The organism is Alkalibacterium indicireducens, assembly GCF_039522005.1.
GTDB classification, from domain to species: Bacteria; Bacillota; Bacilli; order Lactobacillales; family Carnobacteriaceae_A; genus Alkalibacterium; species Alkalibacterium indicireducens.
The window spans coordinates 1-57,671 of the sequence record NZ_BAAADA010000109.1 but is presented as its reverse complement, the minus strand read 5'-3'; the positions used below and the strand labels follow the sequence as shown (position 1 = coordinate 57,671).

Here is a 57,671-nt window from a genome sequence, read left to right as displayed (position 1 = left end):
CGTTTCAGAAGCCAGAGCGAAATGAATACTCGAATGGAGATTATTAATAGACTCAATGTTATCTATTAAAAAATGTGGATCCGCAATAGCTAAGCGTTCCACATTTATAATAATTTCTTCAAAGTCATTCATGAAGTTTTCTTTAATCTGCTGGGAATAAAATACACCGTAAAACACTGTAGTAGCAATAAAAGAAAATAGAGTGATACCAAAGGTGATAAGCCATATCCTGATTGCAACTACATTGATTTTCATGCTGTCTACTCCTCTTCTTCATGAGGATAAGAATTCAGCTTATATCCTAGTCCCCAGACTGTCTCGATCATTTTCGCTGCCACATCAGATTCTTTTTTGAGCTTTTCTCTCAAACGTTTAACATGGGTATCAACTGTTCTCAAGTCCCCGAAAAATTCATATTTCCACACTTCTCTTAAAAGCTGCTCTCTGCCAAAAATCTGATCAGGTGCTGACATGAGGTAATGAAGCAAATCATATTCCTTCGGAGTCAGATTGACAGTTTTCCCGTCCGCAGTAACACGTCGGGAATCGTTGTCGATTTCAAGATGAGGAAGCTTGAGGGTATCTGAAACATCTCCTGCAGCATCTGTTCCACCTGCGCTTGATTTTGTCCGCTTAATGATCGCTGCTACACGTAAAACGATTTCTCTTGGACTGAAAGGTTTAACGATATAATCATCTGCTCCTACTTCAAACCCTTGTATCCGGTTTAGCTCTTCCCCTTTTGCCGTAAGCATCATGATAGGTGTCTCTTTTTCTTTTCGGATTTCTTCAGCTACCTGAATCCCGTCCATCTCAGGCATCATGACATCGAGCAGAATCAGGTCATATTCATTTTCCAGTGCGAGGTCCAGAGCAATCCTGCCGTTTTCAGCTTCATCAATATCGTAATCAGCTTTTTCAAGATACATTTTCAGTAAACGTCTGATTCTATCTTCATCATCTACAACTAATAACTTTTTAGCATTCCCTTGACTAGTCTCTTCGGTCACTTTAAGACACTCCTCTAAATAATAGTGGGTTCGTTCACTTATCGATCGCTGTTGATCTCTTGTCTATCATTATAAATGAAGAACAATGATACTTCCAATCATTTCGCCTGTGATCCGGTGGGTTAGGACTCTTCGACAAGCTGCTTGAGTTTATTGACCTCGAACTGTTTAAGTTCTCTCCATTCACCTGATTGAAGCCCTTCAGCAGTCAGGAAGCCGTATTTATCACGATTCAGTTTCTCGACTGGAAAGCCGACACTTTTAAGCATCTTTTTAACCTGATGGTTTTTCCCCTCATGAATCGTCAGTTCCACAAGACTAGTATTTTTTTTTAGAATCCACATCAATAATTCGCGCTTTAGCCGGTCGTGTCTTGTATCCATCGATCACTACGCCTTTTTCTAGTCTGATTACAGGTTTTTTATCGATCAGACCAGTGACTTTAGCAATATATGTTTTTTCCACGCCAAATTTAGGGTGAGTCAACTGATTTGTCAATTCACCATCATTGGTCAAGATAATCACACCAGTTGTATCATAATCCAGACGACCTACAGGATAGATGCGCTGTTCAACCCCGGAAAGCAGATCAACAACTGTTTTTCTTCCTTTAGGATCATCTGCGCTCGAGATTACACCCCTAGGCTTATTTAAAAGAAAATAGTACTTCTGTTCCTGTACAATAGGGACACTGTCCACTTCAATCAGATCAGTCTTTTTTACATTAATCCCCATTTCTTTCACTACTGCACCATTCACCTTGACTCTGCCCTCTTTTATCATCTTTTCAGACGCTCTTCTAGAAGCTACACCTGCGTGAGCCATGACTTTCTGTAAACGTTCCATAAACGTTTCTCCTCCATCTCTAGTATCAGACTATAACTAAAAATCAGCTGACTCTTCAAATAAACTCTGATTAGTCAATTCTTCTTCCAGTTCTAGTTCAGGTAATTCTGTTAAATCGTTCAAGCCGAAATAATCGAGAAAATAGTCAGTCGTACCGTAAAGTACAGGTTTACCGGGAGCATCAAGTCTTCCAATTTCCTGAATAAGATCACGGAGCTTCAATTTCTGAAGACTGGACGACAGCTGAACTCCTCTAATTTCTTCGATTTCCATTCGTGTGATCGGCTGCTTATAAGCAATTACCGCTAATGTCTCAACAGAGGCTTTACTCAGTTTCTTGCTCAATGGCGACTGAGCATATACTTGAATTGCTGGTGAGTATACTTTTTTTGTTGCAAGCTTGAAACTATCTGCTGTTTCGAGAAGGGTCAGTCCGCTTGTATCATCGCCTTCATATTTCTCTTTCAGCTTAGTCAGACAGACCTTTGTATGGTCCATCGTCGATTTTGTTAGCTGAGCCAGTTCATTTAACGTAACTCCTTGTTCACCTGCCACAAACAGCAATGCCTCTAATGTACCTAATTCATTCATCGCCTGTCGCTTCCTTTCATTGACCCACTGCTGAACTAAGATATATTTCTCCGAAACACTCTTTCTGTTCAATAAACAATCTGTTTTCTTTTATCATTTCAAGAACAGCTAAGAAAGTGACGACGAATTCCTTTTTTGTCGGCACGGTGAACAGGTCTATGAATAATATTTTCTGTCTGTTCTCCGATAACTTTTTCTCAAGCCATTCTATCTTATCACTGATCGTAATTTCTTCAAGATCAATAGTGGTCGGCCCAGGCTCCATCCACTGTTTTTTTCTGATCATTTCACCAAAGACACCCACAAGGTCGCCCAGTGACAGTTCATTGGGGCTCAACGGAATGGACTGCTGAAAATGTGTAAGATCTGAATGATCTTTTAAATAATACTGCTCCCTGTCATCCCTACGTTCAGACAGTTGTGAAGAGGCGTACTTAATTCTGCGATATTCAAGAAGGCGCTCTTGCAGCTTTTCAATAGAGTCTTCTTCAACATCGAACAGTTCGCCTTCTTCTTCCCACTCATCATTACGAGGAAGGAGAAGCTGACTCTTGATCGACATCAGGGTGGCAGCCATTACTAAATAGTCTCCAGCAATGTCGAGCTGCAGCATCTGCATTGCGTGGAGATAATTCAAGTACTGATCGGTTATTTCTTTTATCGGTATATCATAAATATCGATCTCATATTTATTTATGAGATGCAGCAGTAAATCCAGAGGCCCTTCAAAGACATCAAGATTGACTTTCCATTTTTCACTCATATGCTGTCCCTGCTTTACTCATCTCTATCGGCTTCTTTTTTCCACTTTGTCACGAGTGGAGCAGTTTCCAGTGTGCCGACAATCTTCTTAGGTGAACAGATCCTTGACAGAGCTGTCAGCATTCGAAACGCCATGCCTTCTTCTCGATAAGACGGATTGATTGCAATGTGTCTGAGAAGAACAATTTCCTCTTCATCTTCAATACCGATCACTCCTGAAAGATCACCGGTTTCCTGACTTTTCCATAGGTAAAGCTGTCTGTTTTCTTCCTGTTCGTACCACTGCATCTCATTTGTGAGTCGAGTAGTATCTTTTAGATCAGGTACATAGGAAAGCAGTCCCATCGTTATTTTCTGGTAGTCTGATTTATATTTAATGAGCATCTTTCGCCCTCCTATCCCTCAAACTGTTGTGTGCTAACTTCCAGGTTAAGAAAATCAGTATAAGTTTCTCGTTTAACTGCCAGCGCATGTCTGCCTTCTTCGACGAAGACGACTGCTGGTCTCGGTAACCGGTTGTAGTTACTGGCCATTGAATAGCCGTACGCACCAGTACTGAATACAGCCAGTATATCATCCTGAGCGGGTTTTGTAATGGAAAGATCCCAGATAAGCATATCTCCGCTTTCACAAGCTTTACCTGCGACAGATACTTCTTCTGTTTTTTCACCATTCACTTTATTGGCTAGAACTCCCGTGTATTTTGCCTGGTATAAAGCAGGACGAATATTATCAGCCATGCCTCCGTCTACAGAGATGTACTTTCTAATACCAGGAATTGATTTCTCAGTACCGATCGTATATAAAGATGTCCCCGCTTCTCCGACAATACTTCTACCCGGTTCGATCCAGATCTCAGGCAGGTCCATTTCCAGCTTCTGTGACTGATCTCTGACAGCTGCCATGATTGCATTAGCATAAGTGGATAGTGGCAGCGGCGCATCTTCCTGGGTGTAACGGATACCGAATCCCCCTCCGGTATTTAATACCGAGAGAGTAAAATCATATTTATTTTCCCATTCTTTTGCTTTGGCCATCAGTTTTGCAATAACTGCCTGATACCCGTCTACTTCAAAGATCTGTGAGCCTATATGAGCATGCAGACCGATAACGGTCAAATAAGGGGAATCCCGAAGCTCTCTGATTGCCTGTTCGGCCTGATCCGAAGACAAGTCAAACCCGAATTTAGAGTCTTCCTGTCCGGTGGTAATGTAATCATGGGTGTGAGCAGCCACGCCCGGTGTGACCCGGATGAGTACGTCCATCTGCTTTTTCTTGTTCTCAGTCAGTTCTTTCAGCATAGATAACTCGACGAAATTATCTACAACGATACAGCCGATATTATAATCGATGGCTTCCCTCAGCTCCTGCCATGACTTATTGTTGCCATGGAAATGAATTCTTTCTGCAGGAAAGTCTGCTTTGATTGCCAGAAACAATTCTCCTCCAGAGACGACATCAAGCGAGACATCTTCTTGGGCAAGAATCTCATATAATGCAAGGGACGAAAATGCTTTACTCGCATAAGCCACTTGGCTTTTGTTTTCATAAGCTTTGAAAGCATCTTTAAATGCTTTGATTTTCTTTTTAACAAGGCTGATATCATAGACATATAAAGGCGTACCGTATGTTTCAGCCAGTTCTACTGAGTCAACCCCACTGATTTCAAGATGATTATCATTAGTGACGGTCATATTCTCCATCAGTCTGCTTTCATTTGAAAAATTAGTCATTCTATCCCACATTTCTATTTAGTCTGAACCCTGATTGCTCTGTTTTTCAGTTCAAAAAACATCCAAGAATATCATACCTACATATGGCTGAAAAATCAAACTTCCATTAAAAAAAGTACAGAATATGCACTTATACACACATGCTGGTCATGGGCGTTATCTCTTAGACTCCTTTTTCAAAATATGAGGAAAGGAGTCCTTAGTTATTTCTAAGAACTCCTTTCCTTTATCTTCTTTATACGTTCAGATCTGTTTACAGTTCAGCAATAACACGTTTGACCAGTGTTTTGAATGAATCTCTGACGCGCGTCGTCACTTCAACGACCTCGTCATGGTTCAATGATTCCTGCATCCCTGCAGCGTAGTTCGTAATACATGAGATGCCGGCGACTCTCAATCCAGCATGTCTTGCGACAATTACTTCCGGAACAGTTGACATGCCCACTGCATCTCCACCAAGAACGCGGATCATTCTGACTTCCGCTGGTGTTTCATAAGTCGGTCCTGTCAGACCAAGATAAACACCTTTCTGAATAGCAATATCATTTTCCTTAGCTACTTTTTCGATTGTTTCCTGATAGTCTCTATCGTAAGCCTGGCTCATATCAGTGAATCGAGGACCGAATGTTGCATCATTTGGTCCTAGAAGCGGATTGTCACCAGTCATATTAATATGATCAGTAATGATCATCAGGTCACCCGGTGTATACGATTCGTTGACTCCCCCAGCTGCGTTGGTCACCATCAGCGAACTCACGCCAAGCGCTTTCATCACTCTGACAGGGAAAGTGACTTCTTTAAAGCTATACCCTTCGTAATAGTGGAAACGTCCCTGCATAGCAATGACCTTGCGATCGCCCAGTGTTCCATATACAAGCTTGCCGGCGTGTCCTTCGACTGTTGACACAGGGAATCCTGGAATATCTTCGTAAGGGACTTCTACTGCATTCTCTGCTTCGTCAGCAAGTTCTCCAAGTCCAGATCCTAAAATAAGTCCGATTTCAGGATGTTCCATTCCTTTTTCTTTCAGAAAAGCTGCAGCGTGTTTAATAGCTTCTACGTATGTTTCGTTCATTAGTCAGTCTCCTTCGCACGATCTTTATAATCTACCTAGTTTAATTTATCTAAAAAACTTTCTCCGAATCCAGTTCCTTCGACACCAAAGTTTTCAGCAACAGTTGCGCCGATATCAGCAAAGTGTCCCTGAGGAAGAGCTTGGGGGTTTTTAAATTTCGGGCTGAATGCAAGCAATGGTACATACTCACGTGTATGATCAGTCCCATGATGAGTTGGATCATTCCCATGATCGGCTGTGATGACAAGCAGATCCTCTTCATCAAGTGCCTTGATGAGTTCAGGTACTCGTGCATCAAATGCTTCAAGAGCCTCTTTGTAGCCTGTTACATTACGTCTGTGTCCATACAAGGCGTCGAAATCGACCAGGTTGGTAAAACTCAATCCAGTAAAGTCTTTTTTCATGACATCAAGCAGTTTATCTACTCCATCCATGTTGGAAGATGTACGCACGGAATCAGTAATGCCTTGTCCATTGAAGATATCATTGATTTTACCTACAGCTACTACATCTTTTACAGCTGCTTTCAGTTTGTCCAGCACAGTTTCTCCGAACGGGTCCAATGCGTAGTCATGGCGGTTGCTGGTACGAGTAAAGTCCCCAGGTTCTCCCACATATGGTCGAGCAATGATTCTTCCAATCATATAGGGCTCGTCTTTAGTAAGTTCTCTGACATATTCACAAATGTCGTATAGTTCTTCGAGAGGAATTACTTCTTCATGTGCAGCGATCTGAAGGACAGGGTCTGCAGATGTATATACGATCAGATCTCCCGTTTCCATCTGATGCTTGCCGTATTCATCCAAAATATCAGTTCCAGAAGCAGGTTTGTTCCCGACTATTTTACGGCCGGTATGCTTTTCGATCTGATCGATCAGCTCAGCCGGGAAACCGTCAGGAAATACGCGGAAAGGCTTATCAATGTGCAGCCCCATGATTTCCCAGTGGCCAGTCATCGTATCTTTACCAACTGATACCTCTTCTAATTTTGTATAATAAGCAGAAGTATCATCAACTGGATCGATCCCTTTAAGCGGAGCAATGTTGCCTAACCCCATTGCCTGCATATGCGGCAGATGAAGACCAGCTTCTTCTGCTATATGGCCTAGTGTGTGAGCGCCTTCATCATTGAACTTTTTGGCATCAGGTGCTTCGCCGATACCGACAGAGTCCAGTACCATTAAGTGTATTCGTTTAAATGACATACTATGTCCTCCTAGATTGTCTTTCATTCAGAATAAATCAGGTCAACTGAAAAAGCAAGAATACATGAAAGTCGGGCCTTATATATGATAGATTTTTTATCATTTACTCATCTTATTCAGGCTCTCGGATGGTATTTTCCATAAATATCCTTTAAGCGATGTTTGGTAATATGTGTATAAATCTGTGTTGTAGACACATCGGAATGCCCCAGAAGCTCTTGAACTACTCTTAAATCTGCGCCATTTTCCAGAAGATGAGTAGCAAAGGAATGCCTCAAGGTATGAGGCGTAATCGAAGCCCTGATTCCCGCTTCCTGTTTCAGTTGTCTGATTTTTTTCCACACCCCTTGCCTTGACAAGGGTGCCCCCCTGGAATTGAGAAAGATAACGGGGGTTTCTTTCCTTGCCTTGTTCAATAAAAATGGACGAGCGCTTTCCATATAATACTCAAGCCACTTACACCCCATTTCACCAATTGGAATGAGTCTCTCCTTATTCCCCTTACCAACGATTTTAATCAGTTTCATCGACAGATGAATATCCTCAGTCGTCAGTTCGATTAGTTCAGTGATCCGGAGCCCCGATGCATAGAGGACTTCCAGCATTGCACGGTCTCTTATTCCTAAAGGTTTCGTTGTATCCGGCGTTTCCAGCAGCCGGTCTATATCGTTCATAGAAATAATTTTAGGCAGTGTCTCTGCTTTTTTTGGCGTCTTGACATACAGCATCGGATCTTCTGAAGTGACCCCTTCCTGTTTTAAAAACTGATGAAATTTTCTCAGACTGGAAAACTGCCTGATTATCGTATTATCTGACTTATCAGATTGTCTTTCCTCACTAAAGAAAGAGAGGAGAACGTAGCGATCGATCTCCTCCCAGCTGATTAACCCTTGTTCGTTCAAATAAGCTACGTAGTGTCTGATATCTCTCTGATAACTCTCAACAGTGTTAGGAGCCAGCCCTTTTTCAACCTTGAGATAGATGAGATAATCTTCAACCGGTCGTCTATCCATTGACATCGCCCTCTTCTTCCTTGTCCTGCTCTGCACAGTTTCTGCAGATTCCGTGAAAAGTCAGACGATGGTCCTTAACGAGAAAGTGATAATCTCTTTCAATTTCCTTTTCGATTTCAAACAGCATATCCTGCTTCACTTCTTCAATGCTGCCGCATTTAAGGCAAAGTAAGTGATGGTGCTGATGTTTGTCACTTCCCATGTTCAGGTCGTACCTGGCAATCCCGTCCTGAAAAGTCAGCTTGTTGATGATCTGCAGCTCCGTAAGTATTTCTAGCGTTCGGTAAACTGTAGCTAGACCGATGCCGGTATTCTTGGCCTTGACTAATAGATAAATTTCTTCTGCACTCAAATGGTCCTTTTCTTTTTCAAGCAGCACTTCCACTGTCAGTTCCCTCTGTGGAGTCAGTTTAAATCCGGCTTTATGGAGCTTTTCCTTGATTAGTTTAAATGAAGAGTCTAGTTTTTTCATGATGAACTCCCTTAGTTGATAATGATTACAAAGTATTCCGATTATTCATCTTATTCATTAGAATAAGTATAAAATAATCGACACTAAGTCTCAACTACTATTCTAGTCCTCTTCAGGCAATCTGATCAGATTCGTCCCATTATCATCCTGATTGACCAGTCCCTTTTTCATCAGCCTGCCGACAGCACGTTTGAACTGGCCTTTGCTGATACCGAACTGCTGTTTTATAACTTCCGGATCTGTTTTATTATGGAAAGGAATAGAATGGTCTTCTGAACGCTTGAGCACTTCCAGGAGCATCAATGCATCTTCTTCCATCACTTCATGTGCTCTAGGTTTTAATGAGGTATACAGTACCCCGTCTTCTCTCAGACCGATAACTCTTCCTGAAATAGTTTCTCCCAGTTTCGGTTCCTGCTCCCGTTCACTCGGATGCACAAACAGAATGTGCTTATCTTCAGTGATCGCATACGTCCCGCTTTTCTTCAAGTGAAAAACAATGCCGCTTACATTATTGTTATGCATGTCTTTCGTGCCTTCTACGTAGTCTTCAAAGAACGCCTCTTCATCTGCTGGTTTCCCCCAGATACGGTCTTTAGAGTCTGTTGTAACAGTCAAATAAAGCCTGTTTCCTTCTTTAGGCCACAGCCTCCCTTCAACTGGCAAGTCATCCATTGAGACGACTACATCCTTTTCTTCCCATCCTATATTCACAAATACGCCAAGTTTACGATTAACTTTAACGACCTCTCCCCATCCGTATATCCCTGGTCGAATCGCTGGAATATCAATGGTAAAAACCAGCTGATCATTTTTGTCTGAATAGACAAACCCTTTCAGTACGTCTCCAATTTCAGCAGAGTCGCCGGACAGCACTTTGTATGTGATTCCGTCTTTTTGTACAAAAAGCTGATCATTATGCTTATCTGTGACTATAGCGGTTATTTCTTTAGCTAAATTATTATTCATGTTTATCTCCTTTATTTCAGTTTAAAAAAGACGAGACAATGACCTGGAAGAATCATTATGGACAGCTGAGTCAGCAAACAGAGTATGTCCGATTCCTATCAATCATTATCTCATCTTTTTTTGATGTTTATATCATTTCTTTCGTTAAATCAATTAGATGGCAGTTGTCGCTCCACGGTAGATGATTCCACGTCTTGCGTCAACAGTGATAAGCTCATCCTGTTCAATCAGTTCCGTAGCATTTTCTGCAGAAACGCTCACTGGGATACCCATTGCGATACCGATAACAGCGGCATGAGAAGTCAGTCCGCCTTGTTCTACAACGATAGCTGCAGATTTTTCAATAGCCGGCAGATAATCCTTGTCAGTGTTCTTGACAACCAGTACGCCACCTTCAATTGCTTTTTCCATAGCTTCCTCAGCAGAACCGGCAACAATTGCTTTTCCGATAACTGATTCAGATCCGACACCTTGACCGCTTGTCAGTTTAGATCCGATAAGCTGAATCTTCATAACGTTAGTCGTTCCACGCTCACCTACTGGAACACCTGCAGTAATAATGATCAGGTCGCCTTCTTTAGCGTACCCTTTCTCTACAGTAGTCTGAGTAGCCAGGTTGAACATGTCGTCAGTTGATGTCGGTTTCTCAGATACTGTCGGCTGTACTCCCCACTGCAACGCCAGTCCTCTAGCTGTTTCTTCACTGAATGTAACCGCAAGGATGTCAGCTTTGGGTCTGAATTTTGAAATCATGCGTGCTGTATGTCCTGATTCAGTAGCAGCAACGATTGTTGAAATGTTCAAGTTTTTAGCAGTGTGACCGACAGCCTGACCGATTGCTTCAGTCATATCATTCTGGTCGTATGCTTTAAGTGCAAATGCATCCTGGTTAACTAAAGCAGTTTCAGTACGCATGGCGATGTTGTACATTGTCTGTACAGATTCTACAGGGTAATCTCCTGCTGCAGTTTCACCAGAAAGCATGATTGCATCGGACCCGTCAAATATAGCATTCGCTACGTCTGAAGCTTCAGCTCTAGTTGGACGAGGATTTGCCTGCATTGAATCCAGCATCTGAGTAGCTGTAATAACTGGTTTACCAGCATCATTACATAGACGAATCATTCGTTTTTGAACAATTGGCACGTCCTCAGTCGGGATTTCAACTCCAAGGTCACCACGAGCAACCATCAGGCCGTCAGAAATCTTAAGGATTTCTTCAAGGTTGTCTACACCTTCCTGGTTTTCGATCTTAGGAATGATCTGAACATGCATTTTATCTTCTTTTTCCAGGATTTCAGTAATTTCAAGTACATCAGAAGGACGTCTGACAAATGAAGCCGCGATATAGTCAATGTTGTTATCAAGTCCAAACATGATGTCAGAACGGTCTTTGTCAGTCAGACCAGGCAGATTTACAGAAACGCCAGGGACGTTTACACCTTTTTTGTTTTTAAGATCGCCTGTGTTCTGAGCAGTAGTTACGATATCTTCGTTTTCACGATCGATATCCGTTACTAGTAGATTGATAAGACCATCGTCAAGAAGAATGTTCGATCCAGGAGTCACGTCATTGATCAAATCAGTATAAGTGACTGAAAAACGTTCGTTTGTTCCTTCTACTTCATTCATAGATACACGAACTGTGTCCCCTTTAGTAATGGTCACTTTTCCGTCTTTCATGTTGTTCGTTCGGATTTCAGGACCTTTAGTATCCAGCATGATACCGACCATTTTACCAGTCTGTTCAGATGCTTTTCGGATATTCTTGATACGGTTCAGGTGCTCTTCGTGATCGCCGTGTGAGAAGTTAAGTCTTGCAACGTTCATTCCTGCTTCGATCAGTTTAACTAATGTATCAAGTGATTCACTTGCCGGTCCAATGGTACAAACAATTTTCGTCTTCTTCATTATCTGACTCTCCTAAAAAATAGTATTTGGTGTTGCATTTATATAAATGATGACTTAAAGCAATCCAACCTTAGAGGTATAGTTAGTTGGAAATTTCCTCATTCAGCTTAAACAAGTCCATGTTAGGTGTGTGGGTCATGTTGTCGAGTGTTTCAACGATATCTCTGACTATAATTTTCTCGTTGTTTATTCCCAGACAAACCCCGCCTTGTCCTTCTTTAAGGACGTCGACTGCTTTAGCTCCAAATTGAGAAGCAAGGACTCTGTCTCTAGCTGTAGGTGACCCCCCACGCTGAACGTGTCCCAGGACTGTCACTCTGACATGGAAATTATCAATAGCATCCAGCTTTTCAGCAAACTCATTGCCGCCCATAACTCCCTCGGCCAGGATAATGATGCTGTGCTTTTTGCCTTTCTCTTTTCCTTCTCGGATGTTATTAGCTACTTCTGTAATATCGAAGCCTTTTTCAGGAACAATAATCTGCTCTGCACCGCTGGCAACACCAGTCCACAAAGCGATATCTCCCGCATCTCGGCCCATCACCTCAATGACGAAAGTGCGGACATGGGATGTAGCTGTATCTCTGATCCTATCCAGTGCATCAAGCACTGTATTAATTGTTGTATCGAATCCGATCGTGTAATCAGTTCCTGCAATGTCATTGTCGATCGTTCCGGGGATACCGACACATGGAAAACCACGTTTAGTCAAAGCATATGCCCCACGGTAAGACCCGTCTCCACCGATGACGACTAGTCCCTCAATGCCAAAGCGCTTAAGCTGCTCGATTCCTTTCAGCTGTCCTTCTTCAGTTGCGAATTGGGGATACCTCGCTGAATATAAGAAAGTTCCTCCTCGCTGAATCATGTCGCCGACATCTCTTCGTGTCAGTTTTCTGATATCACCGGCAACAAGACCGGCATATCCGTAATTAATACCATATACTTCCATGCCTTCATGCAATGCCTTCCTTACAACAGCACGTATGGCAGCATTCATTCCGGGAGCGTCTCCTCCGCTTGTAAGAACGCCAATTCTTTTCATCTCATTTCCACCTTCAATGCAAATTTTCTTCATTCCCTGTCAGAAACTCACAGAGATATGTAAAATACCTCAGGTCATCATTCAACATGTTTCACCCTAGGATATTTTACCTTAAACCATCATTTATTTACATACATTTATTATTTTATCATTTTTAACCGGCCTTGTCTTTTAAAATACAGAGATAAACGGATTTAATGCTGATTATTTCAGAAAAACATTCTCTTTTCCTAATGCATCTATCAATTCATCGAGCAGATCTTCGTCAGGCTGCACATTGAATTTGCTTTTAAGCTTTTCTTTTCTCTCTGTAGAAGGATCATAAATAATAACGGGTACAGACCCAGATCTTTTTGACACTATAGCTAAGATCTCCTGAAGTCTGTTTCTGTCCTGGTCAATATCCCTGATTCTTAGGAACAGACCTTTGTGCGCAGATTCTTTTTCTATCAGCATTTCAACTGTGCTAGCAATGACGTTGATTCTATCGCCTTTCCACTCTGCTTTTCCCCTTACTTGGAGAAGCGCACCTTCCTTGCATAATCGGGAGACCCTTCTATAAACATCAGGAAACAGAATGACCGTGCCTTCACCAGAGGAGTCCGACACATCCATGAAAGCCATTGGTTCTCCACGTTTAGTCTGTATTTTTTTCATGGCTTCAACCTGAACAACATAGGTAGAAAAACGTCCGGCTTCAGATACAGCAAGAAAATCAGTCGTACTCTGGGCATATTGTTCTGCAGGATGCCCAGACAGGTAAAAACCAGTCACCTCAAACTCCTGCTGTAGCTTTTCCTTGAAAGAAAAATCAGGCAACTGTTCCATTCTAGGAGCCAATGATTCGAAAAGTTCTGTATTCCCATTACTCATCTTGATACTGTCAATAACAGATACTAATGCATTAATAAGTGTATTTCTGTTCGTTCCCAGCTCATCAAAACACCCTGCCTTGATTAGCGGCAGGATCATCTGCTCTTTGCGCCACTTATCATCCAGCCTACTAACGAAAGACATCAGATCCTTAAATGGGCCATGAGCTTTTCTCTCATTCATTATATGACTAATGAACTCTCTTCTCAAACCTTTCACCGTATCCAGCCCAAAAATAATCGATCCACTGCTGACAGTAAAGGAATGCCAGCTGGAATTAATAGAGGGTTTCACGAGCCGCAGTCCCCGCTGCTTAGCTTCCATTAAATACTTTCTGACCTTTTCTCTACTATTGGAAGTGGAGCGCATAAGCGCAACATAAAATGCTGCGGGATAATGTGCCTTGAAATAAGCTAACTGGAAAGCCAGTTTTGAATAAGATACTGCGTGAGATCGGTTGAAGCCATAATTGGCGAACCTTTCTATATGAGTGTATATCGCCTCGGCATCTTCTTCCTGATACCCTCTTTCCTTGGCACCAGCAACAAATTGGTTGCGTCCTGCATCTATTTCATCTTTTATCTTCTTTGAAATCGCTCTTCTCAGTATATCAGCTTCTGACAAGGTGTATCCTGCGATTTTTGAAGCAACTTTCATTACTTGTTCCTGATAGACTATAACGCCATACGTGACTGACAAAATTTCTTTCAGATCATCATGAATGTATTCAACCGGTTCTTTGCCTTTTTTTCGGGCAATGAAATGATCGATCTGCTCCATAGGACCTGGTCTGTACAATGCATTGACAGCGACTATATCTTCAAATTCAGTTGGCCCAAGTTTTTTAAGTACTCTTTGTATCCCGGCAGACTCAAACTGAAAAATACCATTTGTATCAGCTGTTCTAAACAAGTCTAAAGTCTTTGGATCGTCTAAAGATATTGCTGCAAGGCTATCGTCTATAGACCGTCTGTTCAGACCTGAAAGTGAAAGGCAATCAGCTAGTATCGTCAGGTTCTTCAATCCAAGAAAGTCCATCTTCAAAAGACCCACAGTCTCGACATCACCCATCGTAAACTGCGTCAATGGCATGACCCCACTGCCTTCCTGGAGCGGTGTTGACAAAGTAAGAGGGTCCTTGGAGATAACAACTCCTGCAGCATGCGTGGATACATGTCTGGGGAGTCCTTCAAGTTTTACAGCTGTTTTAAACAGCATCAAATTCCTCTCAGATTCATTTACTAATTCCTTTAGTTTATCCGATTCGTTATAGGCTTCTTTTAACGTAACTCCCGGTCGTGACGGAATGGCGTTAGACCAATTCTTAAGATTGTCTGTTGTCAATCCAAAAACTCTTCCGCTGTCTCTGACCGCCATCTTTGCAGCAAATGTGCCGAATGTCGCTATTTGAGCTACATGATCACTCCCATATTTTTCAAATACATACGATAAAATCATTTCTCGTTTATTGTCAGGGAAATCAAGATCGATATCCGGTAAAGTAAAGCGCTCCTCATTCAGAAATCTGTCGAAAAGCAAATCATACTTTATAGGGTCCACATCTGTAATCTTAAGGACATAAGAAACTAGAGAGCCTGCAGCAGATCCCCTTCCTGATCCTGTTACGATCTGATTATCATGAGCAAACTTCATCAGATCCCAGACTATCAGAAAATAATCCGCAAAGCCCATTTTGCTGATTACCGTCAATTCTTTTGTCAGTCGTCTCTTATACCTGTCGTCATAATCAGGTACTCGCTTCGACAGCCATTCAAAAGAAATATTCTCAAGATACTGCACTGAATTTAGGTTATCTGGTGTATTAAATTCCGGAAGTCTTGTTTCCCATTCAAATGACAGCTCACATTTATCAATAAGATTGTGAGTATTGTCAAGAGCTTCAGTCAGCCCTACAGAAGCATAGTAGCTTAATTGCTCGCTTTTATTTTTTAGATAACCTGATCCATTGCGCTGCATAAATTCATCTTCTTCAATAGTTAAGCCGTTTTCGATCGCATGAAGAACTTTTATCGCAGACCAATCGCTTTCATCATTCAGATAAACAGATTCACTAATTACTAATGTAACGTCTACAGCATCAGCCATCTCCTGCAGACTCCTTATTTCCGACTGATAAGCATCGTCCCAGCTGATCCCTATACTTATTGCCGGACAGTGCTCGGAAAGTGTACGTATAAACGACCGAACAGCTTCAGCGTCCTGCTTCAGACCTTCCAACATAATACTGGTGGCAGGTAAAACGATACTCACATTCTGACTGATCGAAGATAATCGATTGATGTCAAGGGTTTGATGACGAAGCATAATATCGGTAGAAAGAGACATAAGTTCCTGATAACCACTATTATTATTTGCGATCAGAACTATCTCAGTTTCTCCATCCCAGACATTGCTGGCGGTCAAATCAATAGTCAAACCAATAAGAGGTTTCATCTTCTGTCTGACTGCTTCTTTATAAAATTCCACTGCTCCGTACATGACATGCTTATCTGTAAGTGCAATGGATGTATAGCCAAGCTTTTTAGCCTGACTGATTATAGAAGGCACCGACAGTGTGCTTTTTAATAATGTGTATGAACTGAACACTTGAAGAGGAGTAAATTCCATTCCATCACCTTCCACCTTTGACATTCCTCCAGCATTTTGAACAGAATAAAGCCCTCAATGCAGCGTATTAGGCACATGCATGCCTGTTATAGCGTCATTGAGAGCTGCCTTTATCTGATTCCTAACGCAATTCTAGCATATCTGCTCATACGAGTCGTATCCCATGCTGGATACCAGACCAGTTTAACGTCAGTTTCTGTAATTTCGGGTACAGTTTTCATTGCATTAAGAATATCCTCAGTTATGACATCTGCCAGCGGACATCCCATTGTGGTCAGTGTTATTTTCATCTCGCAGTATCCACCATTAAACACATTAACTTCATATATAAGGCCCAAGTTGACAATATCGATTCCTAATTCAGGATCGATCACTTGTTCCATTGCCTGCATGATCCGATTTTTTACATCCTGAATCTGTTCATCAGTCCATACTTCAGTCTCTTTAGTCATACGCTCTCCTCCTTGTTTCTCACTTTCATTTTAACATATTGCAAAGCGTGTGTTCACCTTAAAATAAAACTTTCTTTGACGATGTGACTTATCCTTTTTCAATTCAAATATACTTTTCATTAAGGCTTTGATATACTGGATAAAGATGATTAAACGGTCAACGAGGAGAGATAGTGATGAAAAGAAAACTAATTGCACTCGATCTGGACGGAACGACATTAAACGATGAGTCCATGCTGAGTGTACGCACTAAGGATGTACTGAATCGATTGCGCAAGGATGGACATATCGTATCCATCGTGACCGGCCGGCCTTATCGAAACAGCTATTATTATTACCAAGAACTTGAAATGACCACACCCATAGTAAACTTTAATGGTGCCTGGTGTCATAACCCTTCTGAGCAGAATTGGTCATACGCTTATCATAAGACTTTGAGTAAAGATTTGGCCATCTCTATGCTCTCTTTGAGAGAAAATCCGGAAGTCCAGCTGATTGCCGCAGAGTCTAAACAATCTATCTATATAGAAGGTGAATACATTCCTTATCCTGATTTTTTCCCTGAAGGTATTGAAGTCAGTAAACAGCTGACTGCTGAAACGCTTCTTGAAGATCCTACTTCTGTCGGTGTATTTACTTCTACTCGTCAGTACCAGCCTTACATCGAAGAAAAGATTATCGAACAGTATAGAGATGCTGTTGAAGTAAGAATGTGGGGCGGGGACACGCCTTGCCTTGAAGTAGTGGCAGCCGGTGTACAGAAAGCACTTGGCCTCGAACGGATTGCTGCATACTACAATATCGACCGCAAAGATATACTTGCTTTTGGGGATCAGGAAAATGACTATGAAATGATTCAGTACGCCGGACTGGGTGTTGTTATGTCCAATGGTATTGACAGGCTTAAAGCCATTGCCGGAGATATTACTTCCTTTTCTAATCATGATGATGGGGTCGCGCGTTATCTGGAATCTTACTTTGCAATATAAATAGACATCTAAGACCCGCTGAATCTATTCAAATCAGATTCAACGGGTCTTTATTTCATTTATTTGTCGTCTAAAATAAGTTCTTCCGTTGCTATTTTTGCAGATGTCAAAACGATTGGAACTCCGGCTCCTGGATGAGTGCTGCTCCCAGTAAAATAGAGGTTCTCGACTGTTTTTGACTTAGCCTGAGGCCTAAAATGATTACTTTGAGTTAAAGTAGGTCTCAGGCCAAAGGTCGCTCCGTTATAAGCATTAAACTTGGACTCAAAGTCTTTAGGTGTGGTATAGCTTTCAGAAATAATATCATCTTCTATTGTTTCAAAGCCTTCAATCGTCTTAAGTTTATTGATTACCTGGTTTCTATAATGGGCAATTGTATTATTTGTCCACTCATACTTGGCTGTAGAGAGATCGGAAACAGGCACCAGAACATAGAGTCCATCCTTTCCTTCAGGAGCCAGATCTTCATCCAGTTTGGATGCAATGTAAACATAGAAAGAAGCCTGATCAAGTAGCTTCCCTTCAAAAATATCCTCCAGGTTTTCATCCAAATCCTTTGAAAATACAAAATTATGGATATTATCCACCTTATCGTATTTCTTGTCCATGCCCAGATACATGACGAAACATGAGCAGGAATATTTCATACTGTCGATTTTTTTGTCTGTGTATTTCCCTTTTGCTTTCGTATTTTTTACAAGGTTTTTCATAGCGTATGGAAAATCGGCATTGCACATGACATAGTCGGAAAGGATTTTTTCTCCATTCAGCTTTATTCCTGTAGCCTGCTTATTTTCAATGACAATTTCATCAACTTCTGCTCCATACTTTACCTGACCGCCAAGTTCAAAAAACAGTTTTTCCATTGAACTGGCCATCGTATACATGCCACCTTTTATGAACCAGATGCCGTATAAGTACTCAATCATAGGAATAATTGTGTAAAGAGATGGACCATTCATAGGAGATATCCCTATATACAAAGTCTGAAAACTTAGTATCTGCTGAAGGCGCTTATCTTTGACAAACTTCCCTATTGAATGATTTGCACTGTCAAACGTCTTGAGCTTCATTGCCTGCTTGATCATGAATGGGTTATAGAAGTCAGAGGACTTTCTAAATGGTCTTTGAATAAAATACTCCTTCGCAATCGTAAACCGTTCATAAATATCTTTCAAATAACCAAGAAATCCTATTACATCTTCTTCCCCAATCCCCTCAAGGTGCTCAACAAGTTTCACAAGATCTGACGAGACATCTATCTTCTCATCTTCAAAGAATGCTGAATACATGGGATCAAGCCGCTGCATCGGGATATAATCATCCGGATTCCGTCCTGCCAGCTCAAATACTTCTCTATAAAGTTCGGGCATCATCACAATACTAGGTCCTACATCAAATGTGAAACCATCTTTTTTAAGCTGATGCATCTTCCCCCCAGCCATTTCGGATTTTTCATATATCGTTACATCGTAACCTGCATGCTGCAGGCGGATTGCACTAGCTAAACCTGCTACTCCGGTACCTATGACACTAACTGTTTTTGACATGCCTATCCAACTTTCCTCTATTATTTTCTGCTCAAAACGCCATCTTTCATAACATATACTGTATCGCAGTAATCCGTCAGTCTTTCGTCATGAGTAACCATGATGGTTGCTTTTTTCTTTTTCTTCGTTTCTCTTCCTAATATTTCAACCACTTCAAAAGCTCGGTCTGTATCGAGACTGGCCGTCGGTTCATCTGCGAGAATAACGGACGGATCATGGTACAATGCACGGGCAATCGCCGCACGCTGTCTTTCACCGCCTGAAAGATCGCTTGGGAATTTATCACTTAACTCGTTGATTTTCAACTCGTCCAGCAATGCTTTCGCATTATTTTTATCAAAATTGGAACGATTGATCTTGTTGACCAGACGAAGCTGATCTTTAACTGTCAGAAAAGGAATCAGATTTGATGCCTGTAGAATAAATCCTATTTCATCAAATCTTTTTTTAGCACGTTTCTTTTCTTCAAGCTCACTGAACTTTTCTTCGTTGATATAAACTTGACCTTCAGTAGGGGTCTGCAGACCACCAATTATAGTCAGAAATGTACTTTTTCCAGAGCCACTCGGGCCAATAACGGCCACAAATTCACCTTCTTCAACTGAAAAGTTTGTTTCTTTTAATGCTTCTATTTTTTTTCGTCCATCATCAAATGTTTTTGTAACTTGTTTCAATTCAATAAGTTTCAAGATGATCTCCTAACTTATAGCTTCCAGAGGGTCGATTTTTACTACCGTTCTCACTGAGAAGAATGCCCCCATTAAAGCTACAATAATTAATAAAGTTGTTATACCAGCAAAAAACAGAATATTATTCATATAGGGAACTTCATTTGGCAGAAGAAGACCTGTAATTAAAGTCAGCAAAAGACCAGTCAGCACTCCGAAGAGGGTCAGCAGCAGTGTCTGTCCAACTACGGATTTACCTATATATCCGGACGAAATCCCTTGTGCTTTCATAACACCTAAGATTGAAGTTTTCTGAAGTGTCAGGACATAGATGAATATACCTACGATCATAGCCGCAATAAGCACCAGGAAACCGATCATGAGTCCGAAAGTGAGTACCTGTGCATTATATCCGGGTAAGTTACTGATAAACTCGTCGATTTCAAATATTTCCAGGTCATCAGTCCCCAGTTCCACTCCTTCCAGTTCACCACTATCCGTCTGAACTACAACAGCACTGATGATCTCATCGTCTCTTTCGCCGAATCCACTTGCTCTGATATGCTGATAGGTTGACTGGGCTGTGTATAATACTGGAGCGACATTAAATTTTGCATTATCCGTGAACCCGACGATTGTTACGGTTGTATCGATACCCGCAAGCGACAGTTCATCATTCAGTTCATATCCTTCTTCTTCTTTCAAACTGATATCCGCTATCACTTCATTGTCATTCTGAAGAGATTCCCCTTCCAGAATCTCAGGAAAGATGAATTCATCTTCATTAACTCCAAAAAACGTGACATTGACCTTTGAATCATCGTCATCTTCCGAATCTTCAACTAGCTGAACTACACTTGAGGTTACACCTAGAGAAGCAGTCTCCGAAGCATCGACCTCATCGACCAGTTCTTTTGGAAACATCGACATGTTGATATTAAGGTTTGATTCATCTGCAAGAACGATTCCAGTCGCCTCCCACTTATCAATGCTGGTTCTATTTTCCTGTGCTAGACCGTAAGCCAAGCCAGTCAGAAAAAAAACAAGATATGACACGAGAACAACCACTCCGATAATTAGAGCAAACCTGGTTTTAGAATACTTTATTTCTTTCCATGCTAAAAACATATGCATTACTCCTAAAAATATTAATTTGAATTCGAAGTAAATTGTGAATAAACTTACACCGATTAACTACTATCATATAACATTTTATAAATAACTACAATTATTTAAACTAAAAAAATCACCTGAAAAGATCAATGTCTTTTCAGGTGATTGAGCGATTTTTGAGCGATACTAGATAGTCTATCAGTGATTTTAATTATTCTGTTGCACGATCTTCGTCGATCAGGTACCAAGTGTGGATTCCAGCACCTGGTGTGTCTGGATCTTCTCCTACAGTAATGTCGTAAGCACCTAAACGGTTGTTGACTGGGAAGACTTCATTACGGAATAGAGTCGGGATGATTGGTAACTCTTCCATGAAGTACTCCTGCCATTCTCTGAATACTTCTGCACGCCATTCAACATCGAAGCCCTGCTCGCTGAGCATATCTTCCATGAAGGCGTCATTTTCTTCAGTAGCCCAACGTGTGTAGTTGAACGGTGCATAACGGCCGTAAAGTCCGTCTGGAGTAGGATCTGTTCCAGTTCCCCAAGCAGCTTGGAAGATATCGATGTTTGGATCGTCGGCTTCAACACGGTCGTAGAATGAGTTGAACTCATGTAGACGTCCGTCAAGTAGTTGAACGTTCAATCCGATGTTTCTCCAAGACTGCATGTAGTACTCGGCAATTGGTTCTGCCACTTCTCCACCAGCCATTGATGCAAAGTTGATCACCAGTTCTTCTCCATCTGGAGTTTCACGGAATCCATCGCCATCTATATCTTCATATCCTGCTTCATCAAGCAGCTCGTTAGCACGATCTGGATTATAAGGATAGCCTTCAAGATCATCATTGTGGTAGTCAGCAAAGTTAGGGATGATCGGAGATGTTGCACGGCTGCGTAGTCCCTGGTAGAAACGGGCACCAACAGCATCGTTATCGATCGCATATGCCATCGCCTGTCTCAAGTTGACATCGGCCATTTTAGCATCTGGATCCGGAACGTTTTGAGCAGGCTCTATTACGTTGCCTTCATCATCTTCTTGTGCTTCCTGCCATTCACCTAGTTTAAATCCGATATAAGTGTAGGCATTTTCCTGACGACCTAGTATAGTATAGCCTGGGATATCTTTAAAGTTCTCAAACTGGTCTGTAGGCATGCTCAGGAACAAATCAAACTGGTGATTTTGCATAGCTGCTACAGCAGTTGAAGTTGGAACTGTTTCAAGTTCGATTCTTTCAATGTTTGGAGTTCCTCGGAAGTAATCGTCAAAACGAGTATACGATACTGATTCACCTGGAACGATGTTCTCGACCTTGAACGGACCAAATCCAATTGGGTTTTCACGGATTTCTGGTGCAGATTCAAGTTCAGCCACTGGAATATGTTCCAGATAGTGACGAGGTGCTGCAGAAGTCCAGACTCCACCACCGGCTTGAAGCATCTGTACCCCTACAGATTCGTATTGAATTTCAAGAGTCTGGTCATCTACAACAGTGATCCCTTCAATGCTGTCAGCTTCACCATTTTTGTATGCTTCCATACCAACGATGCTCTGCATGTCAGAACTGTAACGAACGCCTGTGTAGTCCGGGTGACCAATGATTTCATGTGCAAAGGCAATGTCTCCGGCAGTTACTTGTTCGCCATCGTGCCAGTAAACATCATCACGTAAAGTAATCGTTACTAAGTTAGTATCCCGGTCAACATCAACAGTAGCTGCTCCAGAATCATCAAACCGGTAGTTCTCGTCTGTTCCGACAAGTGTACCCATTGCATACTGCATGACGGTTGCATCAGGGGCAGATGTGTATAGCTCATAACTGAAAATACCTGTAAATGGTGAGTCAGTTACAAATCCAACGTTTAATGTTCCGCCTTCGATTGCTTCCCCTTCATTCTCGACTCTCGTCTCGAATTCAATCGGTGCAGGACCTTCATTGGCAGTTTCACCGTTGGCATCGTCTTCTACTTCTTCCTCAGTAGCGCCGTTCTCATCTACGCCGTTATCGTTAGTATCGGCAGTATCGCCGTTACCGCAGGCAGCCAAGATGAATGCTACAGCAGCAGTACTTGCAAGCATGCTATATCTTTTCTTGTTTGACATATTTTTTCTCCCCTTCTCTTATCCTAATCTTTGTTTAGCGTCTGCAGCACGTTGGAGCGCACGACCGACGTAGTTTATACATAGCACCAACACTAGGATGAGTGTTGAAGCCGGTAACCAAACCCAAGCTCTATTCTCCAGAATATCTGGATTGGTGGCATGAGCAACTAAGGTTCCTAAACTTGGTGTTCCAGGCGGAAGCCCGAATCCTAAGTAGGATAACCCTGTTTCTAAGCCGATACTTCCTGCAAAGTTCAGTGTCAGGTTGACGATGATCAGTGAACTGATGTTAGGCATCATTTCACGAAGCATGATCACGAGTGACGGTGTTCCCATTGTCTTCGATGCACTGATAAAATCCAGTCGTCCGACTGTCAGTGCACGTCCCCTGATAAACCTTGCCTGGCCATGCCAGTTGAAAACTATAAGTATCAATGCAAATGTAAATACATTATAAGTCGGAACAATCGTAATAAAGATGATAATGATCATTAGCTGAGGCAAAATCATGATGAAGTCTATGATCCGCATGATGATGTTATCGATAAGTCCGGCATAATATGCGGCAAGAATTCCGATAACAATACCAATAATACTGGTGACAACAGTCACTGACCATCCAAGAAGCAGTGAATTTCTTGCTCCTATTAGCAGAAGACCAAAAATATCTCTTCCCGCTGAATCTGTTCCGAGTATAAAGCGCATGCCTTCTCTTGCCGGATCTTCACTGAAAGACATAGGTCTCAAGTACGAATCCCACAAGCTGACGTTGGTAACCTGGTCCTGATCAATAAGGAAAGACCAGATGAATATGGTGACCAGAAGTCCAACCAGCAATATTAGAGAAGCCAGGGCCAGCTTATCTCTCATAAATTCGCGAACAATTACTTTCATACCCATTGGTGGGGAAGAAGCGGCCATATCATCCGAAAGGACTGCTGCTTCCGCGTCTTGGTTTGTAGCCATAAGATTTATTCATTCCTTTCCAGTTGAAAATAATCTAATCAATTCTAATACGTGGATCTACAGCCATCAAGATCAAATCTGAAAGTAATGTCCCTATCAACCCTAAGAATCCGTAGAACAACACAAGGACAAAAATGACACTGTAATCTCGCGTGTTGATTGACTGGAGGAATAAATATCCCATACCGCGGAAATTAAAGATCTGTTCGATAAAGATTGATCCGGTAAATAGACTTACAATCGTAAATCCAAATCCTGATGCGATTGGAAGTGATGCATTTCTGAAGATGTGTTTAGTATAGACCTTGGATATTGGCACACCTTTAGATCGTGCTGTCTTCACATAGTCTGATACTTTGGCATCAATTATTTCACTTCTTAGATACTGAATAATAGACGTGGTACCTAAAATCGCGGTTGTAATAGACGGAAGTATCAAGTGATATAATCGACTTGTCCAAACTTCCCAAGGGGTACTAGCATTGATGCTGACCGACCCTCTGGATGGGAACCAGTTAAGGTTGTACCCGAATATCCAGACCATCAGCAGGGCCAATACGAATATCGGAACGGCGAAACTGACAAAGTTATAGACCAGTACTGTTTTATCCAGTACAGACTCATTATATCTTCCAGCCAGTATTCCCAAAGGCAGACCGATAAGATACGTCAGAATAACTGATAACAAGGACAGCCTTACAGTATTTCCTAGTCTTGCACCTATTACAGCCACCACTGGCTGCTGATAGGTGAAACTTCGTCCGAAATCACCTTGAAGAGCATCTCCAACCCATCTGACATATCTGACAGGCAGAGGATCGTTTAATCCAAACGCTTCACGCTGAGCCTCAAGATGAGCCGGGTCCAAGTTAGGATCGACCAGTCCTCGGAATGGGTCTCCAGGCATGAAATCAGCAATAATAAAAATCAGGATACTTAAAATAATAATTTGAGGAATCATTAAAAGTATTCGTCTAAAAATCGTCTTCCACATGTCTAACGTTCCCCTCCTGTTTTCACTTTCTCATTTTGCAGAGAAGCATTAGGTGCTTCCGGCTGAAGAGCAACAAGGTGATCTTTTTTGAATTCCTGCAGATCATATACTCGCCCGTCAGGATCATAGTATTCTGTTTCCTGTGCATCGTACTCGGCTTCTACGCGCTGTCTTTCAACTTTATGAGCAGCTCTGGTAGTCGGATCCATATCTGGAATCGCTGACAGGAGACGTTTAGTGTAAATATGCTGCGGGTTGCTGTAGATTTCCTTTTTTGACCCTTGTTCAACGAAACGTCCTCTGTGCATGATCGCAATGTCGTCTGACATGTGCTGAACCACACCAAGGTCATGTGAAATGAAAAGGTAACTTAAGTTATACTCTTTCTGAATACGTCTCATAAAGTTAAGAACCTGAGCCTGGACGGAAAGGTCCAAAGCAGATGTAGGTTCATCAGCAATGATCAGTTTCGGATCACTGGCAACGGCACGGGCAACACCTATTCTCTGTCTCTGTCCACCGGAGAATTCATGAGGGTATTTGTACATAGCCTCTGCATTCATCCCAACGATCTCAAGTAGATCCACAACTCTACGCTTGATTTCATCTGGAGTATAATCAAAGTAATTACGCATAGGTTCTGCAATAACATCTAGAATACGCTTCTTCGGATTCATGGATGATGTTGCATCCTGGAAAATCATCTGAACGTCTTTGTTATACGCTGCATATTTTTCTTTGCGGCTTCTAGCTTTATTAGTTACATTCTGTCCCTCATACATGATCTGTCCTGAAGTCGCTTTCTCAAGACCAATGATCGTCTTTCCGATCGTCGTCTTTCCTGATCCTGATTCTCCAACCAGACCGTATGTCTTCCCGCCTTCAATCGTCAGGTTGACACCATCGACGGCTTTTACATAGCTCTGAATCGTGTTCAGCACGCCGCCTCGGATCGGATAATGTACTTTTAAATCTTTAACTTCAATAAATCCCATTATTATTTTTCCTCCCCTTCAAAGTGGAAATGCTTCCAGCATGTACATCTCACTTTGTGGTTTGGACTCACTTCATGCAGAACTGGATTTTCTTCATGTGCACTTTCAGGAATCCATGGAATACGCGGAGCAAAACGGCACCCTTTTCTTGGCAGTTTCTGAAGAGAAGGAACAGTTCCATGTATAACATGAAGCTCATCATCATCACTTTCCAGTTCATGAGGAATGGAGTTAAGTAAAGAACGTGTGTATGGGTGCTTGGGATTGGCAAACAGTTCTTCAACCGGTGCTTCTTCCACAATTTGTCCTGCATACATGACAGCTACTCTATCCGCTGTTTCTGCTACAACGCCCAGGTCGTGAGTGATCAGGATAATTCCTGAACCTGTTTCGTCCTGTATGTCATTCATCAGGTCAAGAATCTGAGCCTGAATGGTAACATCCAATGCGGTAGTCGGTTCATCTGCAATGATGATAGGCGGCTTGTTGGCCAGTGCGATCGCAATGACGACCCTCTGTCTCATTCCACCTGACAACTCATGCGGATAAGCTTTCATTATCTGTTCAGGGCGGGGGATCCCAACCTGGTTCAGCAGTTCAAGCACTCGGTCTTTACGCTGCTGTTCATTTAAATCAGAATGGTATTCAAGTGATTCTGATATTTGATTAAAAATAGTCATAAGTGGATTTAGAGACCCCAATGGATCCTGAAAAATCATACCTATGTCATTACCTCTAATTCGGTTATACAACTTTTCATTCAAGTCGAGAAGGTTTAAATCTTTATATAATACTTCTCCTTTAATTTGGGTGTTCTTATGATCGTGAAGTCCCATGATCGATGTAGCCAAAGTAGATTTCCCGCAGCCGGACTCACCGACTATTGCAAGTATCTCATTTTTCTTCAGCGTCAATGACACGCCATCTACAGCGTTGTGGTAAACATCTCCAAATCTGAATCCTGTTTCTAAGTTGTTAACCTCTAACAAACTTCGTTCGACGGCCACTACTTAACCTCCTATACTCTACTTCCCTGTAAGTCAGAGAAGATTATTAAACTTTCATTTGATTTTCATTAAAAGCTTAATAATATAAATCGAATTATACACCTGATTTATTATAACATCAATACTCTTTTTTTAATTTTATAACAATAAGTTAAATTTTCAAGCTTTTTTTCTAACTTTATTCTAATCAAACTCAAGGAGTCATATTTTGTTCAAAATAAACTATGCGTTACTCTTGATGTAATCGACTGCTTTTCCGACAGTTGTGATCTGTTCAGCGTCTTCATCTGATATTTCTTTACCAAATGTGTCTTCCATTTCCATGACCAGTTCCACTATATCCAGGGAGTCTGCTCCCAGATCATCTTTAAAAGTAGTGTCGCGTGTAATTTTTTCTTCATCTACACCTAAACGCTCAACAATAATGTTTTTAACTTTATCAAATACTTCCTGTTCACTCATTCTACTCTACTCCCTCACTGATAATTGATCAGATTCTATTATTTCTATTAATCTATTATTAAAATATCATTTGATTCATAAGGATAATTGTATAACATCCTCATTGTAATTTCCATATATTTAAAAAGAATTACAAAAAAACGTCATATATTACAGATGAGCCTGTACTTACTGATTTTCGAAATGCCTGATTAGATCTTCGAGGAGACTAGATTCGAGCATTTCTCTTATCTGTCTGATCGTATGATAAACGGGCTCTTCTGTTGCTGATCCATGCGTCTTTATAACCGGTGCTTTAAGACCAAACAGGACTGCTCCTCCATACTTGGAATAATCTAGCAGATCTTTCACTTCTTTAAGACTGTCTTTAAGCATCAGCCCGCCAAGTTTGGCTTTGATCCCGTTGTCCATGATCGCACCCTTAATGACGCTCATCAGAGAGATCGCGGTCCCTTCAATTGTTTTAAGCACCGCATTCCCTGTAAATCCATCAGTAACAACGACATCAGCAACTCCATCCAAAAGGTCTCTTGCTTCTACATTACCGATAAAATTGATTGCATCGTTCTCTTTTAATAAGGCATACGATGATTTGGACAGGTCATTTCCTTTGTTTTCTTCTGTTCCGTTATTCAGCAGCCCAACAGTCGGCTTAACTATGCCGTGGACATGCTTTGAGTAATAGGTCCCTAAAGTGGCATACTGATTGATATTCAGGGGTTTCGAATCTGCATTTGCCCCTACATCGATCATATTGAAAACTGCGCGTTTATCTGATAATGCAGGAAATGTCGCCAGAAGTCCGGGACGATCGATCCCTTTCATACGACCAATAATCAATGTTCCTGCAGCAAGAAGCGCGCCGGTGTTCCCTGCAGAGAACAAGGCATGGTTTTCACCATTTTTTACAGAGTAAGCAGCTTTGACCATCGATGATTCTTTTTTTCTTCGAATTGATCTGACTGGATCGTCATCACTTTTGACCACTTCTTCAGAGTGAACGATCTCGATGTTAGGAAGATCTTCGCTCAATTCATTTCTGATGGCTTCTTCCTTCCCATATAAGACAAGTGTCACGTCTGAAAATTCTCTGGCTGCCCTTAAACAACCTTTAACGATTTCTTTAGGGGCGTTATCTCCGCCCATAGCATCTACAGCAATTCTCACTTTAATTTCCTCCTGTTACTTTCTAATGTTAGTCAAGGATCGGCTGCTGATCGAGGATGATTCCTATCTCATTTCTGAGTCCAGCATACGCTTCTTCCTGATAAAACTGTTCTGAATTCAGTAGAAGTATAGCCTGCTTACGAGCGTCTTCTAAAATTACTGCATCTTCATTGATATCAGCAAGTTTGAATTCAGGCATCCCCGACTGCTTCAACCCGAACATATCTCCGGACCCACGCATTTCCAGATCCTTCTCACTGAGGACAAAGCCGTCACTCGTTTCGGTGACGATTTTCATTCGCTCTGCTCCTTTTTCTCCTTTGGGATCAGCGATCAGAACACAGTAAGATTCATCTGCTCCACGCCCTACTCTGCCTCTCAGCTGATGCAGCTGAGCCAGGCCGAACCGGTCTGCGTCGTGAATGACCATTAATGTAGCGTTCGGGACATTTACGCCTACTTCGATGACTGTTGTCGAGACGAGCACATTCAGTTCGTTTGCCTGAAATGCTGTCATAACTTCTTCTTTTTCTGAAGGTGTCATTTTACCATGAAGCAGCCCGACTGATGCCTGACTTCCTAGAGCTTCCTGGTAGGTGGCCTGCAGCGCAGTTACGTTTTCAAGATCCATGGTTTCCGACTCTTCAATCAGCGGGCTGATGACATAAACCTGGTGGCCTTTACTCAACTCTTTCTGTACAAATCCAATCAGTCTGTCAAAATGAGCCGGACGGATCCAGTAAGTGGATATCGGTTTCCTTCCCTTTGGCATTTCATCGATGATCGATACATCCATCTCTCCATATGCCGTAATCGATAACGTTCTAGGTATAGGGGTGGCCGTCATGAAGAGTACGTCGGGGTGATAGCCCTTTTCTCTCAAAGCTTTTCTCTGGTTCACTCCGAACCGATGCTGCTCATCAGTGATGACGAGAGCGAGAGACTTGTAATTGACCCCTTCCTGTATCAAAGCATGGGTTCCAACGACACAATCAATCGATCCATTTTCCAGACCTTCAAGGATGGCATCTCTTTCTTTCTTACGAGTAGATCCCGTCAGCAGAGCAACTGTAATGTCTATATCAAGGAACATCTCATCAAGAGACTCTTTGTGCTGAGCGGCAAGAATTTCAGTAGGTGCCATGAATGCCGTCTGCCTGCCATCTGTTTGGGCAGCTAATATCGCTGCAGCGGCTACCACTGTCTTTCCGCTCCCAACGTCCCCCTGCACCAGTCTGAACATCTGGCGGGAAGACAGAAGATCTTTACAGACTTCATTGACTACTCTTTTCTGAGCCTCCGTCAGTTCGTATGGCAGACTCCTGAAAAATGACTTCAGTCTATCAACATTATATTCGATACGATTACCAAACTGGCTGTTCTTCAGCTGTTTCTTGCGCCAGATCAGTTTCATCTGATAGTAAAAAAACTCTCTGAATACAACTGAGTACCGGGCCTTTTCAAGCTGCTCATCACTTTCCGGAAAATGCATATTGAATATCGTCTCTTTCATGCTCGACAGCTGATACTCTTCCAGTAGAGTCAGTGGTATATTATCCTCTATAAAAGGATGATAAATGTCCCATGCTTGTTTTATCAGTTTGAGAAAAGTAGACTGTCTGATTTTTTTCGTAGTATGGTAAATGGCCTCGGTATTCTGATTCTCATTTCCTGTAGAAAGGATTTTTATGCCGTTAAGCTGTTTTCTATTGATATCCCAGCGCCCGTATATCTTTAAAAGGTTACCGGCCTGTACCTGTTTCTGAAGGAAAGGCTGATTAAAGAAAGTCACGCTAACTATCACATGATCGCAGTTGATACGGAAAGTCAGTCGATTCTTTCTTCTCCCGAAGTGACTTAATACACCATCTGACAGTGCAATGCCTTCCAGCACCACTTTTTCGTTATCTTCAATTTCATCGATAGCTCTCACAGTCAGGTCTTCATAGCGAAAGGGATAATGGGTCAGAAGATCGTAAATGGTGTAAATCCCCAAATCGTTCAGAGCATCGACTCTTTTTTCTCCAACGCCTGAGAGTACTGATACCGGGTCTTGAATAGACTGATTCACAAACTCTCTCCTTTCTAAAAAAACAGGAATAGAGGAAACAACAGAATCACAAGTCGTTTCTCCTATTCCTCTTAATAATTATTCTACAGAAATCAGATACGGATAAACGGGCTGATCTCCAGCATGAATTTCAACTTCCAAATCAGGGAAGTGATCATTGATATACTCAGAGATTTTTTCAGCTTCTTCTTCAGTTCCATCTTCACCGATAAGCAGTGTGACGATCTCGCTGTCTTCATCAATCATCAGCTCTATTGTCTTTACCGCTACATCAAACATATCAGGTTCTGTTACTTTGATTTCTCCATCGATCAGACCCATGAAATCGTCCTTGCGGATCGCCAGGCCGTTGATTTCGGTGTCTCTAACTGCAAAAGTGATTTGACCGGATTTTACAAGATCCAGTTCTTCAGTCATTGTCTCTTTGTTTGTTTCCAGATCATGTGCCGGATTGTATCCCAGCATAGCTGTCAGCCCTTGCTGAATCGTACGTGTCTCAACGACAGCTGCACTTGCTTCGACGACTTGTGCAGCCTGCTCAGCAGCCATGAAGATATTCTTATTGTTAGGCAGAATAATGTAGTTGTCAGCCGGTACGCTTTCCATGGCTTTGACGATATCTTCAGTACTTGGATTCATCGTCTGTCCACCTTGAAGCACATAGTCAACACCCAGACTTTCAAACAGGACTTTAAGCCCTTCTCCAGGAGCTATAGCTACAACAGCAAAATCTTTTTTCTTAGTAGTCTGCGGAGTAGATTCGTCAGAATGAGACAGCTTAGAGTGCTGCTCACGCATATTATCGACTTTGATCTTCATCAGTGAGCCGAATTTCTGACCGTAGTTCATGACTTCGCCCGGTTTTTCGGTATGCACGTGCACTTTGATGACTTCTTCATCTGATACGACTAGAAGAGAATCTCCGAGTTTATCTAAGTAATTTCTGAACTCTTCGTAGTCAAATTCCTGCTCAACTGTTTCCCCTTCGCCGATACGAACCATAATTTCAGTACAGTATCCAAACGTGATGTCTTCAGTTGATACATGCTCATGCACGCCGCCTCTATGGTGTTCTGCACGAACCAGTTCATCCAGTTCATGTCCTTCTTCAACAAGCTCTTCTCCAGTCAGTGAAGAAAGAAAGCCTTCATAAATATAGACTAGACCTTGTCCGCCACTGTCAACCACGCCTACTTCTTTAAGAACCGGCAGAAGATCAGGAGTCTTTTTAAGTGATTTTTTAGCAGCAGTGAGGACAGTTTCCATTATCTCGATAACGTCGTCAGTTTCCTCAGCCTTTTTCGATCCGGCTTTTGCTGACTGTCTTGCAACTGTCAGTATTGTCCCTTCTACAGGTTTCATCACTGCGTTGTAGGCTGTGTCTACTCCACCTTGAAAAGCTGCAGCTAATTCCTGTGCATTGATTTCTTCTTTGCCTTCGATCGCTTTAGAGAAGCCTCTGAAAAGCTGGGAAAGAATAACACCGGAATTTCCACGGGCACCCATAAGCAGACCCTTGGCCAGTGCCTGGGCAGTGTCTCCCATGTTGTCACTGGTTGAATCTTTAACAGCATTCGTTCCGCTGGTAAATGATAAATTCATATTTGTCCCTGTATCACCATCCGGTACCGGGAATACATTCAATGAGTTGACATATTCAGTCTGTTCGTCCAGACGTTTTCTACCCAGGGCCACCATTTCTTTAAACTTTTTTGATTTTAAACTCTTAGCATCCACTTTTGCAATTTCCTCCTTTGTCACTTTTAGAACAGTGACTATGGCTTACATGTCATTTTGAACTCTTACGCCCTGAACATATACATTCACTGAACTGGCGACAATACCCAGGTCATGTTCCAGCTGGTATCTCACTAGCTCCTGAACATTTTTAGATACTTCAGTTATTTTCGTGCCGTAACTGACTACGATGTAGACATCTACAACAATACCCTGATCTTCCTGTCTGACCTCTACACCTCTTGAGTAGTTGTCTCTATTTAGGATTTCATTGATCCCATCTCTCACATGTTTACGGCTAGCCATACCTACGATTCCGAAAATCTCAGTAGCTGCTCCACCCACTACAGTCGATATGACATCATTTGACATTTCAATCGTTCCAAATTCATTGTTCAACTGAACACTCATCCTTTTTCCCCTTTCTCCTACTATATATACAGATTTTTTTTAAAGGTTTCTTTGATATTCAAACATATTTTAGCATATCGCACCCCGTAAAAAAAGGCAAGATAATCCGGACCTTGCCTCTGGGTATGTGATGAATAAACTGTTTATGTTATATCCTCCAGTATACACTGTTCCAGCCTACTTTTGTAGATAAAACTTAGTATTCATAACGACTTACAGAAAAAAATGTATACCGTCGGCTGTAAAGTAATAATCCTTGAACGATTACAAAAAAAGACTTGCTTCATTCACTGATATGTGATACTTTATATAAGTATGAGTTAGCTTTGTTTGTTAAAGCTATGCACGAAGGAGGAGAAAAAATGGCTAAAGAATGTTTTGTAACTGGACGTAAAGCTAGAAGCGGAAACAACCGCTCACACGCTAACAACAAATCAAAACGTCGCTTCGCTGCGAATTTACAAAAAGTTCGTATCATGGTTGATGGAAAACCTAAAAAATTATGGGTTTCTGCCCGCGCTTTAAAATCAGGAAAAGTTGAACGCGTATAATAATAAAATCATGGAGCCTGCAGATGTTAAGTAATTTAGCATATGCAGGTTTTTTTTGATATTTTATTTTTTTAAAATGGGTTACCTAAGACAATCAGCAAAACAACCCTACAGCCCAGGACAAACTAGTCATGGACAGTCGGGTTGTTTTAATGGAATAGCACTTAAAGGATCTCAGCAAACATAAATAAAGTTCAGTCTTCTGAAAAAAGATCAGATTTATTCTGTTTGATCTGATACTTATTTATCACTCCTATTAGTCTTGACTCTTCTTTTACTGATAAAGGAGCTAGTTTTACGCCGTACTTAATGTACCGGTTCTCCTCTCCGCTCTTGCGGATAATGCATCCCTCCAGTTCAAACCATTCTTCTTCCAGTTCAAATTTAAATGTATATGTCAGAAACTCGGTGACCTTGAATGTTTCTCTGCTCACAAAGGACAATCCGTTACCACTAATATTGCTGAGTGTTACTGTATACACTCTATCTTCCTTTGCCGGTAGGATCATCGTCGCTTCTTTGAACCCACTGATCCGGCAGCGGAAGAACTTCCTTCTATTACTAATCATCTGCATACCTCTATTCGCTATGTAAAAGCTTAATTTGTTATGGTATCAATTATTATATTTCTATATTAACATATCGGAGAGCGGTCTATACTAAAAATTTTAACTTTAGACATATCACCTGCTGTCTTCAGTATGGTGTTCAGACAACTATATTTTAATAAGGGATTGGATCTGTCACTATCATCCTTTCGCCACCTGATTCTTCTGACTAAAAAAACAATGAGGACTCTCGCCACTTTTGGAGAGGTCTCATTGCTTTTCGTTCAGTCAAAGTTTAGTCATCTGGATTTCTTATCATTCCTGAAATCATAATCTGATATAAATGTATTCAGTCTCTACTTTGAACAAAAGCTATTATACCCGACTTAAAGGACAGGTTTGCAGTTGCTGCCACGAACTCGTTACTGATCAGAGCTGCTGGGTAGTCATAATCTGCTCCATCGAGCTGATACTTGAACCCCTGACCAAGAGACAGGTGCTTGACCGGAGTCATCCCGATAACAGAGCAGTAAGTTTTATTCTGCTCTTTAACCACTTTGTGTACGCCGGGCTGATAATATTTTATGCTGTTAGTCTGATTGACAAACTCTATTTTTTCTTGGATGTTGTGGAATCTAGGCTGCAATGGAATCATAAGAATGCTCATCAGATGATCCAGACGCCCACCTGACCAGCCATAGACAATCACTTTTTCTGAGTCAAACTGCTTCATGGCATAGACCAGACTAAGCTCTGCATCCGTATCTTCTTTATCAGGATCTACTTCAATAAATGTCCCAACATGTTCTTTTATCTTCTGCTTTTCCATCTCTGAAATCGAATCGAAATCGCCAAGAGCCAGGTCAGGACTGTAGCCATTTTCAGTTAGGTAAAACGCCCCTCTGTCCACTCCGATGTAGTGATCCTGCTGTTTCTTTGGAGGCCAGGCTCTTTGCTCATCCGGGCTGCCCAGCATAATATGGATCGTACTCATCTACTTCACCGACTGTTTCAGATTGGTGATCTGCTGTCCAGCATCACTTGCACCATAGACGTATGAACCGGCTACCAATACTGTGGCGCCTGCTTCTATACAGACTTTTGCAGTCTCATCATTTATTCCACCGTCAACTTCTATTTCATAAGAGTACCCGTGCTCTTGTTTCAGAGCAGCCAGCTGCTCTATCTTACTGACCGTCTCTTTAATGAACGACTGCCCTCCAAATCCAGGATTGACTGTCATGACCAGGACGAGATCTGTCATGTGCAGACTATCAGCTATCATGGAGACGGGAGTGGCCGGATTGATTACCAGACCTGCTTTAACTTCAGCTGACCGGATCATCTGGAGAGCACGATGAAGATGGACCGTGCTTTCAGCGTGAATCGAAATAATATCTGCTCCTGACTCAGCAAAGTCATTGATATAATTTTCAGGGTTTTCTACCATCAGATGACAGTCAAGAGGCAATTGGGTGTGCGGTCGCACTGATTTGACTATCGGCACACCAAAGGACAGATTGGGTACAAAATGACCATCCATCGTATCAATATGGATCCAGTCTGCTCCCCCATCCTCGACCTTCTGAATCTCTTTCTTCAGTTCCGCAAAATCCGCACTAAGAATAGATGGCGCAATTTTAACCATTATTTTCCCCTCTTCTTTCCATAACGTGGTTTTCTGTTCTGTATCTCTTCGATAAGAGAGAGATAGTTGTTGTATCTAAATGATGCTATCACCTGTTCTTCTACAGCCTTCTTGACGGCACAATTTGGTTCATTCTGATGTATACATCCGCTGAACCGACAGTCTTTTCCTTTTTCCCAGATTTCCGGAAAACAGGCTGACAGATCCTGTGCATCCAGCTCTTCAAACTGAATCGCACTGAAACCAGGCGTATCTGCAACCAGGCCTCCGAGTAAAGGCACAAGCTCAACGTGTCGTGTCGTATGCCTTCCTCTTCCAAGTGATTTGGAGGTTTCCCCAATCTTCAGTTTAAGTTCCGGGTTAAGACTGTTCAGCAGGGTTGACTTGCCAGCTCCGGACTGCCCCATGAACACTGCCAGCTTATCTTTGACAAGATCTCCAAATCTCTCCTGCAGTGTCACTGGACTCACCTGCTTATTTTGATCCGGTAATATCACTTTGTATCCGATAGAAGTATAAATATCGGCAAGATCCTCTGCAGCAGCGTATTCTTCATCTGTCGTCAGGTCTGTCTTGGTAATGTAGATGACCGGTCTGATATGATGCTGCTCAAGAGACACAAGATAACGGTCAAGAAGTGAAGTAGAAAAATCCGGGTCCTTGACCGACATGATGACAAAGCCCAGATCCACATTGGCAACGGATGGACGCGACAGTTCATTTTCTCTCGGCATTATTTCTTCCAGTGTTCCTTCTTTGTCTGTCTCGAATGTAAACTTCACTTTATCACCGACGAGAGGTGTTTCATTTCTATTTCTGAAAATCCCTCTTGGACGGGTCTGATACACATCTTTTTCAGGTGTCTGGATATAGTAGAAACCGCTGAGGGCTTTTATTATTCGTCCTTCGTGCAAGTACCTTCCTCCTTCTAGTCGTTCGGGCTTATCCCTGTTTCTTCTCTGATGACTTCCCCGTCTCTAACGATTCGGAAACTGGCTGTCTGCCCTTCTTCCACTACGAATGTAATGATTTGCGGAGTGTCCTCATAGATGTCAAAGGCTCGGTAGACATCGTCAAACGAGTGCTCAGCATCTTCGACATAAATCTCAATGGCATTGGGTGTCAGCCCTTCGTCTGATTCTCCGTTTTCATCATCTTCTTCATTTTCTTCATCTCCATCATTTTCTGCCTCTTCTTCTGTCTCACTTAGGTACTCAATGATGATACCTCTGTCAAACGTTACATATTCGGGTTCTTCAGGCCCAGTTGAGAAGACAACTGAGATTCTCGATCCCGGATATACCGTTGTTCCCGGTTCAGGAGACTGTCGGGCAACCTGTCCTTCAGGAATAGTATCGTGCGGTTCATTGGTAATAGTTACTGAAAGGTTCAGATCATCGGCATAGTCTTCTACTCCTACAGAAGAATATCCGACAAGACGCCTTAGAGTAAAGCCTTCCGGACCGCTGCTTACTTGAAGGGTGATCGTCGATTCACTTGGCACTACTTCTTCGCCGGCAGATATACTTTGGGAGACGACATTCCCTTCAGATATATCATTACTGAATACGTCTTCTCTTTCTACAGTGAAGCCCATATCTGTCAGTTCAGCCCTCGCATCCTCATATGAGACATTTTCATAATCTTCAAGGGTGATCATCTCTTCCCCCAGGCTGACAAACAGGTTAACTGAAGCAAATTCCCGGAGTACTGCATCAGGTGACGGATTTGTACGGATTATTCTACCTGCTTCCACATCAATGCTGTTCTGCTCAATGATATCTCCCACCTGCAAATTCAGTTCTTCCAGTTCTTCTTCGGCCTCCTCCAGAGTAAGGCCTGATAGATCCGGCACACTCACCTCTCTTGGTCGTGTCATACTGAAGACCAGAAGAGAGCCAATCAGCATCAAAAGAAGAAGAATGATGAAAAGCAAGCCTTTCCTCCGCCGTTTTCTCTTCTTCTCTTTATTAGGTTCGGGTGCAGCTCTATCCGGCTCTTCAACTGGTTTTTGCTCAGCTGAAGGTGCTTCAGTTTTATCCGGTCTGATTTTTACCGGTTCAATCATACGTGTTTCATCATCGTGTGTCGATACAGGCATAAATTTCATTTCTTCTGCCCGTGATTCTGACAATGATGTTTCAAGATCCTTCTTCATCTCTGAGACAGACCGGTAACGATCACCCGGTTCTTTAGCTGTGGCTTTTAGAACAACATTTTCGAGAGCCTGCGGAAGCGAAGAATCGTTTTCTTTTAATGAAGGCATGTCGTTCTGGAAATGCTTCAAGGCAATCGATACTGGAGACTCCCCATCGAATGGCACACGGGCAGAGAGCAGTTCGTAAAGAAGGATACCCAGTGAATAGATATCTGATTGCTTCGTTGCCATACTTCCTCTCGCTTGCTCGGGCGAAATATAGTGAACGGATCCCAGCAGCGAGTTAGTTTGAGTAATGGAATTTTCTGACAATGCTACTGCAATCCCAAAGTCCGTTATTTTTACTTTTTCACTATGATCGATAAGAATATTCTGCGGTTTAAGGTCTCTATGGATAATATTGTGATTATGTGCATATTCTACAGCAGCTAAAATCTGAGACATGATTTCGATTGTTTTTTTATAGGGAATCGGATGGTTCTGACGAATAAATTCCTTAAGATCGTATCCCTCCACGTATTCCATGACGATGTAAGGTGTATCATCTTCCCCTACATCGACCACATTGACTATATTCGGATGTATCAGCTCAGTTGTTGAAAGGGCCTCTCTCTTGAAGCGTCTGATACTGGCCTCATCATTATGAAAATTATAGGCCATCAGTTTAACGGCCACATTTCTTTCAAGGATAAGATCTTCTGCCAGGTAAACTTGTGCCATACCTCCGGATCCTATTTCTCTTATTATCTTATATCTGTTGCTAATTCTTTCTCCGGGAATCACTTACGCTCCCCTCCTAACATTCTGCGACTGTTCAGTCAGATCGATCAGACAGACGGTTATATTGTCTGTCGATCCATTTTTTAATGAAGCATCAATCAAGGCTTCAGCTTTGCTGCTTAAATTTAGTTCACTCTTTACGATGTTGTTCATCTCTTTCCTGTCGATCCCATTCGACAGCCCATCGGAGCAGAGCAGGATCAACTGTGTCTCTTCTTTATTCAGTTCAAAAAAGTCAATCATCACTTTGTCAAACACTCCTAGCGAGCGTGTGAGGGTGTGCCTCTGATGATGATTTTTCGCTTCTTCCTCAGTAATTTCACCGCTCAGGTGGAGTTCGTTTGCAAACGAATGATCGACTGTGATCAAACGCATATCATTGTCAGCATTCAGCTGGTATGCTCTGCTGTCCCCGACGTTTCCTATTACGATCGCTTCATTAATAAACGCTGCAGTAACAAGGGTGGTTCCCATTCCCTGAAGATCATTGTAAGTTCTGGCTACTCTGTAGATCCGCTGATTCTCTATATTGATCTGCCTGTCAAGCCATTCCTTAACATCTGCTGAAGTGGCAAAAGCTGTTTCCTGCCATCTGTGACCCAACTGCATGACAGCCATCTCGCTTGCAATATCTCCAGCCTTGTGTCCACCCATGCCGTCACATAAAATAGCCAGCAGCTGATCGGCCTGATTATAAAAGAGTTCGACAAAATCCTGATTAGTCGTTCTCATTCCAATATGTGTTTTCTTATAAGTATTCAGTTTGTATCACTCCATATTTTCCTATGTAAATCACCGACCATAAGTCTATGATCAGTGAACAGAATTAAACTGACTATGTCTTTCTCAAAGAAGCTATGAAAAAACCGTCCGTATGGTACCGATGCGGGTACAGATGAAGAAAGCCATTTTCAGATAGCTTGATGCTCGAGTTATTTCTATAAACCGGTTCGATTTCGTATGAAGGCTGTTCTGAGAGGAAAGCTTTTACCACGTCATCATTTTCTTTTCTGGTGATTGTGCAGGTACTGTAAACAAGTCGTCCACCTTTTTTCAGCAGCGGAGCGACAGAAGTCAGAATATCCAGCTGGACTTTCTGCAGAGCATTTATATCTGACAGTCTTTTCTGGTAGCGGATATCTGGTTTCCTTCTCATAAGACCTAAGCCTGAACACGGGGCATCAATAAGTATCTTGTCGAATGACTCGTGTTCAAATGTTTCAGCGGCTTTTCTCGCATCCATGGCATTCGTTATTATTATATCAGCAAATCCCAGTCGATCCGCATTTTCTCTTATTTTTCTTATTTTTTTCTCATGAAGATCAAGAGCGGTCACCTGTCCGCCTTTGGTTTTATCCAGATAAGTGGCGATGTGGGTGGTTTTCCCCCCTGGTGCTGCACAGGCGTCCAGAACCGCATCCCCAGCTTCAATTTGCAGTGCTTCAGCAACAAGCATGGAACTTTCGTCCTGAATCGTGATGACTCCATCCTTAAATAATGACGAGTGCACAGGCAGACCTCGCAGACAAATCAGTCCGTTTGCAGACACTTTGCTCTTTTCAGTTTCAAATCCTTCCAGTTCCAGCTGCCTCTGAACGTCTTCCACAGACTTGAGTGTCGTGTTGACCCTTAAACTTAAGCGGGCCTTGTCAGATAAGGAATCGAGTATTTGTTCTGTCTCTTCCATTCCAACTTCTTCTGATAGAAGCGTAACGATCCACTCAGGGTAACTGTACATAATGGACAATTTTTTTATCGGTTCACTGATGTCATCTGCTGAGCGTACGCCTTTTCGCTCAATAGCACGGAGTACGCCGTTGACAAACCCTGTGATCCCTCTGTTTCCTCTGACCTTAGCAATATTAACAGCTTCATTGACTATCGCATGCATAGGTATTTTATCGAGAAGTGTGATTTGGTATAAGGATACACGCAGCAGCTGCATGACCCATCCATCTATTTTCTTCTGTTTTCTGATAAATGGATCCAGTTGATAATCCAGCTTCAGCTTATTCTGAATGACACCATATACCAGCTCAGTCAGAAAACGTGTATCTTCTGGAGACAGCTGATTCTGTCTGAGGACATCGTTCAGTACAATATTACTGAATGCCTGACTGGCTTCAACCTTGTCTAAAATTTCAACAGCCAGGTAACGGCTGCTTTGCTTTATCTTCTGATTACTCAAATCGTTCCCCTTCTTCTAAGTGGTTGACTGCTCCGGACAGAAAGTCTTCTATCGTCATTTTAGGCTTACCGAATGGCTGAACTTCCTTAAGGGACAAGACAGTCTGTTCTCCGCACTGAATCTGCATGTCCTTATTTGTAAGTCTGACTATCGTTCCAGGCTCTTTATCAGATGATTGACTGACTGCCTCTGCCCGCCAGATCTTGAATCTCTGACCTTTCAGCAAGGTATATGCTCCGGGAAATGGATTCATTCCACGTACTTTAAAAGCGATGGTCTCTGCTCGCTTAGTCCAGTCGATTTTTTCTTCCTCTCTGGAAATCATCGGTGAATAGGTCACTTCAGACAAATCCTGACTTGCAGGTGTGTGAGTCCCGGAAAAGATATCCGGAAGGGTGTCCAGAAGGAGGTCTCTGCCGATCAAACTTAATTTACTGAAAAGCGTTCCAACAGTATCTTCCGGATCAATTCTCAGAGACCTTTGGGAAATGATGTCCCCTGCATCCATTTCCTTTTCCATGTACATGATGGTTACACCTGTTTCTCTATCCCCATTGATTAGTGCATAATGAATAGGCGCCGCACCTCTGTACTTTGGAAGCAGAGATGCGTGCACATTGACTGCCTTATACTTTGGCGCTTTAAGCATTTTCGTCGGCACATACTGTCCATAGGCAGCGGTAACGATGATATCCGGATCAAGCGCAAGCACCTGATTCATCTCTTCGGATCCTGATAGTTTTTCCGGTTGGAAAACAGCAATGCCATGTTCAACTGCTTTCTTTTTAACAGGTGGCGGGGTCATCACCTTTTTACGTCCCACTTTACGGTCCGGCTGAGTGACAACTCCAATCACCTCGTAATCTTCTTGCTGTATAAGTCCTTCCAGTATCGGTACTGAAAATTCAGGTGTTCCCATAAATACTATTTTATACATAGGATAAACCCCTTTCCTCTTAAATAAAGTCGAGCGGATGATAGTCCAAGGATATATACAGACCTTTAGCCTGTTCTTTCTGGGTATTCATCAGCAGCTCATGGCACTTTTCTTTTAGTTTCTCTTCTTTTTTATATTTGATGATCGTCTGGAAATGATAGCGGTTATGTGTTCTGGCAATGGACTTTGGAGTCGGTCCTAATATAATAGCCTGTTCACTTAAGGACGGTTTCAAAAACTCTATGAATTCATGAATTTTCTTAGCTGCAGTCATTTCGTTCTCATGACTGACTGACAGCTTAAGCAGAAAATAATAAGGACTGTATTCACTGAGCCGTCTCAGATTCATCTCTTTTTTGAAAAATGAATCATAATCGTGATGCTTTGCTTTCTGAATGGCGTAATGATCAGGATTGTAAGACTGGACAATGACCTCTCCAGTCTTCTGTCCACGTCCGGATCGCCCACTCACCTGAGTAAGCAGCTGAAAGGTTTTTTCTGCAGACCGGAAATCCGGTAGTCCAAGAGATGTGTCTGCATTAATGACCCCAACTAGAGTGACATCCGGAAAATCCAGACCTTTGGCTATCATCTGAGTCCCGAGCAAGATATCAGCCTGTTTCTGTTCAAACCGCTTGAACAGTTTCTGATGTGCCCCTTTTTTTCTTGTAGTATCAACATCCATACGAATGATGCGGGCGTCTGGAAGATACTCCTGCAGTTCCTCTTCAACTTTTTGAGTCCCGGTACCGTAGTAACGGATCGCAGGGCTTGTACATTTCGGACAGTTTCTTGGAATCCCTTCTTCATGGCCGCAGTAGTGGCACTTCATTGTCTTAGTATCCATATGAAGGGTCTGAGATATGTCACAATTGGGACATTCCAGTACGTATCCGCAGTCCCGACAGAGGACAAAAGATGAGTAGCCTCTTCGGTTCAAAAGCAGGACAGCCTGTTCATTCTGATGGATGCGCTTGTCCAGCTCACTCAGGAGCACGTCTGAAAAAGTGGATCGGTTACCGTTTTTAGCTTCCTCACGCATATCGATAACCTTAACTTGCGGCATAGCAGCCTGGTTAGCCCGCTCACTCAGTTCCAGAAGGGTATATACCCCTTTCATCGCCCGCGCCCTTGATTCCAGAGAAGGCGTTGCACTTCCCAGCAGCACGGGACAGTTATGATACTGTCCTCGCCAGACTGCTACATCACGGGCATGGTATTTAGGAAACTCTTCCTGCTTGTAGGTCGTTTCGTGTTCTTCGTCAATGATGATCAGCCCGATTTTTTTTAATGGCGCAAAAATACTGGAACGGGCGCCTACGACTACTTGAGCCTGTCCTCTCTCGATCTTTCTCCATTCATCATACTTTTCGCCATCAGACAAGCCGCTGTGCAGGACAGCTACACGGTCTCCGAAACGTCCTTTGAATCGTTCGACCATCTGTGGGGTCAGGGCAATTTCAGGTACTAGCATGAGAGCCCCTTTATCCTTTTCTAGAACTTCAGAAATCGTCTGAAGATAAACTTCCGTCTTGCCGCTTCCTGTCACCCCCTGAAGCAGAAAGACTTCATGCTGTTCAGTCTTTACAGCCCGATCGATCGTGTCGAAAGCCAATTTCTGATCGGCTGTCAGAGAAAGCGGCTGGCTCTGTTCAAAAGTAATATCTGAAAAAGGATCTCTCAGGACTTCCTTCTCGACAACTTCACACCAGCCTTTTCCTTCTCCCGTCCGAATATGAGACAAGGCCAGTCCGTGTTCTTTAAATGCTGTGACTGGCTGCTCCTCTTCTTTTTCCATCTGCTGCAGCAGGTTTAAAAGGATCAGCTGCTTGTGCGCATTTGAAGGAATCCCCATCTTCATTTCTTCCAGGTGCTCATATGACAATAACGGTCTGACGTATTTTTCTTTTTTGACTGTACTCTTGTCTGTGACGAGGTAATCGATATGCACTTTATTTTCTTTTTCCAGTTTAAGGACAATATCCAGGTTGTCTGCTTTTTCAGCCTCTTCCCAGCTTATTCGATCTTTGCCTTTAAACAAATCGAACAGCAGGTCTTCATCAATTTCATCGATAAGACGTATTACTCTGACATAACGCGCTTTTAGTACAGCAGGAAGCATTGTCTGATAGCATTTGATCTGAAAACTGAAAGTCTGATAAGCCAGGTCTCTGCCAAAAGTAATCATTTCTTCACTCAGTACCGGCGAGTTATCCATGAGGGACTGGATTTCTTTTATATCGCCCGAAAAAGTCGTCTGATCACTGAAGCCGACGACAAAGCCCTGGACCGTTCGGCTCCCCTTACCAAAAGGTACGATCACTCTCATACCTTTCTGAATAAACGCTTCAAAACGCTCTGGGATTTTATAGGAATAAGGCTGATTTGTCTGTAACGTAGGCACGTCCACTATAACTTCAGCAAATAATGCCATCTGATTCTTCCTTTCAGTTCATATTAGTGACCAACCAGTCTATGACCTCGACTGAAACATCTGATTTGCTCCTCAAACTTATCGTAACAGGTTCCGACTTTCTCGACAGCATGGTCACTTCATTTTCATCCACATTGAAGCCTCTGTCTTTTTTCCCGACGTCATTGGCAATAATCAAGTCAGCATTTTTATCATTCAGCTTCTTTTCAGCGTATCGAATCAGATCTTCCGTTTCAGCTGCAAAACCGATGAGCAACTGATCTGGTTTTTTCTTTTCTCCTAGACTTTTTAGTATATCCGGGTTTTTCCTGAATGATAATGTGAGGCTATCTTTTTTCTTCATCTTCTGTTTTTCAACGGTAGCAGGCGCATAATCGGATACTGCAGCAGCCATGATCACTGCATCCGCATCGTCAAATTCATCAGTCACAGTTCTCAGCATCTCTTCAGCAGATTCAACAGGGACACGCGTAATATAATCTGGTGTAGCCAGATGACTTGCACTGATCAATACCACTTCGGCTCCTCTCTTCCAGGCTTCCACTGCCAATGCATGTCCCATTTTTCCTGACGAGTCATTTGTAATATACCTGACCGGATCGATCCGTTCTTTTGTTCCGCCAGCAGTCACAATGATTTTTTTGTTTCTTAGAGGAAGCTTCTCAGAGTGATCTCGGATAAAAGCTTCCAGCTCGTCTATTATTCTGGATTTTTCAGGAAAACGTCCTTCTCCACTGTACCCTTCAGCCAGAAACCCAGTATCAGGGCTCATGACAACTATTCCTCTAGCTGAAAGCTTCTCAATATTTTCCTGAGTCACGGTATTTCTGTACATATTTCCATTCATCGCAGGTACAGTGAATACTGGATGGGTCACTGCAAGAAGAGCTGATGTCACGAAATTATCAGCTAACCCATGTGCCATCTTTGCCAATGTATTGGCAGTAAGGGGCGCTACTATAGAGTAGTCCGCCCAGTCAGCCAAATTGATATGATTGACTATACTAGGGTCGTCTTCAGCAAATGTATCAACATAAACAGTATGTTTACTCAGAATCTGAAAGGTCAGGGGTGTGACGAACTCTGCTGCTCCTTTTGTCATAGCCACCCTTACCTCTGCTCCATTTTTTATCAGTTCTCTCAACAAGTCCACTGCTTTGTATACAGCTATTCCTCCCGTTACATACAGGGCTATCTTTTTTCCATTGATCATTACGTCACCTCGTTGCTGTTTTTATTAGTTTACCAATTTTCAGCCTATGTGTCCTCATAATACTTTCCCAGTTTATACACTAGAAAAAACCTCTGAACTTGTCCAGCAAAGAAAAATCTTTGATGAACAGACGATCAGAGGTTTCATTGATTTAATTTGAAAGACTATCCGGATCGATGACCAGATCACCGGATTTGATTTCTTCTAGGGCCTTCCCGACATTTTTATCACTCTGGTACGTTTCCAGCATAGCAGCTGACGGATTGTCGTGAAGTTGTTTGGCTCTCTTGGCAGCCAGTATCACCAATGAATATTTCGAATCGATCTTTTTAAGTAAATCATCCTGTGAAGGGTATAACAGCATTTATTCCATCTCCTCTATAATTTCTGCGTACTCTCTTAAATTCCTTGTCACTTTGAGGTGTTCACTTTCTATGATGTTTCTGATTTTTCTTGCTGCATTTTTAACTGTATCGTTTTCTACCACATAGTCGTAATACTGAATCAGCTTAAGTTCTTCTACAGCTTTATGCATTCGTCTCTCAATCATTTCATCACTGTCTGTTCCACGGTTGACGATTCTTGACTTAAGTTCATCCAGATCCGGTGGCGATAGAAATATAAAGATTCCCTCAGGCATTTTTTCTCGGACTTTCAAAGCTCCCTGGACCTCGATTTCCAAAAAGACATCCCGACCTTCATCCAGCGTCTGATTCACGTACTCCAATGGGGTTCCATAGTAGTTTCCAACATATTCAGCATACTCCAGCAGACCATCTTCAGCTATCAGCTGTTCGAATTCTTCTTTAGTTCTGAAATAGTAATCAATGCCTTCTTTTTCACCCTCACGTCTCTTGCGTGTGGTCATTGATATGGAATAATCAAATTCATTTGAATAATTATCGAAAATAGCTTTTCTCACTGTTCCTTTTCCTACCCCGGACGGGCCGGACAGAACGATTAACAATCCTCTATCTTTCATTTACAAGTCCTTCCCAACACAAATTCTCCATGAAAACTTATCCCCAATTCTACCATATCAGACTGTAGAATTGAAAGTTAATTTTGATTTTACCTATACAAACCTAAATTTTTGTTCAAAAGATATTTACAGTACAAAGCAATAATGAACGGAAAAGGTCTGGTTCGAATCATTAGCTTATAGAAAGGGGTATCCCACTTCAGCTGCTCATCTTCAAGTCTCTCAAGAATCTGTATGACAAGTGTCCGGTTCGATATCAGCGGTAATCCTTCAAGAAATTCTTCGGTCCACTCTTTTCCACTTAAGAGAAACCTGGGTTCAAACTCATTTACAGGATTTTTCCGTTCTGCATCTCTCATTTTAATCAGACGATGGATTATCTCATTTTGAAACTTGTCTATACTGTATATTTTATCAGGGATCATGTTGAACAATTTACCTGTCAGTTCACATAAAGCTAGAGAAACAGTGGTTTCATCCACAGCGCTGCCCCATCGTTTCTCAATCTCTCTCAAAAGGATCAGCTGATGATTATCCCTTTTAATATATTCATAGACCCCTTTTGACCGTTTACCAGTCAAAAGGCCATTCAACGCGAGATAGAAGACAGAGGCGTCTGTTTCTACTGTGTCTGTATCATAAGTATACCATAGTCCTCTATAGAGATCCGGCCTGGCTAACTTCATAGTCTCGCAGTAGCCCAGTTCTATATTCACTTCTGTCCTGTTCGTATCAAACAGCAGCATGTCTCCAAGCGGCCACTTTGTTCGGATCAGCAGTGACTCGCATTTTTCTATCTGATGGTCATAATGGAGTAGTCCGGGGCCCTGGACATCAACAAGGACAATCTGGTCGGGCAATTTATCCAGTGCCATGTTTATCGGAATGTTATTCCAGTAGCCTCCATCGATGTACGGGGTCCCGTCGATCATTTTTTTCTGAATGGCTGGATAAAGTGACGCACTGGCTAGAAGGTAGTCATTAAGCCTGCCTTCTTCAATATCGTCCAGAAAATAATACTCGATTTCTCTCGTCTTCAAGTTGGTTGTCGACAGACCGAAAATTGTCCCGTCACTTCTTATCCTGCTCTCATCATCAATATACGTATCAATCAGAGCTTTTAGTGGAGCTGAACTAATTCCTTTTTCTCTGATTATCTTGATCAGAAAACCAGTCAGAGTACGTCGATAGTCTTTAAAACTGTCGATCGACAGTGGTGCATCGAGATCCAGAACCTTTCCGGTTTCAATTTCTTTCCACATTCTTTCCGCCTCAGAGACATTGCCGAGAATATACAGTGCGCCGTTCAGGGCACCTACAGATGTGCCTGTGATGATATCCGGAACATAGTCAAGCTCATCAAGAGCTCTCCAGACACCTATTTCAAATGAGCCGCGCGCACCGCCTCCACCAAAAACGAGTGCTCTCTTTTTATTCTTCTTTTCAAAAAAAGATGATGTCATGACTGTTGCCTCCTGGCTGATAGCCTATCTTCATTCTATTAAGTTCCTAGTTGTCCATACTATGTAAAAACAGTGAAAACAGATATAAGAACTTATGTCTTATTCTCCATTTTCACTGTAATTATCAACTGTTACTGTCCCATATCCTTAACTTTCATCAGTCGGGTAATAGCTGAACGTTCACTCTCATCAAGTTTCATACGAATAAAGTAAATCGTTTCCTCAAGCTGAGGAATGGTCATATATTCCAGAGCATTGACTCGTCTTCGTGTTTTTTCAATTTCATCTGCCATCAGCTGACAAGTTTTTTCGATTTCAGCGAGTTCAAGCATATCTGGCATGACATCGATCAGGTATTCAAAGGTCAGATCCAGTTCACCGTTGGAATTCAAATATCCATAGCTTAAGTCGGCTGCGTCGCTCGTATGATCATCATAATGGAAGTTCATCTGTGGTACGCGAACACTCATGATGTTCTTACGATCGATATTCAAGGATACACTTCGGCTTGGTACAGCCATCAGTTCTTCAATATAATTTTCATGAAGTAATGACTTGGCCATTGCGAATGACTGCATTGCTTTCTCGAGCTTTTCTTCTACCTGGTTTCTAAGTTCATTATTCTTTCTGATGAGCTGAATGAACTGACGCATCAGTTCATCCTGCTTGTCTTTCAGAAGCTTGTGCCCTCTGCTGGCAAGATTCAATCTTTTTTTCAGATTTGCCAGTTCCATACGAGTGGGGTTGACATTTAATTTAGCCATTTACCTCACTCTCCTTTTGGCAGATACTTGTCAAGCATATCATCCTTGATACGTTTCAGCTCTGCACGAGGCAGAACTTTCAGAAGTTCCCAGCCTAGATCCAGCGTTTCCTGAATCGTACGGTTAGTATAGTTCCCCTGATTCACGTACACTTTTTCGAATTTATTTGTAAACTCGACATATTTTCTGTCTGTTTCAGACAGTGCAGCTTCACCTAACACGGCAGACAGTTCCTTAGCCTCTTTACCCTGTGCATAGGCAGAGAAAATCTGGTTCATTGTAGGCGCATGGTCCACTCTAGTCTTTCCTTCTCCCGTTCCTTTATCTTTCAGTCGGGACAGAGATGGCAGAACATTGATTGGAGGCTGATAGCCCTGGTTATACAGGTCACGTGACAGGATGATCTGTCCTTCAGTGATATACCCTGTCAGATCGGGAATCGGATGGGTAATGTCATCCTCAGGCATGGTCAGAATCGGAATCTGTGTTACAGACCCTTTGGTTCCTTCCAGACGACCTGCGCGCTCATAAAGTGTAGCCAGGTTGGTATACAGGTAGCCAGGATACCCACGACGACCAGGTACCTCACGGCGGGCAGCAGAAATTTCACGCAGCGCTTCCGCATAGTTTGTCATATCGGTCATGATGACCAGAACATGCATGTCTTTTTCGAAAGCCAGGTATTCTGCAGCAGTCAGGGCCATTCTTGGTGTCGCAATACGTTCGATCGCCGGATCATCTGCAAGGTTGATGAACAGAACGGACCGGTCGATCGCTCCGGTTTTCTTGAAGTCATTCATGAAGTACTCGGCTTCTTCAAATGTGATACCGATCGCAGCAAATACAACGGCAAATTTCTCATCTGCATTCGTTACACTGGCCTGTCGGGCAATCTGTGCAGCGAGTTCTTTGTGCGGAAGTCCAGAACCGGAAAATACCGGAAGCTTCTGTCCACGAACAAGCGTATTCAGGTGGTCGATCGTAGAAATACCTGTCTGAATAAACTCATCCGGATAGTCTCTTGCAATCGGATTGATCGCAATTCCGTTGATGTCCAGACTTTTTTCAGGAATCAGGTTCGGTCCACCATCACTGACTCGCCCCATCCCATCAAATGTTCGTCCGATCATGTCTTCTGACACGTCTAGAGAGAGAGGTTTAGCCAGGAAGCGTACTTTAGTCTCTTCCAAGTTGATGCCTGTGGATCCTTCAAACAACTGAACTACTGCTTTGTCTCCGTTGATTTCAAGGACCTGTCCTCTTCTGCGCTCACCGGTCTGAAGTTCGATGTCGACCAGCTCGTCAAACTTGACGCCTTCGACGCCTTCGACTGTCATCAGCGGGCCGACGACTTCGGACACTGTTTTATACTCTTTAAGCATCTGATTCTACACCGCCTTTCTCTAATACTGACTGAATGTCATCTTTCGTTTGAGTACGGATCGTTTCGATCGTCTTGATATCATCTTCACTGATGTATTTCATTCGACCGACGCGTTCACGCACATTGTCTGTGCCTTTGATTATTTCATCATAGTAAGCTCCCAGATCCATTGCACGAACAGCCTGATCTTCATAGTTAAGGATAGTAAACAGCATTTCATACTGCTTGTTTCTAGATGTATAGGTATCTACATCATCGAAGGCATTCTGCTGAAGGAAGTCCTCACGAATCATTCTGGCAACAACCAGTTTCAGACGGTCACGTTCCGATAGAGATTCTACTCCGACCAGTCGGACGATTTCCTGAAGTTCCGATTCATCTTGAAGTAAAGCTTTTGCTCTCGTTACCATACCGTTCCAGTCTTCTCCAAGCTGTTTCCCTACGTAGTCATTCATTTCATTGCTATACAGTGAATAGGAATTCAGCCAGTTGATCGACGGGAAGTGACGTCTTTGTGCAAGGGAACTGTCCAGACCCCAGAATACTTTTGCGACACGCAAGGTATTCTGCGTTACCGGTTCAGATGTATCTCCTCCAGGAGGAGACACGGCACCGATCGCTGTTATGCTTCCTGTACGGTCTCCAGATCCAAGCGTAACCACTTTACCTGCACGTTCATAGTATTCTGCAAGACGAGAACCCAGATAGGCTGGATACCCTTCATCACCAGGCATTTCTTCCAGACGACCTGACATCTCACGTAAGGCTTCAGCCCATCTTGATGTCGAATCTGCCATGATTGCTACAGAATATCCCATGTCACGGAAATATTCAGCAATTGTAATACCCGTGTAGATAGAGGCTTCACGCGCAGCAACGGGCATGTTGGAAGTGTTGGCAATCAGTACAGTACGCGCCATAATTGATTCTCCAGTATTCGGATCGATCAGTTCAGGGAACTCATTGATAACGTCTGTCATCTCATTCCCGCGTTCTCCGCAACCTACATAGACCACCAGGTCAACGTCTGCCCATTTTGCGATCTGGTGCTGAACGACAGTTTTACCTGCTCCGAAAGGTCCGGGAACAGCAGCCGCGCCACCTTTGGCAACTGGGAAGAATGTATCAATAACTCGCTGACCGGTAATAAGCGGTTCTTCCGGGTTCAGCTTCGTCTTGATCGGACGGCCTCTTCTGACTGGCCATTTCTGCATCATAGTAAATTCTTTTTCGCCATCTTCAGTTTCAAGCACGTAGATTGGCTCGCTTATAGTGAAGGAGCCTGAAGAAATAGATTTGATTTTACCTTTAACGCCGTGAGGCACAATGATGCGGTGTTCAATTACTTTAGTTTCCTGAACAATACCGACAATGTCTCCTTCAGAAACTTCTGTTCCTTCTTCCAGAGAAGGAGTGAATTCCCACTGTTTCTCACGGTTCAGCGGCTCGATTGACATGCCTCGTTCAAGAAAGTTACTATTTGTCTTTTCCATAAATTCGTCCAGCGGTCTCTGAATTCCGTCAAACATCTGAGAAATCATACCTGGAGCAAGCTCAACGGATAATGGTTCACCAGTTGTTTCGACGACTTCTCCCGGACCTACCATAGACGTTTCTTCATAAACCTGTATAGAGGCAACGTCGTTTCTCATTTCAATGATCTCACCGATGAGGCCTAGTTTACCTACACGGCAAATATCCTGTATATTAGCTGTTTCCATCCCTTTTGCTGTGACCAAAGGGCCAGAAACACTTACAATCGTTCCTTTACTCAAAATCGTACCCTCCTATAAAATATTTTGACCCACTGCTTTTTCGACATTTTCCTGCACACGTTTCTTACCGATGCCACGTGAGCCTGTATGATTAGGGATCAAAATGATGGCAGGTTTCATTTTAGCGTCATAGCGTCTGATTGTTTCAGGGACTAATTCTGCTAATTGTTCTGTCAAGTAAATCACACCATAATCTTTGTCTGCCAGATTGTCGATGATTCGACGGGTCTCTTTCGCTTCAGATGCGAAGTAAACAGAAAAGCCGAGCATTTTGAATGCCAGAACGGAATCTTTGTCTCCGACAACTCCAATTTTATTGGGCATAGTTCAATCGCATCCTTTCTCTGATCGCATCAGCAGGTACACCATTTTCCTTACCTGATAGAATGAGTCTGAGATTTTTGACTTCTATTTCCTTGGCATAGAGATAAGCGAGCACCGGCATAGGACCGAAAGATTGAAGTCTGGCATCTCTCATCGTATTCATATACGCATCATCTGTCTGATGATCGATTCTGACAGATGATAATTCATTTGTTTCGGTATCGACCGACTGGTCAATTAGTTTTCTGTATTTACTTGTTCTAAAGTACTGTAGCGCATACTGCTGCCCATTATCTGCAATTTCGAGCAGATCTTCTTTAGGAATAGATCCGGAACTTGAAAGAACAGTCAGCAGAAAATTGCGTGTTCTATTCTGTTTCATTCCTCTGACCAAAGTAGATATGTTGTTATAATCTATAAGCGTTTCTATCAGTTCAGGCACGCCCTCTTCACCTGTCTGGTCAGCCAGAAGACGAAGATGTGTAAAGTACCGTCTGTCGAGTATGATATCGACAGACTGAACGTTCTGATACTGATCGTAATCCTCCTGAAGTTCATGGATGCTGTCCATATACTCAGCAGGAAGGACATCAGATTCACCTGTTCTGACTGCCTGTCTCAATTCTGATACAGGATAACGGCCGATCGGGATGAATAAATGATTCAGATCCTGATCTGTAAACTCCTCTTTAAAGAGAACTTTCAGATTGTGATAAGCATACCTCAATCCAGCAAGCTCTATAAGTTCCTTGTTGGGAACAATCTTTAACAGCTCCTCAAATGTCTGGTGGAGCTCATTCATGAACATCTCATCATAACTTTTATCTTCTTTGATTCTATCGATGTCATTCCTGTAAGGTGTTTCTCTCAGCACGTTGACAGCATCTTCAAAAGAATCGGCAGTCAGCATGCGTTCGAAATGAGATCGAGTGAGGAGATCGTTCTCGTAAATCCGTATGAGAACATTACTTGAACCATAAACGGTATCTTTCAATTGTATTCTCCTCCTTAAAATAATTCGTTAGATATATCTGGTAAAATGTCCGTTCTGGCATCTTCCACTAAAGAATCGAATAAGAAGTTGTATTCTATGCCATTTTTTTCAATAAGGAAGCCGGACTGTCCTTTTACAGTGTCCTTGGATACCAGAACAGCCAGCTCAGCAGGTTTATTAGAAGTTACCCAAGTTTCGTCAATAGAATGGGCAGACTTTTCTCCCAATTTCAACGTCACTTGTCCTTCTTTGTCGAACTGTTTCAATACGTTCGCAGTAAACTGTCTGAATGTCTCATCATCCAGATTATCCAGTCTATTTTTAGTCTCTTTGAACATCTTGTCCAGAATAGACTGTTTCGCAGCCAGCACCTCATTGCGCCGTCTGATGTCCAATGTGTTTCTTCGAATCGTGTAATCATGTTCGGCATCTGCTTTGATCTGCTCCTTAGCTTGTAGGCGTTTCTGTACCTCTTCTGCTTCGGCAGCTTGAATCTCATCTTCAGCTTGTTTTTTAGCTTCTTCAATTTCCTTTCGGATAGCCGCTTTTTCTTTTTCAACGACTCGTTCAGTCAGTAATTTTAAATCTGCCATGATTTCCCTCCTGTTCAGAGTAATAATAATGAAATGAAACAAGGAATTCAGTTTATTAAGTGACAGATAGCTGTCTGATCACTGAATTCTAAATTCCTTTCTCTCATTTATTACATGAAGATTATCATCATCAGGGAAGTAACGAAACCTAAAATTGCATATGTTTCAACCATCGCTGAATAAATGATCCCTTTAGTTGTGTGTTCAGGTTTTTGAGCTAGGATCTGCATTGCAGCTACTGAGACACGACCCTGAAGCGTACCGGATGTCAGTCCAGTAAATCCTACAGGAAGTCCGACCATCAGATAGTACCATCCAGTTGATACGTCAAGGTTAGTAGACAAGTTGATAATAATCAGCAGTCCGATAACGAAACCGTAAAGTCCCTGTGTTGCTGGAAGCATCTGTAGAACAAGTGCACGACCGAATTTTTCCGGCTGTTCTTTTGTTAAGGCAGCCGCTGCTTCACCTGCAGATCCTACTCCTCTTGATGATCCGATACCAGAAAGAATAACTGCCAGAGCGACACCTACTGCACCAAATACAAAACCTAAATTATCTCCAAAAAACAGTTCAAAGTTACTCATTATTTTTTTCCTCCATTATTATAAAATATAGTTTTAACCGTTGTTATTGTCTTCCATCCAGACATGTTTCTCAAGCATTTTGAGTGGAGTCAGTGGTCTGCCTCCGCCTTCGAAGAACTTGCCGAAGAACTCAACATACTGCAGTCTGGAAGTATGGACATAAGCACTTAAGAATGTCAGTGCTATGTTCAGTGCCTGCAGGGCAATAATGATTAGAACCCCAACCGTAAATCGTGCTATAGGCGGAAGGAACCCGATGATCATATTAAATGCCATCGCAATATTTGCACTGGCTACTGCAAGAGCCATCAATCTTGTGTAACTGACGATATCTCCTACATAACCAGATATTCCATATAAATTGTAAGCCCCGAGTCCTATCCCCAGTGCTTTGTTGGAATTGGAAATTGCTGATACGACAAGGATCCCTACTGCGTTAAGAACCACAAGTCCGATACCTATCTGCGTAAGCAGCGGCATGTTCAGCAGCATGGCTCCACCGACCCATAGGATGAAACCGATCAGCATAAGGAACCAGGCATAGCCATCGACGTATGAAGAGGCTCTCTGTCCCTGCTTTCCTTTGATGATTCCATTCAAGACGAGCCCGTAAAGCAGCTGGATCAGTCCGAGCACAACTGAAAATGCCATAATTTCAAGTACATCATCCTGTAAGGAGAAGACTTGTATGGGCAGCTCTATTCCGAAGAAACTTCCGAAAAATACTCCGAAGGCCATCGTCGGAAACGAGAGGGTGTAAAGAAACTTCAAGAAGTTCCCCATTGACCCTTCTATGTTGAATGCCTTCAAGGCGAACAATGTGACTCCAAAGAGCAGCATACCGTAGCCAAGGTCGGCGGCCATCATGCCGAAGAATACCATAAAGAACGGCATCATCAACGGTGTGGGGTCGACTTCGTTGTATTTTGGATAACTGAACATCTCTGTAATCATCTCGAATGGTCGGACAAAACTGTTATTCTTCAGCACGACAGGAACATCATTGTATTCCTTCATCATTATATCTTCGGATAGAATAGCGACTTCGCTCTCGCCGATCGTCTGATCGATGTTAGCCTTTAAAGAATCCACTTTCTCTTCCTCTATCCATCCAGATAGAAGGAACAGGTGATGGCTTTCTAGAAGAAGATTGTGTGCTTTTTCTCGTTCAGACAGATTGTAGTAATATTCCTCAGCGAGCTCCAGGTTCCTGTAGAGACTTGTCCATTTCTTCATCTCAGCAATTATCTTTTCTTTATCACCTCTGACTTGCTTCTGTTCGGTAAGATTACGGTATAACTCATCTTCCGGAAGAAGTTCATGTGTATATGTCAGTTCTCTGTAACTGTATTGAGCGACAAGATCATCAAACTGCTTTCTCTCGGTTTTAGGAAGAATGATGAGATAAGCGACTTCGTCACTTCTTCTATATACTTCGTCATAATATATTCTGCCATTATCACGTAAACCCTCAACAAGTGCTTCTGATTGTTCTTTATCAACGGTTCCCACCAGAACATCCATCAGTCTGAAATGACTGACCTCTTCAGACTTGAAACTAAGTGCCCGCCACTTTCTCAGGAATTCTTCTTCCTGTTTGAGGTCTTTCATTTTCTCATCCAGATTGTTGAGCTGCTTTTCCTTCAGGGATACTTGCTCCAGAAGAGCATCAACGTCTGCACTCTCTACAATGCTTTCAAGTTCTTTTAATGAAAATACTTCTTTCTTAGTTTTAAGGCGCTCAATCAGACCCGGCTGTTCGACGTAGTCCTGTAAGTAATTGATTGCATATTCAATATCCTGCAGTCTGGCCTGACTGTCATTAGACAAATGACGCGAAGCACTCGTATCGAAGTCATTCAGCAGACTTTCCTCCAGAACTTCTGCTACAGGAATGATTTCAAGACTCTGCATTTCCTGGACACTCTTCAAAACAGCTTCTTTATTAGTATGTTCTGCTAATAAAGTCAGTTTTTTCATTTTAGCTATTGCCATATCGACGCAATACCTCCTCTGCTATTCGACTGGCTAGTCTGTCTTTTTCCGATTCATAGGTGCCATTGAAACGGTTGATATCTTCATTGATCTGCTCTTCAAACACTTTCTCGTCTTCTTCCAGCCTGGACTCGACTTGTTCTTGCCGCTCTTTTCTAAAAGCAGCCAGTTCGTGTTCGGTCTGTTCGGTTATCTTATCCATTCGAAGAGCAGTCCCAGCCTTGATATCTTTTATCTCTTTTTCCGCATTGGCTCTAAGTTCTTCAACTCTAGCCTCAGCATCTTTAACATAATTAATTGCTTCACGGTTCACTTTATATTCCCCCTTTCAAAAAAAGGGCGCGGCTAACAGGCCTTCTTCTCGCCCTAGAAGAAAATAACCTTGAAAGCTCACGCCCAACCGCATTGATATAAATTGTACTAACAAAATTTATAATAGCATACTCTCAAAATTAGTGTCAACTTAAACTTATCAGCAGTCTCTTTATTCATGACTGCGGTGACGAGAGATCTAAACGGTTACCGTTCTTCTCCATAACTGAAGACGGATAAAGAGCCAAATCCTGTATGGGCTGCGATTGTGGGACCGTAACTTGATATGATGATTTCCTTAGGGCTCACTTTTTCAAGCAGTTTCTCTCTGACAAAGTCAGCATCTTCAGGTACTCCAACATGACCGATAAAGACCGCATGATCCTCTTCATCTCTGATGTTTTTAACTGTCTGATCGATAAGGAACTGAAGCGACTTCTTCCTGCCTCGAACTTTTGAGAACGGGACAAGCTTCCCTTCACGGTTCAAGATGATGATGGGCTTAACATTGAGCAGTGAACCTACTGTCGCTGCAGTAGCTGAGATTCTTCCCCCACGTTGAAGATGTTTAATGTCATCTACGGTAACCCAGGAGTGATAGTTCAACTTATTATCCTCGACCCACTTGACCAGATCTTCCTTACTCATACCTGCCTCTTTTTTGAGTGCAGCTTCATAGACCAGTAGACCTTCCCCCAGGCTGGCTGCCCTTGTGTCGATAATGGTCAGATCCACATCATCATATTCTTCTTCAAGCATCTGTTTAGCTTGACGGGCACTATTAAGTGACCCACTAAGTTCAGAAGAAAACCCTAAGTAAATAACCGGCTTACCTTCTTCTACATACTTCTTAAATTTTTCGAGATAGGCATGAACGTTGATTTGTGAGGTTGAAGCAGTCTCACCTTCTTTAAGTCGATTAAAAAAGGACGTCTTATCAAACGTTTTTCCCATATCGTCGATCAGCTCTTTTCCACTGATAGTAATTGTGAAGTTGACAATATCCAAGTCGAATCTTTCCACTAGTTCCAGCGGAAGATCACAACAGGAATCGGTTATCAGCTGATAATCCATAAAATACCCACTCCTTATAATGTATTCATTTCTATTATACGTTTTTTTTAGTTAAATTGAAACAAAAGCACTAAAATCGTATGTGTCAAGACTTTGGCGGAAACTTTTTTTCTAGAGATGGTAACTCTTCAATTTTAATATTAAAATG

53 protein-coding genes, 1 pseudogene and 1 other annotated feature (1 of these 55 running past the window's edge) are annotated in these 57,671 nt (G+C 42.3%); of the genes and pseudogenes, 2 read left to right on the top strand and 52 right to left on the bottom strand.

What is annotated here, in order from left to right; all coding sequences use genetic code 11:
• The 16 genes and pseudogenes from ABFX15_RS06800 to ABFX15_RS06725 form a co-directional block, all read right to left on the bottom strand.
• On the bottom strand, positions 1 to 255 hold the 5' end (the start) of the coding sequence (locus tag ABFX15_RS06800; protein WP_346024708.1) for a sensor histidine kinase. It extends 1,557 nt beyond the left edge of the window; the window shows 255 of its 1,812 coding nt (coding positions 1-255); its start codon is at positions 253 to 255; its stop codon lies beyond the left edge, outside the window.
• A gap of 5 nt (positions 256 to 260) precedes the next feature.
• Positions 261 to 1,010 (bottom strand): response regulator transcription factor, encoded by a 750-nt coding sequence (locus ABFX15_RS06795; RefSeq protein WP_281241338.1) that lies wholly within the window; start codon positions 1,008 to 1,010, stop codon positions 261 to 263.
• 122 nt (positions 1,011 to 1,132) lie between these two features.
• A pseudogene (locus ABFX15_RS06790) lies at positions 1,133 to 1,856 on the bottom strand (pseudouridine synthase).
• 36 nt (positions 1,857 to 1,892) lie between these two features.
• The gene (gene scpB, locus ABFX15_RS06785) at positions 1,893 to 2,447 is read right to left on the bottom strand and encodes an SMC-Scp complex subunit ScpB (RefSeq protein ID WP_346024707.1); all 555 of its coding nucleotides are present in this window, start codon (positions 2,445 to 2,447) and stop codon (positions 1,893 to 1,895) included.
• A gap of 16 nt (positions 2,448 to 2,463) precedes the next feature.
• Complete coding sequence (locus ABFX15_RS06780; protein WP_346024706.1) at positions 2,464 to 3,210, bottom strand: segregation/condensation protein A; 747 nt, start codon at positions 3,208 to 3,210, stop codon at positions 2,464 to 2,466.
• A 14-nt stretch (positions 3,211 to 3,224) separates the two neighbouring features.
• Positions 3,225 to 3,593: a GNAT family N-acetyltransferase gene (locus ABFX15_RS06775; RefSeq protein WP_346024705.1), complete on the bottom strand. Its 369-nt coding sequence runs from the start codon at positions 3,591 to 3,593 to the stop codon at positions 3,225 to 3,227.
• A gap of 11 nt (positions 3,594 to 3,604) precedes the next feature.
• Positions 3,605 to 4,942: a diaminopimelate decarboxylase gene (gene lysA / locus ABFX15_RS06770; RefSeq protein WP_346024704.1), complete on the bottom strand. Its 1,338-nt coding sequence runs from the start codon at positions 4,940 to 4,942 to the stop codon at positions 3,605 to 3,607.
• 253 nt (positions 4,943 to 5,195) lie between these two features.
• Complete coding sequence (locus tag ABFX15_RS06765; protein WP_346024703.1) at positions 5,196 to 6,017, bottom strand: purine-nucleoside phosphorylase; 822 nt, start codon at positions 6,015 to 6,017, stop codon at positions 5,196 to 5,198.
• A gap of 35 nt (positions 6,018 to 6,052) precedes the next feature.
• A complete protein-coding gene (deoB, locus tag ABFX15_RS06760) occupies positions 6,053 to 7,222 on the bottom strand; it encodes a phosphopentomutase (protein ID WP_346024702.1) in 1,170 nt (389 codons plus the stop codon).
• Positions 7,223 to 7,338: 116 nt separating this feature from the next.
• Positions 7,339 to 8,235 carry a site-specific tyrosine recombinase XerD gene (xerD, locus tag ABFX15_RS06755; RefSeq protein ID WP_346024712.1) on the bottom strand — a complete coding sequence of 299 codons (897 nt, stop codon included), beginning with the start codon at positions 8,233 to 8,235 and terminating at the stop codon, positions 7,339 to 7,341.
• Positions 8,228 to 8,707 carry a ferric iron uptake transcriptional regulator gene (gene fur / locus ABFX15_RS06750; protein WP_346024701.1) on the bottom strand — a complete coding sequence of 160 codons (480 nt, stop codon included), beginning with the start codon at positions 8,705 to 8,707 and terminating at the stop codon, positions 8,228 to 8,230. Before fur ends, xerD begins: the two co-directional genes overlap by 8 nt.
• Before the next feature lie 102 nt (positions 8,708 to 8,809).
• The gene (locus ABFX15_RS06745; RefSeq protein ID WP_346024700.1) at positions 8,810 to 9,676 is read right to left on the bottom strand and encodes a S1-like domain-containing RNA-binding protein; all 867 of its coding nucleotides are present in this window, start codon (positions 9,674 to 9,676) and stop codon (positions 8,810 to 8,812) included.
• A 153-nt stretch (positions 9,677 to 9,829) separates the two neighbouring features.
• The gene (gene pyk, locus ABFX15_RS06740) at positions 9,830 to 11,587 is read right to left on the bottom strand and encodes a pyruvate kinase (RefSeq protein WP_346024699.1); all 1,758 of its coding nucleotides are present in this window, start codon (positions 11,585 to 11,587) and stop codon (positions 9,830 to 9,832) included.
• Positions 11,588 to 11,669: 82 nt separating this feature from the next.
• Positions 11,670 to 12,632, bottom strand: coding sequence for a 6-phosphofructokinase (gene pfkA / locus ABFX15_RS06735; RefSeq protein ID WP_346024698.1), 963 nt, complete (start codon positions 12,630 to 12,632; stop codon positions 11,670 to 11,672).
• 204 nt (positions 12,633 to 12,836) lie between these two features.
• A complete protein-coding gene (dnaE, locus tag ABFX15_RS06730; RefSeq protein WP_346024697.1) occupies positions 12,837 to 16,157 on the bottom strand; it encodes a DNA polymerase III subunit alpha in 3,321 nt (1,106 codons plus the stop codon).
• An 86-nt stretch (positions 16,158 to 16,243) separates the two neighbouring features.
• Positions 16,244 to 16,585, bottom strand: coding sequence for a metal-sulfur cluster assembly factor (locus tag ABFX15_RS06725; protein ID WP_091266826.1), 342 nt, complete (start codon positions 16,583 to 16,585; stop codon positions 16,244 to 16,246).
• A 176-nt stretch (positions 16,586 to 16,761) separates the two neighbouring features.
• Here ABFX15_RS06725 and ABFX15_RS06720 point away from each other — a divergent pair, with 176 nt between their 5' ends.
• Positions 16,762 to 17,574, top strand: coding sequence for a Cof-type HAD-IIB family hydrolase (locus tag ABFX15_RS06720; RefSeq protein ID WP_346024696.1), 813 nt, complete (start codon positions 16,762 to 16,764; stop codon positions 17,572 to 17,574).
• A gap of 59 nt (positions 17,575 to 17,633) precedes the next feature.
• Here the strand turns inward: ABFX15_RS06720 and ABFX15_RS06715 are convergent, their stop codons facing one another.
• The 13 genes from ABFX15_RS06715 to ABFX15_RS06655 form a co-directional block, all read right to left on the bottom strand.
• A complete protein-coding gene (locus ABFX15_RS06715) occupies positions 17,634 to 19,124 on the bottom strand; it encodes a phytoene desaturase family protein (protein WP_346024695.1) in 1,491 nt (496 codons plus the stop codon).
• A gap of 20 nt (positions 19,125 to 19,144) precedes the next feature.
• The gene (locus ABFX15_RS06710; RefSeq protein ID WP_346024694.1) at positions 19,145 to 19,813 is read right to left on the bottom strand and encodes an ABC transporter ATP-binding protein; all 669 of its coding nucleotides are present in this window, start codon (positions 19,811 to 19,813) and stop codon (positions 19,145 to 19,147) included.
• A gap of 9 nt (positions 19,814 to 19,822) precedes the next feature.
• Positions 19,823 to 20,920 (bottom strand): ABC transporter permease, encoded by a 1,098-nt coding sequence (locus ABFX15_RS06705; protein WP_346024693.1) that lies wholly within the window; start codon positions 20,918 to 20,920, stop codon positions 19,823 to 19,825.
• 196 nt (positions 20,921 to 21,116) lie between these two features.
• Positions 21,117 to 23,009 carry an oligopeptide ABC transporter substrate-binding protein gene (locus ABFX15_RS06700; protein ID WP_346024692.1) on the bottom strand — a complete coding sequence of 631 codons (1,893 nt, stop codon included), beginning with the start codon at positions 23,007 to 23,009 and terminating at the stop codon, positions 21,117 to 21,119.
• Between the two features lie 18 nt (positions 23,010 to 23,027).
• Positions 23,028 to 23,975 carry an ABC transporter permease gene (locus ABFX15_RS06695; RefSeq protein ID WP_346024691.1) on the bottom strand — a complete coding sequence of 316 codons (948 nt, stop codon included), beginning with the start codon at positions 23,973 to 23,975 and terminating at the stop codon, positions 23,028 to 23,030.
• 34 nt (positions 23,976 to 24,009) lie between these two features.
• Entirely contained in the window at positions 24,010 to 24,969 is a 960-nt protein-coding gene (locus tag ABFX15_RS06690; RefSeq protein WP_346024690.1) for an ABC transporter permease, read from the bottom strand.
• Positions 24,970 to 24,971: 2 nt separating this feature from the next.
• Positions 24,972 to 25,964, bottom strand: coding sequence for an ATP-binding cassette domain-containing protein (locus ABFX15_RS06685; protein WP_346024689.1), 993 nt, complete (start codon positions 25,962 to 25,964; stop codon positions 24,972 to 24,974).
• A 2-nt stretch (positions 25,965 to 25,966) separates the two neighbouring features.
• Positions 25,967 to 26,971 (bottom strand): ABC transporter ATP-binding protein, encoded by a 1,005-nt coding sequence (locus tag ABFX15_RS06680; protein WP_091478800.1) that lies wholly within the window; start codon positions 26,969 to 26,971, stop codon positions 25,967 to 25,969.
• A 222-nt stretch (positions 26,972 to 27,193) separates the two neighbouring features.
• Positions 27,194 to 27,433 carry an acyl carrier protein gene (gene acpP / locus ABFX15_RS06675; RefSeq protein ID WP_346024688.1) on the bottom strand — a complete coding sequence of 80 codons (240 nt, stop codon included), beginning with the start codon at positions 27,431 to 27,433 and terminating at the stop codon, positions 27,194 to 27,196.
• A gap of 168 nt (positions 27,434 to 27,601) precedes the next feature.
• Complete coding sequence (plsX, locus tag ABFX15_RS06670) at positions 27,602 to 28,600, bottom strand: phosphate acyltransferase PlsX (protein WP_346024687.1); 999 nt, start codon at positions 28,598 to 28,600, stop codon at positions 27,602 to 27,604.
• 28 nt (positions 28,601 to 28,628) lie between these two features.
• The gene (recG, locus tag ABFX15_RS06665) at positions 28,629 to 30,671 is read right to left on the bottom strand and encodes an ATP-dependent DNA helicase RecG (protein WP_346024686.1); all 2,043 of its coding nucleotides are present in this window, start codon (positions 30,669 to 30,671) and stop codon (positions 28,629 to 28,631) included.
• A 78-nt stretch (positions 30,672 to 30,749) separates the two neighbouring features.
• Positions 30,750 to 32,408, bottom strand: coding sequence for a DAK2 domain-containing protein (locus ABFX15_RS06660; RefSeq protein WP_428830613.1), 1,659 nt, complete (start codon positions 32,406 to 32,408; stop codon positions 30,750 to 30,752).
• Between the two features lie 45 nt (positions 32,409 to 32,453).
• Positions 32,454 to 32,819 carry an Asp23/Gls24 family envelope stress response protein gene (locus tag ABFX15_RS06655; protein ID WP_346024685.1) on the bottom strand — a complete coding sequence of 122 codons (366 nt, stop codon included), beginning with the start codon at positions 32,817 to 32,819 and terminating at the stop codon, positions 32,454 to 32,456.
• A 362-nt stretch (positions 32,820 to 33,181) separates the two neighbouring features.
• Here ABFX15_RS06655 and rpmB point away from each other — a divergent pair, with 362 nt between their 5' ends.
• Complete coding sequence (gene rpmB / locus ABFX15_RS06650) at positions 33,182 to 33,370, top strand: 50S ribosomal protein L28 (protein WP_346024684.1); 189 nt, start codon at positions 33,182 to 33,184, stop codon at positions 33,368 to 33,370.
• Positions 33,371 to 33,564: 194 nt separating this feature from the next.
• Here rpmB and ABFX15_RS06645 read toward each other — a convergent pair whose 3' ends face one another.
• The 23 genes from ABFX15_RS06645 to ABFX15_RS06535 all read right to left on the bottom strand — a co-directional run bounded on the left by ABFX15_RS06645 (position 33,565) and on the right by ABFX15_RS06535 (position 57,523).
• A complete protein-coding gene (locus ABFX15_RS06645) occupies positions 33,565 to 33,939 on the bottom strand; it encodes a PilZ domain-containing protein (protein ID WP_346024683.1) in 375 nt (124 codons plus the stop codon).
• Between the two features lie 328 nt (positions 33,940 to 34,267).
• Positions 34,268 to 34,912, bottom strand: coding sequence for a thiamine diphosphokinase (locus tag ABFX15_RS06640; RefSeq protein WP_346024682.1), 645 nt, complete (start codon positions 34,910 to 34,912; stop codon positions 34,268 to 34,270).
• Entirely contained in the window at positions 34,913 to 35,566 is a 654-nt protein-coding gene (gene rpe / locus ABFX15_RS06635; protein ID WP_346024681.1) for a ribulose-phosphate 3-epimerase, read from the bottom strand.
• Positions 35,566 to 36,480, bottom strand: coding sequence for a ribosome small subunit-dependent GTPase A (gene rsgA / locus ABFX15_RS06630; RefSeq protein WP_346024680.1), 915 nt, complete (start codon positions 36,478 to 36,480; stop codon positions 35,566 to 35,568). The genes rpe and rsgA overlap by 1 nt, the downstream gene beginning before the upstream one ends.
• A 14-nt stretch (positions 36,481 to 36,494) precedes the next feature.
• A complete protein-coding gene (gene pknB, locus ABFX15_RS06625) occupies positions 36,495 to 38,507 on the bottom strand; it encodes a Stk1 family PASTA domain-containing Ser/Thr kinase (RefSeq protein WP_346024679.1) in 2,013 nt (670 codons plus the stop codon).
• Positions 38,508 to 39,236, bottom strand: a complete 729-nt coding sequence (locus ABFX15_RS06620) for a Stp1/IreP family PP2C-type Ser/Thr phosphatase (RefSeq protein WP_346024678.1) — start codon at positions 39,234 to 39,236, stop codon at positions 38,508 to 38,510.
• A gap of 103 nt (positions 39,237 to 39,339) precedes the next feature.
• Entirely contained in the window at positions 39,340 to 40,692 is a 1,353-nt protein-coding gene (gene rsmB, locus ABFX15_RS06615; RefSeq protein WP_346024677.1) for a 16S rRNA (cytosine(967)-C(5))-methyltransferase RsmB, read from the bottom strand.
• Entirely contained in the window at positions 40,685 to 41,629 is a 945-nt protein-coding gene (gene fmt / locus ABFX15_RS06610; protein ID WP_346024676.1) for a methionyl-tRNA formyltransferase, read from the bottom strand. The genes rsmB and fmt overlap by 8 nt, the downstream gene beginning before the upstream one ends.
• 19 nt (positions 41,630 to 41,648) lie before the next feature.
• On the bottom strand, positions 41,649 to 44,063 hold the full coding sequence (gene priA, locus ABFX15_RS06605) for a primosomal protein N' (protein ID WP_346024675.1): 2,415 nt from the start codon (positions 44,061 to 44,063) through the stop codon (positions 41,649 to 41,651).
• Between the two features lie 13 nt (positions 44,064 to 44,076).
• Positions 44,077 to 45,276, bottom strand: a complete 1,200-nt coding sequence (gene coaBC, locus ABFX15_RS06600; RefSeq protein WP_346024674.1) for a bifunctional phosphopantothenoylcysteine decarboxylase/phosphopantothenate--cysteine ligase CoaBC — start codon at positions 45,274 to 45,276, stop codon at positions 44,077 to 44,079.
• Positions 45,277 to 45,427: 151 nt separating this feature from the next.
• Positions 45,428 to 45,640, bottom strand: a complete 213-nt coding sequence (gene rpoZ / locus ABFX15_RS06595; RefSeq protein WP_346024673.1) for a DNA-directed RNA polymerase subunit omega — start codon at positions 45,638 to 45,640, stop codon at positions 45,428 to 45,430.
• Complete coding sequence (gene gmk, locus ABFX15_RS06590; RefSeq protein ID WP_091265014.1) at positions 45,641 to 46,258, bottom strand: guanylate kinase; 618 nt, start codon at positions 46,256 to 46,258, stop codon at positions 45,641 to 45,643.
• A gap of 89 nt (positions 46,259 to 46,347) precedes the next feature.
• Positions 46,348 to 47,721, bottom strand: coding sequence for a patatin-like phospholipase family protein (locus tag ABFX15_RS06585; protein ID WP_346024672.1), 1,374 nt, complete (start codon positions 47,719 to 47,721; stop codon positions 46,348 to 46,350).
• Between the two features lie 131 nt (positions 47,722 to 47,852).
• A complete protein-coding gene (locus ABFX15_RS06580; RefSeq protein ID WP_346024671.1) occupies positions 47,853 to 48,485 on the bottom strand; it encodes a V-type ATP synthase subunit D in 633 nt (210 codons plus the stop codon).
• A 5-nt stretch (positions 48,486 to 48,490) separates the two neighbouring features.
• Positions 48,491 to 49,867 carry a V-type ATP synthase subunit B gene (locus ABFX15_RS06575; RefSeq protein ID WP_346024670.1) on the bottom strand — a complete coding sequence of 459 codons (1,377 nt, stop codon included), beginning with the start codon at positions 49,865 to 49,867 and terminating at the stop codon, positions 48,491 to 48,493.
• On the bottom strand, positions 49,860 to 51,590 hold the full coding sequence (locus ABFX15_RS06570; protein ID WP_428830615.1) for a V-type ATP synthase subunit A: 1,731 nt from the start codon (positions 51,588 to 51,590) through the stop codon (positions 49,860 to 49,862). Before ABFX15_RS06570 ends, ABFX15_RS06575 begins: the two co-directional genes overlap by 8 nt.
• Positions 51,591 to 51,656: 66 nt before the next feature.
• A complete protein-coding gene (locus tag ABFX15_RS06565; RefSeq protein ID WP_346024668.1) occupies positions 51,657 to 51,968 on the bottom strand; it encodes a V-type ATP synthase subunit F in 312 nt (103 codons plus the stop codon).
• Positions 51,958 to 52,962 (bottom strand): V-type ATP synthase subunit C, encoded by a 1,005-nt coding sequence (locus tag ABFX15_RS06560; protein WP_346024667.1) that lies wholly within the window; start codon positions 52,960 to 52,962, stop codon positions 51,958 to 51,960. The genes ABFX15_RS06565 and ABFX15_RS06560 overlap by 11 nt, the downstream gene beginning before the upstream one ends.
• A gap of 14 nt (positions 52,963 to 52,976) precedes the next feature.
• Positions 52,977 to 53,555, bottom strand: coding sequence for a V-type ATP synthase subunit E (locus ABFX15_RS06555; protein ID WP_346024666.1), 579 nt, complete (start codon positions 53,553 to 53,555; stop codon positions 52,977 to 52,979).
• 110 nt (positions 53,556 to 53,665) lie between these two features.
• Entirely contained in the window at positions 53,666 to 54,142 is a 477-nt protein-coding gene (locus ABFX15_RS06550; RefSeq protein ID WP_346024665.1) for a V-type ATP synthase subunit K, read from the bottom strand.
• Between the two features lie 33 nt (positions 54,143 to 54,175).
• Entirely contained in the window at positions 54,176 to 56,137 is a 1,962-nt protein-coding gene (locus tag ABFX15_RS06545) for a V-type ATP synthase subunit I (RefSeq protein ID WP_346024664.1), read from the bottom strand.
• On the bottom strand, positions 56,124 to 56,450 hold the full coding sequence (locus ABFX15_RS06540; protein ID WP_346024663.1) for a hypothetical protein: 327 nt from the start codon (positions 56,448 to 56,450) through the stop codon (positions 56,124 to 56,126). Before ABFX15_RS06540 ends, ABFX15_RS06545 begins: the two co-directional genes overlap by 14 nt.
• Before the next feature lie 42 nt (positions 56,451 to 56,492).
• Positions 56,493 to 56,539: a sequence feature (sodium ion sensor (DUF1646 type); this cis-regulatory element may regulate processes involved in with the transportation of sodium ions), on the bottom strand.
• A 117-nt stretch (positions 56,540 to 56,656) separates the two neighbouring features.
• Positions 56,657 to 57,523 (bottom strand): DegV family protein, encoded by an 867-nt coding sequence (locus ABFX15_RS06535; protein WP_091264991.1) that lies wholly within the window; start codon positions 57,521 to 57,523, stop codon positions 56,657 to 56,659.
• Positions 57,524 to 57,671: the final 148 nt, after the last annotated feature.

What these genes read in the sequence shown, in the direction of transcription:
- scpB (WP_346024707.1), bottom strand. Translation starts at nt 2,447, where the DNA reads ATGAATGAATTAGGTACATTAGAGGCATTGCTGTTTGTGGCAGGTGAA.
- deoB (WP_346024702.1), bottom strand. Translation starts at nt 7,222, where the DNA reads ATGTCATTTAAACGAATACACTTAATGGTACTGGACTCTGTCGGTATC.
- ABFX15_RS06720 (WP_346024696.1), top strand. Translation starts at nt 16,762, where the DNA reads ATGAAAAGAAAACTAATTGCACTCGATCTGGACGGAACGACATTAAAC.
- pfkA (WP_346024698.1), bottom strand. Translation starts at nt 12,632, where the DNA reads ATGAAAAGAATTGGCGTTCTTACAAGCGGAGGAGACGCTCCCGGAATG.
- ABFX15_RS06620 (WP_346024678.1), bottom strand. Translation starts at nt 39,236, where the DNA reads ATGAGAACGACTAATCAGGATTTTGTCGAACTCTTTTATAATCAGGCC.
- lysA (WP_346024704.1), bottom strand. Translation starts at nt 4,942, where the DNA reads ATGACTAATTTTTCAAATGAAAGCAGACTGATGGAGAATATGACCGTC.
- ABFX15_RS06555 (WP_346024666.1), bottom strand. Translation starts at nt 53,555, where the DNA reads ATGGCAGATTTAAAATTACTGACTGAACGAGTCGTTGAAAAAGAAAAA.
- gmk (WP_091265014.1), bottom strand. Translation starts at nt 46,258, where the DNA reads ATGAAAGATAGAGGATTGTTAATCGTTCTGTCCGGCCCGTCCGGGGTA.
- ABFX15_RS06775 (WP_346024705.1), bottom strand. Translation starts at nt 3,593, where the DNA reads ATGCTCATTAAATATAAATCAGACTACCAGAAAATAACGATGGGACTG.
- ABFX15_RS06565 (WP_346024668.1), bottom strand. Translation starts at nt 51,968, where the DNA reads ATGCCCAATAAAATTGGAGTTGTCGGAGACAAAGATTCCGTTCTGGCA.
- priA (WP_346024675.1), bottom strand. Translation starts at nt 44,063, where the DNA reads ATGGCATTATTTGCTGAAGTTATAGTGGACGTGCCTACGTTACAGACA.
- rpe (WP_346024681.1), bottom strand. Translation starts at nt 35,566, where the DNA reads ATGGTTAAAATTGCGCCATCTATTCTTAGTGCGGATTTTGCGGAACTG.
- coaBC (WP_346024674.1), bottom strand. Translation starts at nt 45,276, where the DNA reads ATGATCAATGGAAAAAAGATAGCCCTGTATGTAACGGGAGGAATAGCT.
- ABFX15_RS06550 (WP_346024665.1), bottom strand. Translation starts at nt 54,142, where the DNA reads ATGAGTAACTTTGAACTGTTTTTTGGAGATAATTTAGGTTTTGTATTT.
- ABFX15_RS06545 (WP_346024664.1), bottom strand. Translation starts at nt 56,137, where the DNA reads ATGGCAATAGCTAAAATGAAAAAACTGACTTTATTAGCAGAACATACT.
- ABFX15_RS06705 (WP_346024693.1), bottom strand. Translation starts at nt 20,920, where the DNA reads ATGTTTTTAGCATGGAAAGAAATAAAGTATTCTAAAACCAGGTTTGCT.
- ABFX15_RS06645 (WP_346024683.1), bottom strand. Translation starts at nt 33,939, where the DNA reads ATGATTAGTAATAGAAGGAAGTTCTTCCGCTGCCGGATCAGTGGGTTC.
- ABFX15_RS06575 (WP_346024670.1), bottom strand. Translation starts at nt 49,867, where the DNA reads ATGCTTAAAGAGTATAAAACAGTGTCCGAAGTCGTCGGCCCGCTGATG.
- ABFX15_RS06570 (WP_428830615.1), bottom strand. Translation starts at nt 51,590, where the DNA reads ATGGAAACAGCTAATATACAGGATATTTGCCGTGTAGGTAAACTAGGC.
- ABFX15_RS06655 (WP_346024685.1), bottom strand. Translation starts at nt 32,819, where the DNA reads ATGAGTGTTCAGTTGAACAATGAATTTGGAACGATTGAAATGTCAAAT.
- ABFX15_RS06690 (WP_346024690.1), bottom strand. Translation starts at nt 24,969, where the DNA reads ATGTGGAAGACGATTTTTAGACGAATACTTTTAATGATTCCTCAAATT.
- ABFX15_RS06780 (WP_346024706.1), bottom strand. Translation starts at nt 3,210, where the DNA reads ATGAGTGAAAAATGGAAAGTCAATCTTGATGTCTTTGAAGGGCCTCTG.
- pyk (WP_346024699.1), bottom strand. Translation starts at nt 11,587, where the DNA reads ATGAAGAAGACGAAAATTGTTTGTACCATTGGACCGGCAAGTGAATCA.
- ABFX15_RS06700 (WP_346024692.1), bottom strand. Translation starts at nt 23,009, where the DNA reads ATGTCAAACAAGAAAAGATATAGCATGCTTGCAAGTACTGCTGCTGTA.
- ABFX15_RS06715 (WP_346024695.1), bottom strand. Translation starts at nt 19,124, where the DNA reads ATGTCAAAAACAGTTAGTGTCATAGGTACCGGAGTAGCAGGTTTAGCT.
- acpP (WP_346024688.1), bottom strand. Translation starts at nt 27,433, where the DNA reads ATGAGTGAACAGGAAGTATTTGATAAAGTTAAAAACATTATTGTTGAG.
- ABFX15_RS06745 (WP_346024700.1), bottom strand. Translation starts at nt 9,676, where the DNA reads ATGAATAATAATTTAGCTAAAGAAATAACCGCTATAGTCACAGATAAG.
- rpmB (WP_346024684.1), top strand. Translation starts at nt 33,182, where the DNA reads ATGGCTAAAGAATGTTTTGTAACTGGACGTAAAGCTAGAAGCGGAAAC.
- ABFX15_RS06685 (WP_346024689.1), bottom strand. Translation starts at nt 25,964, where the DNA reads ATGGGATTTATTGAAGTTAAAGATTTAAAAGTACATTATCCGATCCGA.
- ABFX15_RS06725 (WP_091266826.1), bottom strand. Translation starts at nt 16,585, where the DNA reads ATGACTAAAGAGACTGAAGTATGGACTGATGAACAGATTCAGGATGTA.
- ABFX15_RS06640 (WP_346024682.1), bottom strand. Translation starts at nt 34,912, where the DNA reads ATGAGTACGATCCATATTATGCTGGGCAGCCCGGATGAGCAAAGAGCC.
- ABFX15_RS06585 (WP_346024672.1), bottom strand. Translation starts at nt 47,721, where the DNA reads ATGACATCATCTTTTTTTGAAAAGAAGAATAAAAAGAGAGCACTCGTT.
- fur (WP_346024701.1), bottom strand. Translation starts at nt 8,707, where the DNA reads ATGAAAAAACTAGACTCTTCATTTAAACTAATCAAGGAAAAGCTCCAT.
- rpoZ (WP_346024673.1), bottom strand. Translation starts at nt 45,640, where the DNA reads ATGCTGTTATACCCTTCACAGGATGATTTACTTAAAAAGATCGATTCG.
- dnaE (WP_346024697.1), bottom strand. Translation starts at nt 16,157, where the DNA reads ATGTCAAAGGTGGAAGGTGATGGAATGGAATTTACTCCTCTTCAAGTG.
- xerD (WP_346024712.1), bottom strand. Translation starts at nt 8,235, where the DNA reads ATGGATAGACGACCGGTTGAAGATTATCTCATCTATCTCAAGGTTGAA.
- ABFX15_RS06580 (WP_346024671.1), bottom strand. Translation starts at nt 48,485, where the DNA reads ATGGCTAAATTAAATGTCAACCCCACTCGTATGGAACTGGCAAATCTG.
- fmt (WP_346024676.1), bottom strand. Translation starts at nt 41,629, where the DNA reads ATGTATAAAATAGTATTTATGGGAACACCTGAATTTTCAGTACCGATA.
- ABFX15_RS06535 (WP_091264991.1), bottom strand. Translation starts at nt 57,523, where the DNA reads ATGGATTATCAGCTGATAACCGATTCCTGTTGTGATCTTCCGCTGGAA.
- ABFX15_RS06765 (WP_346024703.1), bottom strand. Translation starts at nt 6,017, where the DNA reads ATGAACGAAACATACGTAGAAGCTATTAAACACGCTGCAGCTTTTCTG.
- ABFX15_RS06695 (WP_346024691.1), bottom strand. Translation starts at nt 23,975, where the DNA reads ATGGCTACAAACCAAGACGCGGAAGCAGCAGTCCTTTCGGATGATATG.